The 57671-nt window shown below is 43.0% G+C and carries 52 protein-coding genes and 2 pseudogenes (1 of these 54 running past the window's edge); 34 read left to right on the top strand and 20 right to left on the bottom strand.

Translation table 11 applies throughout. From position 1 onward, the window contains the following. A protein-coding gene (locus GQS54_RS15040; RefSeq protein ID WP_240919965.1) for a hypothetical protein crosses the window boundary here: on the top strand, nt 1–367 show its 3' portion. It extends 836 nt beyond the left edge of the window; 367 of the gene's 1203 nt are visible here — the last part of the coding sequence; the start codon falls outside the window, past its left edge; the stop codon is at nt 365–367. A gap of 60 nt (nt 368–427) precedes the next feature. On the opposite strand, the gene GQS54_RS15035 is transcribed toward GQS54_RS15040, so the two are convergent. The 3 genes from GQS54_RS15035 to GQS54_RS15025 form a co-directional block, all read right to left on the bottom strand. Then, nucleotides 428–1165 (bottom strand): DUF481 domain-containing protein, encoded by a 738-nt coding sequence (locus GQS54_RS15035; RefSeq protein WP_166424795.1) that lies wholly within the window; start codon nt 1163–1165, stop codon nt 428–430. A 48-nt stretch (nt 1166–1213) separates the two neighbouring features. Next, complete coding sequence (locus GQS54_RS15030; RefSeq protein ID WP_166424826.1) at nt 1214–1927, bottom strand: DUF481 domain-containing protein; 714 nt, start codon at nt 1925–1927, stop codon at nt 1214–1216. A gap of 194 nt (nt 1928–2121) precedes the next feature. Beyond that, entirely contained in the window at nt 2122–2949 is an 828-nt protein-coding gene (locus GQS54_RS15025) for an HDOD domain-containing protein (RefSeq protein WP_166424794.1), read from the bottom strand. A 171-nt stretch (nt 2950–3120) separates the two neighbouring features. Here GQS54_RS15025 and GQS54_RS15020 point away from each other — a divergent pair, with 171 nt between their 5' ends. Then, the gene (locus tag GQS54_RS15020; protein ID WP_166424793.1) at nt 3121–4062 is read left to right on the top strand and encodes an alpha/beta hydrolase; all 942 of its coding nucleotides are present in this window, start codon (nt 3121–3123) and stop codon (nt 4060–4062) included. Here the strand turns inward: GQS54_RS15020 and GQS54_RS15015 are convergent. The 8 genes from GQS54_RS15015 to ampD all read right to left on the bottom strand — a co-directional run bounded on the left by GQS54_RS15015 (nt 4059) and on the right by ampD (nt 15607). Then, nucleotides 4059–4307: a DUF1289 domain-containing protein gene (locus tag GQS54_RS15015; protein WP_166424792.1), complete on the bottom strand. Its 249-nt coding sequence runs from the start codon at nt 4305–4307 to the stop codon at nt 4059–4061. The two genes, GQS54_RS15020 and GQS54_RS15015, sit on opposite strands and share 4 nt — an antisense overlap. A 184-nt stretch (nt 4308–4491) precedes the next feature. After that, nucleotides 4492–6573 (bottom strand): M13-type metalloendopeptidase, encoded by a 2082-nt coding sequence (locus tag GQS54_RS15010; protein WP_166424791.1) that lies wholly within the window; start codon nt 6571–6573, stop codon nt 4492–4494. Nucleotides 6574–6867: 294 nt separating this feature from the next. Continuing rightward, complete coding sequence (gene lpdA / locus GQS54_RS15005) at nt 6868–8292, bottom strand: dihydrolipoyl dehydrogenase (RefSeq protein ID WP_166424790.1); 1425 nt, start codon at nt 8290–8292, stop codon at nt 6868–6870. Nucleotides 8293–8404: 112 nt separating this feature from the next. Next, nucleotides 8405–10423 (bottom strand): dihydrolipoyllysine-residue acetyltransferase, encoded by a 2019-nt coding sequence (gene aceF / locus GQS54_RS15000; RefSeq protein WP_166424789.1) that lies wholly within the window; start codon nt 10421–10423, stop codon nt 8405–8407. Between the two features lie 21 nt (nt 10424–10444). Beyond that, nucleotides 10445–13117 carry a pyruvate dehydrogenase (acetyl-transferring), homodimeric type gene (gene aceE, locus GQS54_RS14995; protein WP_166424788.1) on the bottom strand — a complete coding sequence of 891 codons (2673 nt, stop codon included), beginning with the start codon at nt 13115–13117 and terminating at the stop codon, nt 10445–10447. A 107-nt stretch (nt 13118–13224) separates the two neighbouring features. Continuing rightward, nucleotides 13225–13980: a GntR family transcriptional regulator gene (locus tag GQS54_RS14990; RefSeq protein ID WP_166424787.1), complete on the bottom strand. Its 756-nt coding sequence runs from the start codon at nt 13978–13980 to the stop codon at nt 13225–13227. Nucleotides 13981–14196: 216 nt separating this feature from the next. After that, on the bottom strand, nt 14197–15009 hold the full coding sequence (ampE, locus tag GQS54_RS14985; RefSeq protein ID WP_166424786.1) for a beta-lactamase regulator AmpE: 813 nt from the start codon (nt 15007–15009) through the stop codon (nt 14197–14199). 28 nt (nt 15010–15037) lie between these two features. Next, complete coding sequence (gene ampD / locus GQS54_RS14980) at nt 15038–15607, bottom strand: 1,6-anhydro-N-acetylmuramyl-L-alanine amidase AmpD (protein WP_166424825.1); 570 nt, start codon at nt 15605–15607, stop codon at nt 15038–15040. A gap of 94 nt (nt 15608–15701) precedes the next feature. On the opposite strand from ampD, the gene GQS54_RS14975 reads away from it, so the two are divergent. From GQS54_RS14975 to GQS54_RS14925, 11 genes are all read left to right on the top strand, one after another. Then, nucleotides 15702–16238 (top strand): TIGR02281 family clan AA aspartic protease, encoded by a 537-nt coding sequence (locus GQS54_RS14975; RefSeq protein ID WP_240919960.1) that lies wholly within the window; start codon nt 15702–15704, stop codon nt 16236–16238. A 48-nt stretch (nt 16239–16286) separates the two neighbouring features. Then, nucleotides 16287–17129: a carboxylating nicotinate-nucleotide diphosphorylase gene (gene nadC, locus GQS54_RS14970; RefSeq protein ID WP_166424785.1), complete on the top strand. Its 843-nt coding sequence runs from the start codon at nt 16287–16289 to the stop codon at nt 17127–17129. A 208-nt stretch (nt 17130–17337) separates the two neighbouring features. After that, complete coding sequence (locus GQS54_RS14965; protein WP_166424784.1) at nt 17338–17784, top strand: prepilin-type N-terminal cleavage/methylation domain-containing protein; 447 nt, start codon at nt 17338–17340, stop codon at nt 17782–17784. 68 nt (nt 17785–17852) lie between these two features. Next, nucleotides 17853–19058 carry a type II secretion system F family protein gene (locus tag GQS54_RS14960; RefSeq protein WP_166424783.1) on the top strand — a complete coding sequence of 402 codons (1206 nt, stop codon included), beginning with the start codon at nt 17853–17855 and terminating at the stop codon, nt 19056–19058. A gap of 105 nt (nt 19059–19163) precedes the next feature. Beyond that, a complete protein-coding gene (locus GQS54_RS14955; protein ID WP_166424782.1) occupies nt 19164–20036 on the top strand; it encodes an A24 family peptidase in 873 nt (290 codons plus the stop codon). Between the two features lie 12 nt (nt 20037–20048). After that, nucleotides 20049–20657, top strand: a complete 609-nt coding sequence (coaE, locus tag GQS54_RS14950; RefSeq protein ID WP_166424781.1) for a dephospho-CoA kinase — start codon at nt 20049–20051, stop codon at nt 20655–20657. A gap of 142 nt (nt 20658–20799) precedes the next feature. Continuing rightward, a complete protein-coding gene (gene zapD / locus GQS54_RS14945) occupies nt 20800–21552 on the top strand; it encodes a cell division protein ZapD (protein WP_166424780.1) in 753 nt (250 codons plus the stop codon). 28 nt (nt 21553–21580) lie between these two features. Further along, nucleotides 21581–21811, top strand: a complete 231-nt coding sequence (gene yacG / locus GQS54_RS14940; protein ID WP_166424779.1) for a DNA gyrase inhibitor YacG — start codon at nt 21581–21583, stop codon at nt 21809–21811. Nucleotides 21812–21968: 157 nt separating this feature from the next. Next, entirely contained in the window at nt 21969–22712 is a 744-nt protein-coding gene (locus GQS54_RS14935; protein ID WP_166424778.1) for a glutathione peroxidase, read from the top strand. A 153-nt stretch (nt 22713–22865) separates the two neighbouring features. Further along, nucleotides 22866–23888 (top strand): alpha/beta fold hydrolase, encoded by a 1023-nt coding sequence (locus GQS54_RS14930; RefSeq protein WP_166424777.1) that lies wholly within the window; start codon nt 22866–22868, stop codon nt 23886–23888. Between the two features lie 137 nt (nt 23889–24025). Beyond that, the gene (locus GQS54_RS14925; RefSeq protein ID WP_166424776.1) at nt 24026–25114 is read left to right on the top strand and encodes a glutathione S-transferase; all 1089 of its coding nucleotides are present in this window, start codon (nt 24026–24028) and stop codon (nt 25112–25114) included. 128 nt (nt 25115–25242) lie between these two features. Here the strand turns inward: GQS54_RS14925 and GQS54_RS14920 are convergent, their stop codons facing one another. Together GQS54_RS14920 and GQS54_RS14915 are read right to left on the bottom strand one after the other, a co-directional pair. Further along, nucleotides 25243–25971: a 16S rRNA (uracil(1498)-N(3))-methyltransferase gene (locus tag GQS54_RS14920; RefSeq protein WP_166424775.1), complete on the bottom strand. Its 729-nt coding sequence runs from the start codon at nt 25969–25971 to the stop codon at nt 25243–25245. 134 nt (nt 25972–26105) lie between these two features. Next, nucleotides 26106–26264: a hypothetical protein gene (locus GQS54_RS14915; RefSeq protein ID WP_166424774.1), complete on the bottom strand. Its 159-nt coding sequence runs from the start codon at nt 26262–26264 to the stop codon at nt 26106–26108. Nucleotides 26265–26583: 319 nt separating this feature from the next. On the opposite strand from GQS54_RS14915, the gene GQS54_RS14910 reads away from it, so the two are divergent. Beyond that, entirely contained in the window at nt 26584–27411 is an 828-nt protein-coding gene (locus GQS54_RS14910) for a mechanosensitive ion channel domain-containing protein (protein ID WP_166424773.1), read from the top strand. A 66-nt stretch (nt 27412–27477) separates the two neighbouring features. Here GQS54_RS14910 and GQS54_RS14905 read toward each other — a convergent pair whose 3' ends face one another. Both GQS54_RS14905 and metK read right to left on the bottom strand, forming a co-directional pair. Beyond that, complete coding sequence (locus GQS54_RS14905) at nt 27478–28284, bottom strand: M48 family metallopeptidase (RefSeq protein ID WP_166424772.1); 807 nt, start codon at nt 28282–28284, stop codon at nt 27478–27480. A 168-nt stretch (nt 28285–28452) separates the two neighbouring features. After that, the gene (gene metK, locus GQS54_RS14900; RefSeq protein ID WP_166424771.1) at nt 28453–29601 is read right to left on the bottom strand and encodes a methionine adenosyltransferase; all 1149 of its coding nucleotides are present in this window, start codon (nt 29599–29601) and stop codon (nt 28453–28455) included. 280 nt (nt 29602–29881) lie between these two features. On the opposite strand from metK, the gene tkt reads away from it, so the two are divergent. From tkt to GQS54_RS14875, 5 genes are all read left to right on the top strand, one after another. Then, nucleotides 29882–31882: a transketolase gene (gene tkt, locus GQS54_RS14895; RefSeq protein ID WP_166424770.1), complete on the top strand. Its 2001-nt coding sequence runs from the start codon at nt 29882–29884 to the stop codon at nt 31880–31882. 109 nt (nt 31883–31991) lie between these two features. Next, the gene (epd, locus tag GQS54_RS14890) at nt 31992–33020 is read left to right on the top strand and encodes an erythrose-4-phosphate dehydrogenase (RefSeq protein WP_166424769.1); all 1029 of its coding nucleotides are present in this window, start codon (nt 31992–31994) and stop codon (nt 33018–33020) included. 93 nt (nt 33021–33113) lie between these two features. Next, the gene (locus tag GQS54_RS14885) at nt 33114–34289 is read left to right on the top strand and encodes a phosphoglycerate kinase (RefSeq protein ID WP_166424768.1); all 1176 of its coding nucleotides are present in this window, start codon (nt 33114–33116) and stop codon (nt 34287–34289) included. Nucleotides 34290–34395: 106 nt separating this feature from the next. Beyond that, nucleotides 34396–35295: a fructose bisphosphate aldolase gene (locus GQS54_RS14880; protein WP_166424767.1), complete on the top strand. Its 900-nt coding sequence runs from the start codon at nt 34396–34398 to the stop codon at nt 35293–35295. A gap of 208 nt (nt 35296–35503) precedes the next feature. Continuing rightward, nucleotides 35504–35842 carry a hypothetical protein gene (locus GQS54_RS14875; protein WP_166424823.1) on the top strand — a complete coding sequence of 113 codons (339 nt, stop codon included), beginning with the start codon at nt 35504–35506 and terminating at the stop codon, nt 35840–35842. A 23-nt stretch (nt 35843–35865) separates the two neighbouring features. On the opposite strand, the gene GQS54_RS14870 is transcribed toward GQS54_RS14875, so the two are convergent. The 5 genes from GQS54_RS14870 to GQS54_RS14850 all read right to left on the bottom strand — a co-directional run bounded on the left by GQS54_RS14870 (nt 35866) and on the right by GQS54_RS14850 (nt 41181). Continuing rightward, nucleotides 35866–36459, bottom strand: a complete 594-nt coding sequence (locus GQS54_RS14870; protein WP_166424766.1) for an HD domain-containing protein — start codon at nt 36457–36459, stop codon at nt 35866–35868. Nucleotides 36460–36532: 73 nt separating this feature from the next. After that, on the bottom strand, nt 36533–36796 hold the full coding sequence (locus GQS54_RS14865; protein WP_166424765.1) for a DUF4282 domain-containing protein: 264 nt from the start codon (nt 36794–36796) through the stop codon (nt 36533–36535). A gap of 182 nt (nt 36797–36978) precedes the next feature. After that, entirely contained in the window at nt 36979–38508 is a 1530-nt protein-coding gene (ppx, locus tag GQS54_RS14860; RefSeq protein ID WP_166424764.1) for an exopolyphosphatase, read from the bottom strand. After that, nucleotides 38498–40582: a polyphosphate kinase 1 gene (gene ppk1 / locus GQS54_RS14855; protein ID WP_166424763.1), complete on the bottom strand. Its 2085-nt coding sequence runs from the start codon at nt 40580–40582 to the stop codon at nt 38498–38500. The genes ppx and ppk1 overlap by 11 nt, the downstream gene beginning before the upstream one ends. A 92-nt stretch (nt 40583–40674) precedes the next feature. Then, the gene (locus GQS54_RS14850; RefSeq protein WP_166424762.1) at nt 40675–41181 is read right to left on the bottom strand and encodes an ACT domain-containing protein; all 507 of its coding nucleotides are present in this window, start codon (nt 41179–41181) and stop codon (nt 40675–40677) included. A 309-nt stretch (nt 41182–41490) separates the two neighbouring features. Between GQS54_RS14850 and GQS54_RS14845 the strand changes: the two genes are divergently transcribed. From GQS54_RS14845 to GQS54_RS14775, 15 genes and pseudogenes are all read left to right on the top strand, one after another. Then, a complete protein-coding gene (locus GQS54_RS14845; RefSeq protein ID WP_166424761.1) occupies nt 41491–42168 on the top strand; it encodes a TIGR00153 family protein in 678 nt (225 codons plus the stop codon). Nucleotides 42169–42180: 12 nt separating this feature from the next. Continuing rightward, complete coding sequence (locus GQS54_RS14840) at nt 42181–43449, top strand: inorganic phosphate transporter (RefSeq protein ID WP_166424760.1); 1269 nt, start codon at nt 42181–42183, stop codon at nt 43447–43449. 197 nt (nt 43450–43646) lie between these two features. Beyond that, nucleotides 43647–44738: a substrate-binding domain-containing protein gene (locus GQS54_RS14835; protein WP_166424759.1), complete on the top strand. Its 1092-nt coding sequence runs from the start codon at nt 43647–43649 to the stop codon at nt 44736–44738. Nucleotides 44739–44829: 91 nt separating this feature from the next. After that, nucleotides 44830–46224 carry a phosphate ABC transporter permease subunit PstC gene (gene pstC / locus GQS54_RS14830; RefSeq protein WP_166424758.1) on the top strand — a complete coding sequence of 465 codons (1395 nt, stop codon included), beginning with the start codon at nt 44830–44832 and terminating at the stop codon, nt 46222–46224. Between the two features lie 4 nt (nt 46225–46228). Then, the gene (gene pstA / locus GQS54_RS14825; RefSeq protein WP_166424757.1) at nt 46229–47581 is read left to right on the top strand and encodes a phosphate ABC transporter permease PstA; all 1353 of its coding nucleotides are present in this window, start codon (nt 46229–46231) and stop codon (nt 47579–47581) included. A 12-nt stretch (nt 47582–47593) separates the two neighbouring features. After that, on the top strand, nt 47594–48466 hold the full coding sequence (pstB, locus tag GQS54_RS14820; RefSeq protein ID WP_166424756.1) for a phosphate ABC transporter ATP-binding protein PstB: 873 nt from the start codon (nt 47594–47596) through the stop codon (nt 48464–48466). Nucleotides 48467–48481: 15 nt separating this feature from the next. Beyond that, a complete protein-coding gene (phoU, locus tag GQS54_RS14815; protein WP_166424755.1) occupies nt 48482–49183 on the top strand; it encodes a phosphate signaling complex protein PhoU in 702 nt (233 codons plus the stop codon). A 367-nt stretch (nt 49184–49550) separates the two neighbouring features. Further along, nucleotides 49551–50909 carry a porin gene (locus tag GQS54_RS14810; RefSeq protein ID WP_205967776.1) on the top strand — a complete coding sequence of 453 codons (1359 nt, stop codon included), beginning with the start codon at nt 49551–49553 and terminating at the stop codon, nt 50907–50909. A gap of 192 nt (nt 50910–51101) precedes the next feature. Next, complete coding sequence (locus tag GQS54_RS14805; protein ID WP_166424754.1) at nt 51102–52013, top strand: hydrogen peroxide-inducible genes activator; 912 nt, start codon at nt 51102–51104, stop codon at nt 52011–52013. A 74-nt stretch (nt 52014–52087) separates the two neighbouring features. Then, nucleotides 52088–52635, top strand: a pseudogene (locus tag GQS54_RS14800) (sigma-70 family RNA polymerase sigma factor). After that, nucleotides 52622–53272, top strand: a complete 651-nt coding sequence (locus GQS54_RS14795; RefSeq protein ID WP_166424753.1) for a hypothetical protein — start codon at nt 52622–52624, stop codon at nt 53270–53272. The pseudogene GQS54_RS14800 and the gene GQS54_RS14795 overlap by 14 nt, the downstream one beginning before the upstream one ends. Before the next feature lie 10 nt (nt 53273–53282). Then, a complete protein-coding gene (locus GQS54_RS14790) occupies nt 53283–54203 on the top strand; it encodes a hypothetical protein (RefSeq protein WP_166424752.1) in 921 nt (306 codons plus the stop codon). 476 nt (nt 54204–54679) lie between these two features. Beyond that, nucleotides 54680–55104, top strand: a pseudogene (locus GQS54_RS14785) (PaaI family thioesterase). Nucleotides 55105–55219: 115 nt separating this feature from the next. Continuing rightward, a complete protein-coding gene (locus tag GQS54_RS14780) occupies nt 55220–56569 on the top strand; it encodes a dienelactone hydrolase (protein WP_166424751.1) in 1350 nt (449 codons plus the stop codon). Nucleotides 56570–56845: 276 nt separating this feature from the next. Next, nucleotides 56846–57319 carry an MgtC/SapB family protein gene (locus GQS54_RS14775; protein WP_166424821.1) on the top strand — a complete coding sequence of 158 codons (474 nt, stop codon included), beginning with the start codon at nt 56846–56848 and terminating at the stop codon, nt 57317–57319. Nucleotides 57320–57671: the final 352 nt, after the last annotated feature.

Here is a 57671-nt window from a genome sequence, read left to right as displayed (position 1 = left end):
TTTTACTTCAAACGCTAGGCTTATTGCTCAGTGGTTAACGGGCAGTAGTGTTATGGGTCAGCGCTTTGTTTACATCAACTTTGATGCATGGTACTTGATGTATAGCCATAAGCTTGGAGCACATCGTGTCAGTGCCCGCATTGATAATTTTAGGGTATCCGAAAACGATATTTTCCCCAATGATATTAATGAAAGTGACGGCCGTGGTTTGACCATCGCTTGGCGTTACAATATTAATAAAAGTTGGCAATTAGGGTTAGAACAACACGTTAACTACAATCGCGCCTACAATCGTATAACATTGGCTGAGCAGCCAAAGCGAGATCAACGACAGACATTAGGTGTGCTTCAATTTAAATGGCGTTAAATAAATAGTACCCACAAAAAAAGGCAACATAAGTGCCTTTTTTGTGGGTACGATGCTCGTTTAGAAGAAAGTGTAAACGATCGTTGCAGCTGTTTGTGTATCTAGCTTCTCTGTATCACTGGACACGTTGGAGTTGTGATCCAAGGTAAACGTCAATTTCATCGACAAGGAGCTGTTTATCTTGGCTGATAGCGAAGTGATTGATTTTGACTTGGTGTTATCTTCACCGACTTCAGTACTCATTGTTTGTTTAAATGTGGCCGTATCAGAAACTTTCCAATTGAAGCCTAAAGCACCACGAACAATGAAACTGTCTGCGTCTTCACCTTCAGAGGTTTCAGCAAATGAGTAACCAGGACCCACACTGTATTCAAACTTTGTGGTTTCGTTGTCCCACAACTTTTGGCTCCAACCCGCTGCAACCGTTGATTGATAGTTAAAGCTACTGAAACGATCATCTTCGTACGAACCGAATGCGAATAAACGGTGATCAGGATTAGCTAACTTGTAGTTACCTTGACCCGATACAAAGAATTTTTGGGCGGTGGTTTGTGTTTCGCTGGTATCGTCGTCAAGGGCGACATCGTCATTTTTATATAACCCTTCAAACAAGAAATCATTACTCCATTGTTCTAGCTCTTGGTGAGCAGACAATTTTGCATTTAAAGAGGTCGTTTCAGTATTACCCGATGTAGCGATAAAGCCTAGCTCGCCATCCATAGTAAATGGTTTGACTTCTTCTTGGGCGAAGGCATTTCCGGTGAGTAGTAGTCCGGTAGCGATAAGCGTTTTGTTCATAAAAAATATCCTTAAGGTGAAAATTAAATTTGTTAGGGCAATAACGAGTTAAAAAAAATGGTAAACGAGCGTCACAGCGGTTTCCGTGTCTAAGCTCTCTTGGGACACTTCTGCATTACTATTGTGTTCCATAATAAACGATAACTTCATGGCTAATGAGCCAAAAATTTTAGTGGAAAGTGACGTCTCAGATTTGGTTCTGGTGTATTCGGGGTCGGTTTCAGTGCTGATAAACTGACGAAACTGCGCTGACTTTGAAATTTCTAATGTGTATTCCAAAGCGGTCCGCAGGATGAGACCTTGCAAGTCATCATTCTCTTCATCATTTTTTGCCTCACCGATGGCGTATCCGGGCCCTACGCTATACTTAAATTCACTGAATTCGTCACGCCAAAGACGTTCACTCCAGCCACTAGCGACTAACGTTTGGTAATCATAAATATCGAAACGATCATTTTCGTATTCAGCATAGATGAATATACGTTCATCAGGGGAAGCAAGTTTGAAATCAATTTGAGTTGAGATAAAATTCTTCTGTGCAGTTGTCTCATCATACTCTTGCCCGTCTTCGCCCTCTTTAGAGGTTGTATAACGGGTACTAGCGATAGCTTGATAGCTCCACTTTTCTAGTTCGTGACTAATGTTAAATTTGGCGTTTAAACTCGAGGAGTTGGTGTTGCCTTTGTTGGCCAGTATACCTAATTCACCGGTAGCTGAAATACGGCTACCAGATTCTGGAAGCGAGCCAACGCTGTCCGACATATAGAGAGAACGCATAATGTTAATCTGAGCATGACAGGGGAAACACAGAGCCAGCAAAAGTAGGTATCTGAACATTATTCTTCGAAATAAGATTAGTAAACACAGGACGATGCGCGGCATTATAGCTAACTGGTGTTTAAAATGCATCCCTATACACGAGCAAAGCCTAGAACTTTAGACTAAGCTTTAATCAATTAAGACCGCAGTACACTTATCAGCGTCGCAGCTTCTATTTGAGCAAATTTCATGCTGTCGACAACATCTTGTTCCGTTAACCTCATCTTTTGCAATAACGAATGGGAAATTAAATTTGAGAGATTAAACTTTTCCGGTTCAACCAACGTTAATGCCGCTCGGTATACTATGAACATCAATCCATCAGCTTGGGTGCCGTTAATCGTTTCGCTGTGGGCATTGGGCAATGATTGATATAAATTGGATGGCAAGTTCCATTGCTTGAGTAACGCATAAGTACAATCGGTATAACAGAAGCCGAGTATATTTTCTTGGCTCTTCCATGGTGGTACGTCGGTACTATATTCAGCACATTGTGTCGCAAAATTTGGCGTATCGGCTGCTACAAGCAATTCACCAATATTATGCATTAAACCGATGACAAAATAACGTCCACTGGTGCGAATACGAGCCATTTTTGCCAGATTTTTCGCCACTAAGGCTGCGTAAACACTTTGTAGCCAAAAACGATTTAAATCGATCGCATCATTGCTGAAGTGCTCAAATGCGGAACTGGCAGTTTCTGCCATCATTAAATTGTAAAGGGCTTCTCCTCCTATAACGGTTATCGCTTTGTCGATATCGTCTATTTGGTACTCGAAGCGAAATAGAGCGCTGTTGGCTAATTTAAGGAGCTTAGCGCTAAGAGCTGGATCGTTCGATATTATCTTTGCTATGTCAGTTGAGTCGGATTTATTATTATCAAGTAGACGTCGTATCTGAACACATGTTTGCGGTAGGGTGAAAGATTGCGTAGCGCGCAGAGCATATTCTTCGGCAGATAACATATAACATTCCCTTTACTGTTGTTGGTTCAGTATAAGCATTGAACGAGGTATGCGGAACTAAAGTCACTTTGCATAGCCAAAAGGGTAACAGTGCTAAACGTTATTCTATCTTGGTATGGCCATATTTTTGCGCATACTGTGGGCTAAAAACTATTTTAGGTTACAATTTTTATGGCTAAGAACCAGTTAATCGAACTAAATTGCAAAAATAATGCAGCACCACTTCAGATTGCATTCGATACCTTCGGTAACCAACAGAATATACCTTTGATGCTAATTATGGGACTTGGTGCTCAGCGCATTTTCTGGGAAGATGAGTTTTGTCAATTGCTTGCAGAACAGGGCTTTTGGGTCATTCGTTTCGATAATCGAGATGTGGGGGAAAGCACATACATCGACGATAAGTTTACGCCAAATTTATTGCAACTTATTGCAAGTGGTTTACTCGGTGCGCAGGTTCCTATCCCTTACACATTAGTTGATATGGCAAAAGACGTTATTGGCTTAATGGAACATTTAAATGTGCCCAAAGCGCATATTGTTGGTGCGTCTATGGGAGGCATGATTGCGCAAATTCTAGCGATTGAATATCCGCAAAAGGTACTGAGTCTAACGTCAATTATGTCCAGTACAGGCAATAAGAATTTGCATAGGCCTAATAGGGACGTCGTCTATAAATTGCTTAAACCAATGCCTAAAAAACGGGATAAAGGAATTGCTAGTGGCATTGAATTTTGGCGAACGCTTCACGGAGATTATTATACCTTTGATTTTTTGCGTACCTCAAAATTGATTAACAAAGCATACGACCGGGGGCTTAATCCAGAAGGTGTATTGCGACAATTTTCTGCAATATTAGCTGCCAAAGATAGAACGTCCGCATTAAATTCATTATCCCTGCCTACTTTGGTTATTCACGGTGATGCAGATCCTATGTTGCCAGTCAGTAATGGGCATGCAACAGCGAGTGCAATTGCAGGTGCGAAACTCCGAATATATGCTGGCATGGGACACACCTTGCCGACTGAACTATGGCAACAGATAGTGGATGATATTGCTCTCGTTGCATCCTCGGCAAACAATAATCGTGAGGCTCTGCAAGAAGTCTGCTAATCAAGCAGATCGCCTTGTACTGGGTCCTCAGATATAACGGGTTCTGTGCTGTGCTTGCGGGCAAACGCGCGCTTTTTGCGTAATACACACGCTTTAACAATTTTACTCTTAACGTGATCGTCTAAGTTAATCCAGTGCAAACGTTCCTCTCTAGAACGGTAACATCCTAGACAATATCCACGAGGACCCGACTGGCATATACCAATACATGGGCTGTCTATGTGGAATATTTCGAGTTGTTGCAATGCAGGGTTCTCAATCACTTGATTGATTAAAGTTTACGATGAGCTGACGTAAAATGGTACTGCTAACAATGATGGAGTTTTAAAATTAACTTACCAGCACAAACGCCTAGCACAAAACCATGCATAAAAAAGCCAACTCAGATGTGATATCCGAGTTGGCTGTGATATTGCTGTTTAATTTATATTACCAAATTTTAACGCGGTCTTCTGGCGCCAGATACATCTTATCGCCTTCTTTAACATCAAAGGCTTTATAAAAGGCGTCTACGTTACCTACGATACCATTTACACGGTACTCGCCAGGTGAATGGGGGTCGCTCAGCAAACGAGCACGTAATGCATCTTCACGCATTTTGCTACGCCATACTTGGGCATAACCCATAAAGAAGCGTTGGTCGCCCGTTAAGCCGTCAATGACTTTACCTTCGTCATTTCCAAGAGACATGTGATAAGCCTTATACCCAATGGTTACACCTGCTAAATCGCCGATATTCTCGCCAAGGGTAAGTTCACCATTCACATGTTGGTCAGGGATGGGCTCAAAGGCATTAAATTGCGCAACGAGTTTTTTGCCCAAAACATCAAATGCACTGCGATCCGCATCACTCCACCAACTGCGTAAATTGCCATCGCCATCATATTTAGAACCTTGGTCGTCAAATCCGTGACCAATTTCATGCCCTATAACAGCACCTATCGCACCGTAGTTAACGGCGTCGTCAGCAGTCATGTCAAAGAAAGGTGATTGTAGGATCCCTGCTGGGAAGACGATTTCATTGCGCACTGGGCTGTAATAGGCGTTGATAGTTTGCGGCGTCATGCCCCAATCTGCTTTATCAACAGGTTTGCCGATTTTAGCTACGTCAACTGCATGATCAAATTCAAAATAACGAATGTAATTACCAACCAAATCATCAGCATCAATTGTCAAATCATCGTAGCTGCGCCATTTATCAGGGTAACCAATTTTAGGTGTAAACTTAGCGAGCTTTTCACGAGCGGCTTTTTTGGTTTCAGGCGACATCCAATCTAATGTATCAATGCTTTCACCGTAAGCTTTGGTTAGATTTTTAACTAACTCATCCATTTTCGCTTTAGCTTCAGGCGTAAAATGACGTTCGACATATTGTTGGCCTAGGACTTCACCTAAGACACTACTGGTAGCGGCAACGGCGCGTTTCCAGCGAGGTTGTTGTTCTGGAATACCATTTAATGTTTTTGAATGAAAATCAAAATGCAGGTTTACCAGCTCTTCGTTTAATTGCGATGCATACGCGTCAACAAGATTGTAAGTAAGATAGTTTTTCCACACTTGCACGTCATGATTCGCGTAAATTTCACCAACGGCTTCAAAATACGGCATATTGCGAACGATGATTTCCTCAACACTACCAATGCCACTCGCATCTGCATACGCCTGCCAATCAAAGCTACTACCCATTAGGCTTTTGACTTCTTCGGTACTGCGCTTGTTATAGTTCTTTTCTGCATCGCGACTTTCAACACGCGAAATATGTTTAGAGGCAATGTCTTTTTCTAAATCCATTAAGTCACTAGCCGCGACTTCAGGGTTTTCAACACCAGCAGTAGCAAGCACGTCGGCCATATACTTTTGTGTAGCTTGGCGAAATTTCACAAATTTATCATCGTCTTTGCTGTAATAATCCCGATCAGGTAATGTTAAACCACCTTGGATTAAATACATGCCCACCACTTCAGGATTTTTCGCGTCCGGAGAGACATAAAAATTAAATATACCACCAATACCTTTTGTATAGAGTTCACCAAACTTAGCTGATACTTGTTTCATATCACTGATATTATTGATGCTATCAAGCTCGGCTTGCAAAGGAGAAAGGCCTAATTTGTTTGCGAGATCAACATCCATATAGCTGTTGTACATGTCGCCTAATTTTTGCGTGTTAGAGCCTTTTTGGGCATCCGTGTCCGCAGCTTCTTGGATAAGCGCTTTCAGATTATCTTGCGTGTTATCGTATAATACATTGAATACACCGTAGGTCGACTTATCGCCGGGGATCTCTGTATTTTCTAACCAAGTACCGTTTACATGACGAAATAAATCGTCTTGTGGGCGGACACTTTCATCGATCGCGGTTAAATCAATACCAGATAATACAGGGGCTTTTTTCTCAACAACTTTCATTGCCTCTTGCTTATTTTCTGATTTTTGTTCTGGCGCAGGACTGCATGCGCTAAGACCCAAAGCAATGCACACGCTCATTGCTACTAAAGATAGCTTTTTCATATTTTTCCTTGTGATGTGATGATACCCCTTTGTGCCTAAAGTACCTTTAGGGCGCGGTATACTCACTTTTTTTCTGTCGTTTTTAGCAGTCAGCAGTCTAATGACAACTTGAGGTGAGTGCAAAAACCTTGGATGAATAAGTGTGAAAATTTGTAACATAAGTCGTTTAGCTGAATAACTCGTTATTTCGACGCAGCTTACGATAAAAGAGATGTTTCTTCAGGTTCAAAGGCAATAAAAAAGGGCCTTCGAAGGCCCTTTTGACGACGGAACTTGGCAGTTCCTCGGCTGTATTTATTTCTTCTTCTTCGCTTTTGGATTAGGTAAATCTGTAATGCTACCTTCATACATTTCAGCGGCTAAACCAATAGACTCATTCAATGTAGGATGTGCATGGATGGTTAATGCGATGTCTTCTGCATCAGCACCCATTTCGATCGCAAGACCGATTTCACCCAACATTTCACCCGCATTCGTTCCAACAATGGCACCACCGATAATGCGATGTGTGTCTTTATCGAAAATAAGCTTAGTCATACCGTTAGTGGCAGCAGAGGCAATTGCACGACCAGAAGCCGCCCAAGGGAAACTAGCTGTTTCATAGCTAACACCTTGTTCTTTTGCTTCTTTTTCAGTTAATCCAACCCATGCCATTTCTGGTTCGGTATAAGCAACTGACGGTATACATTTAGGGTCGAAGTAATGCTTCATACCAGAGATAACTTCGGCAGCTACATGGCCTTCATGAACAGCTTTATGGGCTAGCATAGGCTGGCCTACTAAATCACCGATCGCAAAAATACTGCTAACGTTGGTACGCATTTGCTTATCAACATTGATAAAGCCGCGCTCATCTACCGTTACGCCTGCTTTGTCAGCGTCAACTAACTTACCGTTAGGGCGACGACCAACAGCGACTAATACTTTGTCGTATTTAACGGGTTCTGCTGGCGCTTGTTTGCCTTCAAACGTTACGTATAAACCGTCTTCTTTTGCTTCAACCGCGGTTACCTTGGTTTCAAGCATGATATTGAATTTATCTTTAACGGTTTTTTGATAAATTTTGACGATGTCTTTATCAGCAGCTGGAACCAATTGGTCCAAGAACTCTACCACATCGATTTTTGACCCTAGCGCGCTGTATACCGTGCCCATTTCAAGACCGATGATACCGCCACCCAATACGAGCATTTTTCCAGGGATGTCAGCCATCTCCAGTGCGCCAGTTGAGTCAATTACACGAGGATCATCTTGTGGGATAAAAGGCAAACTAACAGGCTCAGAGCCGGCCGCGATAATTGCATTATCAAAAGAAATGGTTGTTTTGCCATCGTCGCCAACAACTTCAAGCGTATTGGCACCAGTGAATTTTCCGTAGCCTTGAACATGCTTTACTTTACGCATTTTAGACATACCAGCAAGACCGCCGGTTAGTTTGTCAACGACACTGTCTTTCCAACCACGAATTTTGTCTAGATCAAATTTTGGTTCACCAAAATCTACGCCATGAGCAGATAATGCTTTGGCTTCTTCTATGACTTTCGCGACGTGAAGCAATGCTTTAGAGGGGATACAACCTACGTTCAAGCATACACCACCCAGTTTGCTGTTTACGTCAACAATTACAGTTTCGATACCTAAGTCGGCTGCACGGAAAGCTGCGGAATAACCACCGGGGCCCGCACCAAGCACTACCAACTGAGTTTTTATTTCGCTCATTTTGACCTCAATCTATTGATTTTCTTCCAGACTCGACGAAATTCTACCTAGCCGACGACTGGTTAGCAAAGAAAAGGCGATAACTTTTTGCACATTATCGCCTCGCTATTCGTTACAGTAACATTTCGCGTAAATCACCCAAGACTTTACTTAAGTGCACAGCAAAGCGTGCGGCAACTGCACCATCAATGACTCGGTGATCGTAAGACAGCGATAAAGGCAACATTAGCCTTGGCTCAAAGTCTTTACCGTTCCATTTCGGCTTCATTTCACTCTTAGACACACCTAATATGGCGACATCCGGAGCATTTACAATAGGTGTAAACGCAGTTCCACCAATTCCGCCTAAGCTAGATATGGTAAAACAGCTGCCTTGCATGTCAGTGGATTTCAGTTTGCCGTCTCGGGCTTTAATGCTTATTTCCATTAACTCTTTTGATAACGCGTATATGCCTTTTTTATCGACATCACGGACTACCGGTACTACAAGACCATTTGGCGTTTCAACGGCAATACCCACGTGGAAATACTTCTTCTGGATCAAGCTTTCGCCAGAGGCAGATAATGAAGAATTAAATACAGGGTAAGCTTGAAGCGCATCGGCAACGGCTTTCATCATGAACACCAATGGTGTTATTTTAAAGCCAAGCTTTTTCTTTTCAGCGACAACATTTTGTTGCTTACGGAAGGCTTCTAAATCTGTGATATCAGCTTCTTCAAACTGTGTAACGTGCGGGATAGTTACCCAGTTACGATGCAAGTTTGGACCAGAAATTTTCTGGATACGGGTTAATGGAATTTCTTCTATTTCGCCGAATTTACTGAAATCAACCTTAGGCGGCGCAAGTACTTGTAAGCCACCGCCGCCAGTACTGACAGAAGAGCCTGCGGTCATTTTAGGACGAGACAACTCGTACTTAACGTATGATTGTATGTCTTCTTTCAATACGCGATTTTTTGGACCTGTCCCCTTAACCTGAGATAAGTCTACGCCAAATTCCCGCGCCACACGGCGCACTGAAGGTGATGCATGTACTTTACCTGCTTTACTGCGCTCACCCGCCGAAGGATGATGGGGAACGGGAGCAGATCTAGGAGTGTTTTTTGCCGGAGCAGCGGTTTGAGCAGCTTGGGGTTCAGGAGCCTTTGGTGCTGCTTTAGGGGCTGCCTTTGGTGCACTACCTGCTACTTCCAACAATAATACAACTGAACCTTCCGATACCTTGTCACCGACATTGATTTTCAGCTCTTTTACCACACCCGCTTTAGGCGCAGGTACGTCCATGGTCGCTTTATCAGTTTCTAGGGTAATTAAACCAGTTTCTTCGTCGATTTTATCGCCAACGGCAACTAAAACCTCGATGACGTCAACATCAGTGTCTCCACCAATATCAGGAACCTTTACTTCAATTATTTCAGGCTCACTAGAGGCTTGCTCTTCTTCCACAGCAGGAGCACTTTCAGGCTGACTTTGTTGAGTTGGAGCCGATTGTGCTTGAGGTGCAGCGTCAGCTTTCGCCGGGGCACTTCCTGCTACTTCTAACAACAATACCAAAGAGCCTTCAGATACTTTATCCCCTGTTTTGACTTTAATTTCTTTAACGATACCCGCTTTAGGAGCGGGCACGTCCATGGTCGCTTTATCAGTTTCCAGGGTAATTAAGCCAGTTTCTTCATCAATGCTGTCACCTACTGCAACCAGTATTTCAATGATTTCAACATCAGTGTCTCCACCGATATCAGGTACCGTTACCTCAATGACTTGAGCCTCAGCTGCCTCTTGAGTCTCCGCTGCCCCTTGAGGCGCTTCTTGCTCAGCCTTTGACGCCGCGGGTGCTTGCTCTTCCTGAGCTGGCGCAGGTGCTGGTGTTTTGTCTTCTTGCGGCGCACTGGCACCACTGGACAACTTCATAATGAGCTGGTCTTGGCTGATTTTATCGCCTACGTTGACAGAAATTTCACTGATTTTTCCAGCGAAAGGAGCAGGAATATCCATGCTCGCTTTGTCGCTTTCTACTGTAATCAGTGATGTTTCAGCCTCTACGTCGTCGCCAACGGCGACAAGTACTTCAATGACTTCTACTTCATCGCCACCAACATCGGGTACCAATACATCTTTTATATCTGACATTTTGATTAAATCCTCTAATGGTTACGCGTAAAGCGGGTTAATTTTGTTTTGGTCAATGCCAAACTCTGCAATGGCGTCTAGCAACACTTTTTTGTCGATATCGCCAGCGGTCACCAACTCACGAAGCGCTGCAATAACGACAAATTTCGCATCTACTTCGAAATGGTGACGCAAATTATCGCGGCTATCAGAGCGGCCAAAACCATCAGTGCCTAACACTTTATATTGACCAGGAACAAAAGCACGAACTTGATCTACATAGCTCTTGATGTAATCCGTAGCGGCAATTGTTGGGCCGTCAAAACCGTTATTCAATACGGTTGTGATGTAAGGAACGCGTTGGTCTTTTTCAGGGTTGAGTAAGTTAAAATGCTCACAATCAACACCGTCACGGGCCAGTTCATTAAACGAGGTGACGCTATACACTTCTGAAGCGACAGAATATTTATCATGCAAAATTTTTGCTGCTTTGCGCACTTGCTCAAGTATGGTGCCAGAACCAAGAAGCTTAACTTTCTTCTTGTTGTTTGCATTACCTTGATGTTCAAGCTTGTAAATACCTTTTACGATACCTTCAGTAACGTTCTCTGGCATGGCAGGTTGAACGTAGTTTTCGTTCATAACGGTCAGGTAATAGAAGACATTTTCTTGCTCTTCGAACATACGACGCATGCCGTCTTGTACGATAACTGCAATTTCATAACCATACGTAGGGTCGTAAGACACACAGTTCGGGATTAAAGCCGCTTGGATGTGACTGTGCCCATCTTGATGTTGCAAACCTTCGCCATTAAGCGTTGTTCGACCGGCGGTGCCGCCTACTAAGAATCCGCGGGTTTGGCTATCGCCTGCAGCCCAAGCCATGTCGCCAACGCGTTGGAAACCAAACATTGAGTAGTAAATGTAAACCGGGATCATCGGTAAATCGTTCGTTGAGTAAGACGTACCAGCAGCAACAAAAGATGCCATTGCACCTAACTCGTTGATACCTTCTTGCAGTACTTGGCCTTTTTCATCTTCACGATAGTAAGCCACTTGGTCTTTATCTTGTGGAACGTACTTTTGACCGCCATTAGAGTAAATACCTACTTGACGGAACAAACCTTCCATACCGAAGGTACGCGCTTCATCAGGAATGATTGGCACCACGCGTGAGCCAACTTTTTTGTCCTTTAACATTACGGTTAATACCCGTACAAATGCCATAGTGGTCGATATTTCACGATCACCAGAACCTTTTGTAATCGCTTCAAAAGCTTTAAGCGGCGGTGCCGGTAGATCTTCTGTGCTTTTCGCTAAACGAACAGGCATATAACCATGTAATGATTCACGACGAGAGCGTAAGTATTTCATTTCATCGCTGTCTTCAGCGAACTTGAAGTAAGGCAGGCTAGCAATATCTTCGTCAGCAACAGGGATATTGAAACGGTCGCGATAGTGACGTACTGATTCGATATCCATTTTCTTAACGTTATGCGCGATGTTTTTACCTTCGCCTGCAGCACCCATACCGTAACCTTTAACGGTTTTAGCTAGGATAACCTGAGGACGACCTTTCGTTTCAGTTGCGCGTTTATACGCAGCATAAACTTTAACGGGATCATGTCCGCCACGGTTCAAGCGCCAAATATCATCATCAGACATATTCGACACCATTTCTTTTAGTTCAGGGTACTTACCAAAGAAGTTCTCACGGGTGTAAGCGCCACCTTTAGCTTTGTAATTCTGATACTCGCCATCAACGGTTTCGTTCATAACGTCAAGTAACTTACCTGATGAATCGCGGGCCAATAATGGATCCCAATAGCGACCCCAAATAACTTTCAACACTTCCCAACCAGCGCCGCGGAACGTGCCTTCAAGCTCTTGAATAATTTTGCCGTTACCACGTACCGGTCCATCTAAACGTTGTAGGTTACAGTTAATAACAAACGTTAAGTTATCGAGTCCTTCACGTGAAGCAAGGCCAATAGCACCTAAGCTTTCTGGCTCATCTACTTCGCCGTCACCCATAAAGCACCACACGCGCTGATCTGAACAGTCTTTCAAACCACGGCTTGTGAGATACTTAAGGAATCGAGCAAGGTAAATAGCCTGCATCGGACCAAGACCCATTGATACCGTAGGGAACTGCCAAAAATCAGGCATAAGTTTAGGGTGCGGGTAAGACGAAATACCTTTGCCGTTCACTTCTTGACGGAAACCATCAAGCTGCTCTTCGCTCAAACGACCTTCAATGAAGGCGCGTGAGTAAATACCCGGTGATACGTGGCCTTGAACGAACAAAAAGTCGCCGCCGTCTTTATCATTGGGTGCACGGAAAAAGTGGTTAAAGCCCACATCGTAAAGCATGGCTGATGAGGCAAAACTTGAAATATGGCCACCTAGCTCTAAATCTTTCTTAGAGCCACGAAGCACCATCATCATCGCGTTCCAGCGGATGGCTCTGCGGATATTAGCTTCGAGGGTTTGATCACCAGGCATAGTTGGCTCTTGGCCAGCTGGGATCGTATTGATATATGCTGTGGTCGCATCATAGGGCAGGTAGGCACCATTGCGACGGGCTTTGTCTATTAAGCTTTCTAGCAAATAGTGCGCACGGTCAATGCCTTCCTCTTCTAATACTGCGTCAAGGGCATCTAACCATTCTTGCGTTTCTTGTGGATCCACATCCGGATGCATCATATCAGCCATGGTGCTCTCCTATATTTAAAGTTGTTTATTAAATTTACTCTTAACTTCAGTCGTACAATCATTAGGTTAACTGAAATAAAAAGCGATTCATTGTTTACTTAAAACGATTACTCTTTTACTTCTATTCTGCGTAACGCTCTTTGCATACGCATGTCTTGACGATTTATGTCTAATAAAGTCTTCTCTATGTATGCAAGGTGTTCGTTACTCGCATCACGAGCCAATTTAGGATCGCGTTTGATAATTGCTTGTACAATATTTTTACGCTGCGAATTAATCATATGCTGTGCATCTGGGTAAGCAGCTAGAAAAACTAAGTTTCGGTGAATATTATCTTTCAGTAGCGCTTGAAAGCTGCGCATAACATGTAGTAAAACCACGTTATGTGCTGCGACAGCCATCGTTAGATAAAATTCAACCAGCGCCTCAGCTTCTCGATTGTGATCACTTTTCTGCGTAGCACTGGGTAAATTTGACAGTGCGTCTTGCAGAGCGTCGTAATCACTCTGCTGTCCTCTTAGCGCAGCGTAATAAGCTGCCATTCCCTCGAGTGCATGACGAAATTCCAGTAAATCAAATTGGGTTTCAGGCCGAGTGGTTAATAAGGCCATCAACGGGTCAGTGACCAAGGTATTCATCCGGCGTTTTACAAATGTTCCGCCGCCTTGCTTGCGCTCAACTAATCCTTTGGCTTCCAGTTTTTGAATGGCTTCTCTGACGGAAGGGCGAGACACGGCAAATTTGAGCGCTAATTCACGCTCTGACGGCATTTTTTGTCCAGAAAGAAAAGTGCCGTCTATCAACATGGATTCAATACGCTCCATTATTTCATCGGACAATTTTTTTGTACGAACATGCTGCATGTCGTGTAACCACTCCTGTCTTCTAAAACCGTATGTTTGAAAGCAAAACACACAAATTGGACAATTGGTAAGACCAATTAGCCCAATAGCTTAGAGCAGTATTGCAATTGGGTAAATGTCTATTTGTATAAAGCGTGTTAAATATAGTAATAAAAAGCGAGTAGACAACCCAAATCGCGGGAGATTTAGCGGATTTGGGTCGACTGGTCTGAGGTGTTAGTTAAGCCAACCCACTAAGGTTAATCCTGAAATAACAGCCATTAGAAAAAGAATATTGCGCTTAGCTAAGCGAACCAACGTGCATGGCTCTTCAGTACAATTGTGTTCATCTGGCTCGACATCTTCAGCCGCTCTTGAAACATCTATGAGTAGTTTTTTCGCCGGAATTTTGGGCGTCAAAAAGTGGCCTAGCCAAATAGGCAGTGCATGTGAAAAGTGACCAACCAACAAGAAGCCTAATGCTGTGATACGTACTGGTAGCCAATCTAAGAAATACATAATCTTGTTTACTGTATTATTTTCATGGCCTATACGTGATTCGGCAGCTCGCGCTAATACGTATAAAACAGCCCCCGGAGCCCCCAAAATTACAAAAAATAGTGCAACGGCGGCATAATGGCGATAATTCTGCCAGACTAAGTTTTGCCCAAAAGTCCCAGGATTTTGATTATTTTCAATGATTTGGTCGGCGTAAAGGTTACAGGCCTCCATGTCACCACGGTTTGCGGCTTGTAAATAACATTTATAGGTAGCTCGAACGCTGGGGCAACCAACACAGACCATAAGTATGGCGGTACTGATTATAAAAGCGATAATTTGTCCGACCGCGAATGTGAGTGCGCAAAAGATAAGTAAAGAAGGCAACGCAATAATAATGACTAACAACAGGAGCGATGTTTCGCCTGACAACCAATCGCGGTTCTGCCATCTGTCTAGGTATTTAGCGCTGTAAAAGTCAGCTTGCCAGTAACGAGACTTAGTTGTGACACGCTCCACGAACAGCACCAGTAATAAACTGATTAATGTCATGCTTTATTCCTCATTGTTATCGTTATTATTATAGGTTTTTCTTAGGCTGTATGCCTTGCCTAAGGCGCGGCCAATCAAAAGCAAGACCCGGATCGGTTTTACGCCCTGGAGCAATGTCATTATGCCCTACGACCCTGCCAAGACTAATCTTAGGATAAGCATACATAATGGCATTACTTAGTTCAGTTAGCACGCGGTACTGAGCCGGTGTGTAAGGAATATGGTCTGCCCCTTCTAACTCAATGCCAATAGAGTAATTATTGCAGATAGCTCGGCCTTGAAAACACGATTTACCAGCATGCCAAGCGCGTTGGTCAAAGGGAACAAATTGAACTATTTCGCCATCACGTTTGATCACGCAATGGGCCGATACGCGTATTTTATGTATCTCTTTAAAGTAAGGATGCGCTTCAGCATTTAGTTTGCCGACAAAAAAATCTTCTATATAACGGTTATCAAATTGATTCGGAGGTAACGAAATATTGTGTATAACCAACAATGAAATATCACTGGGGTCGGGACGTTCATCTTTATGGGTCGTGAGTATTTGACGAGCACCGTTAACTAGATGCTGATCAATTAGTGCATCAACGGTCATATTGTTTAGTAATGATGAAGGCAACACAGCAACCCTGTTAAATCTCAGTGAGATTGGTATTATTTAACGTCACACAGTAAAAGTCGAATCGAATATGTCAAAAGATGAAACACCAGCGGCCACTGAATCGAATCAAAGCGCCATGGGAAAGTGGATGTTGATACTTGCTTGGGGGGTGGGATTGGGTCTGCTAACCTTGTTATTTCACAAGCAGTTGGCCGAACAACTCAACCCTAATACTGAACCCTACAGTCAAACCACCGGTGAAAGGATTGAGGTGCAATTGCAACAAAATCGTTACGGGCATTATGTTACCAGTGGCTTAATCAATGCTCAACCTGTGGTGTTTATGCTTGATACTGGCGCAACCGACGTGTCGATTCCCAGTGCGTTGGGGCCTAGTTTAGGTCTAAAGCCTGGAATAAGAGCCTGGGTACAAACGGCCAACGGTCGGCTGCAGGTTGCTCGTACCGTTATTGCTGAACTGCAAATTGGCGGCATCGTTTTACGAAATGTTACCGCTCACTTGAACCCGGGCATGATGGGAAATGAGATATTGCTTGGGATGAGTGCATTGAAACAAGTAGAATTCGCCCAACGAGGGGATAGGCTGATCCTACGTAGCGAATAAATATTTCTTAATTTCCTAAAATCTAATTTATAAAGATAAAGAGTGAACATGTTACAACAAGCAATTCAAGAAGCGGTTAAAACTGCATTACTGGAAGATTTAGGCGGTCCAGACTGCTCAATGGGCGATATTACGGCTAATCTTATTCCTGAATCTCAACATATAACCGTGAATATAATCACCCGCGAAGATTGTGTTATCGCCGGTAAAGAATGGGTGAATGCAACTTTTTTGTATCTTGATGAAACGACCGATATTAAGTGGTACGTCGAAGATGCCCAGCACGTTAAAGCAGATACCGTTTTATGCCAGATATCTGGTAACGCTAGAGTAATTTTAACCGCTGAACGAACCGCGTTAAACTTTTTGCAAACCTTATCGGGCACTGCCACCGTCGTGGCTGATTATGTGCAAGCCTTAGGCACCAGTAAAACTAAGTTGCTAGATACGCGCAAAACCTTACCTGGATTACGACTAGCGCAAAAATATGCAGTGACGTGTGGTGGCGGCAAAAATCATCGTATCGGCCTGTTTGATGCCTATCTTATCAAAGAAAACCATATCTTAGCGTGTGGCTCTATCGCCAATGCCATCAATAAAGCGCGTGAGATGCATCCTGATATTCCAGTTGAAGTGGAAGTAGAAAACCTGGATGAGCTTCAACAAGCTCTAGACGCACAAGCAGATATTATAATGTTAGATAACTTCTCCTTAGAAGATACTCGTAACGCCGTAACGTTAACAAACGGCGCCAGCAAATTAGAAGTGTCAGGCAATATTACCAAAGAACGTATCGCCGAGTTGGCGCAAGTTGGGGTTGATTATATCTCCAGTGGAGCCCTCACAAAACATGTGCAAGCTATTGATTTATCGCTAAGAGTCGTTAGCTAGCTATTCTTCTTTTCGTCGTTATCTCAATGCGCTCTTCTGGCTTAAAATGTTAAGTTGGTAGTTCCATACACCTAGGTATAGCCCCGCATACTTGTCAGTTGGTCGGGACGTTCTATACTGAATTGGAATTAGCAACACGCCTTGTTACATATTCGTAACAGGGCGTCACTTAACAAAACATGCACCGCACAAGTGCAGGAGAGACTTCATGAACACAACTGATACGAATACAGCAACGACAGCAAAACAAAGTGGATTTACTCTAATAGAATTAATGATTGTGGTTGCCATTATCGGTATTTTGGCCATGATTGCCTTGCCTGCATATCAAACTTACACCGCAAAAGCGGGTTTTAGTGAAGTCGTCTCGGCTGCGGGTCCTGCGAAAACCGCGGTTGAGATATGCGTACAAACGGGTATCCCCGCTAACTGTGATGATATTGCCGATCAGGCTGGTTGGGCAGCAGGTGCGTTAGTCAATACGGTTGTTATTTCTGGTACTGAAGCTGCAGGTTATGTTGTTACGGTCACGCCAAATGCAGATGTGCAATCTGGTGTGACAGCGGACGAAACCTATGTATTAACCGGCACGGTAGCTAATGGCTCTGTGAATTGGGCCACATCAGGCGGTTGTACCGCAGCTAACTTGTGTTAATAGGCTAGCTAAGCCAAATATTGCCCAGCTGTTCACGTTGGGCTTTTTTATTTAAGAGACAACCACTTATGCCTAAAGCCACCACTACATTTGTATGGAGCGGAGCAAATCGTAAAGGTCAAACCGTTAAAGGGGAGATCAGTGCGGTATCGGTATTAGAGGCCAAAAACCTGTTACGTCGCCAGGGCGTATCGGCTAAAAAAGTTAAAAAACTGCCTAAACCGTTATTCGGTGGACAAAAAATAAAAGCGGTTGATATCAGTATTATCTCCCGGCAAATCGCCACTATGCTAAGTGCTGGCGTCACGCTAATCCAAACCATAGACATGATCGCCGGCGGCCATAACAATCCTAATATTCGTAAAATGTTGGGTGAAATTGGCAATGAAGTCAAAGCGGGTAATCCGCTGTCGGTGGCGCTGCGCAAGCATCCTGCTCAATTTGATGACCTGTATTGTGATTTGGTGGCGACCGGAGAGCAATCCGGTGCACTTGAAACCATTTACGAGCGCATTGCTACTTACAAAGAAAAAGCGGAAGCCCTGAAATCGAAAATTAAAAAAGCCATGTTTTATCCCGTGGCGGTCATCGTGGTCGCTTTTATTGTGACGACAATATTGTTAATTTTTGTGGTCCCCCAGTTTGAAGAAATTTTTAGTAGTTTTGGCGCTGAATTACCGGCCTTTACTCAGTTTGTGCTGGGTATATCACGTTTTTTACAAGATTACGGTTTGTTTCTTGCTGTTGGTTTGGTGGTTGCTAGTATCGTCTTTAGCAAGTGCTATAAAAAATCGAAACGCTTAAGAGATAGCCTAGATGCTAAGTTACTTAAAATTCCTGTAATCGGTTTGATCTTAAAAAAAGCCGCGGTGGCCAGATTTAGTCGTACCCTTGCTACGACCTTTGCAGCCGGGGTGCCGCTAATTGGGGCATTAGATTCTGCTGCGGGCGCCTCGGGTAATGCAGTCTTTCGCGACGCGATTTTATTCGTTAAGAAAGAGGTTGCCGGTGGTACGCAAATGAATACGGCGATGCGGGCAACGGCGGTGTTTCCCGATATGGTGACGCAAATGGTGGCCATTGGGGAAGAAGCGGGTGCGGTTGATGATATGCTCAGTAAGATCGCCACTATTTACGAGGCAGAGGTGGATGATATGGTTGATGGGCTGACCAGCTTACTGGAGCCCATGATCATGGCTGTACTCGGCGTGGTTATTGGTGGCTTAATCGTGGCGATGTATTTGCCTATCTTTGAAATGGGCAATGTAGTATAAATTCAATGCTAAAATTGTGTGCCGCGAATGCTCTTCAAGGCCTAGTTTCGGTTGGATTTTTCTGGCAAGCTAGCGACCTTTAATCGCCGATAAAAGCTTTTTGTAATGGACGCAACTCTTCAGCTAATGGCTGACTCCCCAGCATTTTTTCTCAGTTTCGTTTTTATCGTCAGCTTAATGATTGGTAGTTTTCTTAACGTGGTTATTTACCGCTTACCCGTCATGATGGAACGCAGTTGGAAGGCTGATTTTCAAGCCCATTTCAATACTGATGAACAAAATACCCAAACTGACCCGTTCAATTTAGTGAAACCGGATTCAACTTGTCCTAAATGTCAGCATAAAATTCGTGCGTGGGAAAATATCCCTGTTATAAGCTGGCTGATACTGCGCGGGAAATGCAGCCATTGTCATAATCGTATTTCTATTCGTTACCCTTTCGTCGAGCTATTTACTGCGTTGTGTTCAGTTTGGATTGCTTGGCATTTCGGTTATTCGATATCAGCATTAGCTGGGGTATTACTAACATGGTTGTTGATAGCGCTGATTTTTATCGACATTGATAGCATGTTATTGCCGGACCAGTTAACGCTGCCTCTACTGTGGATGGGGTTATTATTTAGTATTGTTAATCCATCCGTTACCAGTATCGACTCAATTATAGGGGCATCGGCAGGATACTTAAGTCTATGGTCGGTCTATTGGGTCTTTAAACTATTAACCGGTAAAGAAGGAATGGGTTATGGCGATTTTAAATTACTGGCGGCGCTCGGCGCGTGGATAGGTTGGCAATATCTACCTATAGTAATCCTGTTGTCCTCATTAGTAGGCGCGATAATCGGCATCAGTATTTTAACCCTGCAAGGTAAAGATAAGGGACAGGCGATACCGTTTGGTCCTTATTTAGCCATCGCAGGCTGGTTGACGTTGTTATACGGGGATTGGATTGCGGCACAATATTGGCAGTGGGTGAGATGATGAGTAACTATTATGAGTAAGTACGTTGTAGGTGTAAGTGGCGGGATTGGCAGCGGAAAAACGACCGTAACTAACGCGTTTGCCAAGTTAAATGTTGATATTATTGATGCTGACGTGGTTGCCAGAGATGTGGTTACACCAAGGAGCGGCGGCTTGGGCGCGATCGTAGAAAAGTTCGGGCCTGATATATTAGATAAAGATGCCTGCCTTAATAGACGCGCTTTAAGACAGATTATCTTTAGTGACGAACAGGCTAAAGAATGGTTAAACAATTTATTGCATCCGCTTATACGACAAGAAACGCTGCGCCAAACTATCGCTGCTACATCAGAGTATTGCATACTCAGTGTGCCGTTACTTATTGAGAACGGCAGTTACAAAAACGTTGATCGTGTTCTGATTGTAGATGTACCAGAAGAGACGCAATTAGCTCGCAGTATGGCGCGGGATAATGCCGATGAAACATTAATTCGATCTATTATGGCGGCCCAAGCGAGTCGAGAACAACGACTTGAGGTTGCTGATGACGTGATAGATAATAGTGGCAACGAAAGTGCACTGATGGAGCAAGTTACTCACCTACATCATTGTTATCTTGGGTATGCGGCCGCTCTCGGCTAATCTTGATTTAACGTTATTAATGACGTTTTTTAGCTGTCTCGATGTAATAAATCTAATCTAATGGTAAACAATTTGTGTTTTTTGCTGTCTAATTGTTTGTGCTTTTTTTCTTACCAACTTTTCACACAACTTTGAGAGAGTAATGCCCCAAGCAATTTATGAATTTCCGCTCAACGAAAAAGTCAGAACTTATCTGCGTCTTGAGCAACTTTTTCAACAATTAAACCAAGTGAAGCATGCAACTGAGAGTTGGCAATACATTCATTTTCTATCGTCTTTATTCACTCTGTTAGATTTACTTGAGCGTCTGGATCTACGAACTGATGTATTAAAAGACTTAGAGGCCCATGAGAAAAACTTGGTTTTGTGGTCACAACATCCCAATATAGATAATGACGCATTACAATCCGCATTGCAGCAGATTTTACGTTTGCGGGAAGAGTTTAAAGGTGCCAAAAAATTTGGTTCTGATCTAAAAGATGACCGTTTTTTGGCGGCGATCCGTCAGCGATTTTCTATTCCAGGTGGGACTTGTAGCTTTGATTTACCCAGCTTACATTATTGGTTGCAACAACCCCATGAGCGACGTCAAAGCGATATTAAAGGCTGGATGTCAGAAATCGATTTGATTGACCGTGGTTTGCAAATTATTTTGGCGTTTTTGCGGGAACGAGGCAGATTTAGCACAATGGAAGCAGCTAAAGGATTTTATCAAGGCATTGCAGACGATAAAAATGAGTTAATTCGGGTTATAAGCGCGACAGACCAAGGGTATTATCCAATGTTAAGCGGTAATAAATACCGTTATGCAATACGTTTTATGTTGTTCACTCCCAATGTAAATGGTGGTACCGCTGTAGATGAACATGTCGTGTGTAAACTGGCACGTTGTTAGTAATAGAAATTTAAAAGAGGAGCACGTGGTGGAAGTAGATTGTCCTTCATGTAAGAAGCGTGTTGAATGGGCTGAAAGTAGTCCGTATCGGCCATTTTGCAGCAAAAATTGTCAACTTATCGATCTAGGTGAGTGGGCTGATGAACAAAAAGCGATACCAAGCGGATCGTCAAAAGATGCTGAAACGTCACAATTACCTGATATAGAAGATATTGAGGCTATGTTGAGCCAACAAGGTGATGACTTTTTTAAAAGCTGATCAGGTTTTTGATTCAAATAGTAAAGTCACAATGTAAATATTATTAATCGCTTTTATAGATTTAGCTGATAGATTTTAATTGCTTATTATATTTAAGAACGTGCGCTATATTAGCGTCATCGAAAAATGATTAACCCAATAAACAACTGGAGATATTATGTCTAATCCAAATTTTGCAGATAAAACTGGCCAAAAAGTGCCTAATGTTACTTTTCCTGTACGTGTAAATGATGAATGGGAAACACGCACTACTGACGAGATATTCGGTGGTAAAACCGTTGTTGTTTTCTCATTGCCGGGCGCTTTCACACCGACTTGTTCTTCAACTCACCTGCCGCGTTATAACGAATTAGCCAAAGTTTTTAAAGCTAACGGTGTTGATGAGATCGTGTGTATTTCAGTCAATGATACGTTCGTAATGAATGCTTGGGCAGCTGATCAAGAAGCACAGAACATTAGCTTGTTGCCAGACGGTAACTGCGAATTTACCGATGGTATGGGTTTACTTGTTGATAAAGCAGACTTAGGTTTTGGCAAACGCAGCTGGCGCTATTCTATGTTGGTAAAAGATGGTGTGGTAGACAAAATGTTTATCGAACCAGATTTACCAGGTGACCCCTTTGAAGTTTCTGACGCTGACACGATGCTTGCGTACGTTGCCCCAGACGCACGTAAACCTGCACCTGCGGCTATTTTCACTAAGCCTGGTTGCCCATTCTGTACTAAAGCAAAAGCATTGCTTACAGAAAAAGGTTACGAGTTTGAAGAGCTAGTGATGGGTAAAGAAATTACGTTTACGGGAATGAAAGCAATTTCTGGTCGTGATTCATGGCCTCAAGTTTTCATCAACGGCCAACATATCGGTGGCAGCGATGATTTGGCAGAATTTCTTAATAAGTAATTTTACCGTTCGTTAAAATACCAAAAGGGCTAACAGTGTTAGCCCTTTTTTATGGATGATAGTTAACTAATCTATAACGGTCATATGCCCATAGCAATCGGTTGTCTTGACAGATATTATGGCTGCAATAAAAACCATGCAGATGCTTACCCTATGATACTTAAACAATTACTGACAGCTTTTTCTCTTTTATGCTTATCGTTTGCGGTCAATGCTTCAATTGATGAGGGCTTAACAAATTTTGATGCTCTTTATCAAAGTGAGTTGGGAGATATTGTAGATTGTGAAGCGCAATTTGAACATCGATATAGCGTATGTTCAAACCTATTAAAAAATGATGGTAATGCGCCATTCATACTACACCACGGTTATAAAACTCGAAAAGTGTTTGTATTATTTCATGGCTTAAGTGATTCACCTTTCTTTTTAACGTCTATCGCGCAAGCGTTATATGATGAAGGTTATAACGTTATGGTGGCACTTCTGCCAGGTCACGGCAGAAAAGATGCCGACCAAGATATGCAAGACCCAAAGCTAGCGGCGAGGTGGCACAGCAATATACAGAAAATGGTTGCTATAGCTCCTTCATTTGGTGACGCACTTTATATTGGAGGATTTTCTACGGGCGGCACATTAGCTGTGCAGTATGTGCTTGAAAACCCAGGAAAAGCTAAAGGGTTACTGTTATTTTCTGGCGCGTTGGCATTGGATTCAAGCGTCGAAACAATGGCTAACATTTGGGGAATTAAATGGTTAGCCAAAACCTTGGATGGCGATTATCAATCGATCGGCCCCAATCCATATAAATATCCTAGTGTGGCGCGCTATTCGGCATTTCAGCTCACGGATGTGATTTTTTCTATACGTGAAATGATGGCACAAAATCAACCGTTAGATCTTACCATTTTTGCCGCACATTCAGAGGCTGATGTGACTACTCCCATCGTTGGCGTGAATGATCTATTAGCGTATAACAAGGGCGAAAACACCTTGTTTTCGATCCCTAAATACTTAGATGTATGTCATGCAGATTTAGTCGTTAATAAGACGCAAGTTGAGCAGATCAATTTTGATGAAACCCAGGTGATAGAAATTTTGCCCTGCAGCATACCGAAGGCTAATCCACAACATCAAGAAATGCTTCAAGCACTGAAAACATTTGTGAGTAAGCATTAACGTTAATTGTTATTGGTGGTATTCCGTATAGGGTCTGCTGGCGTGCGCTTATATTTGTGTATCATTGAACAAAATGATCGATTACCCACTGGAGTATTAGTCTAGACCTAATGTTTCAATTGGGGATCGTTCCTTTTATGTATACCTTATATGGCTCTGAAGTGTCTTTGTACACGGGGAAGTTACGCGCTTATTTACGCTACAAGCAACTGCCTTTTAACGAAGTGTTATCCACAGTGGGAGTATACAAAAAGACGATCCTTCCCAAAACGGGTGTGGCATTTATTCCTGTTGTAAAAACCCCCGATGGGGAATATCTGCAAGACACTGCGCGTATCATTGACCATTTAGAAATGCTGCACAGTGAACGTTCAGTGGTGCCAATTGGAGCAAAACAACGTTTAGTAAGTGAACTATTTGCCCTGTGGGGAGATGAATGGTTGGTGATCCCCGCTATGCATTATCGCTGGAATAAAGATAATTTTCCTTTCATCTATCAAGAATTTGGTCGAGTGGTATCGCCAAACTCACCGGCTTTTATACGGGCTTATTTTGGAAAGAAATTAGCCAAAAAATTTAGTGGTTTTGTGCCAGTATTGGGTATAACCGAACATTCAATTCCAACCATAGAAAATTGGTATGAGAATACGGTATTGCATCATCTGAATAAACATTTTGCAGATCATGATTACCTATTGGGGGGACGTCCATGCGTAGGCGATTTTGGATTAATGGGCCCCTTATATGCACATCTATATCGAGATCCGGCGCCAGGAAACTTGATGAAACGCATTGCCCCTAATGTCGCAGCGTGGGTAGAACGCATGAATCAGGCTTGTGTAACTTCTGCAGATTACGTTGAGCACGATGAGATCCCTGATACCCTGTTACCCTTGCTCAAAGATATGTTTAAACAACAGTGGCCAGTACTTAATAGCACGGTGGAAGCCTTGAGTGCGTGGAGACAGTCAAATCCTGCACAGCGATTTATTCCACGTAGTTTAGGTGAGCATAGTTTTTCAATAGGGGATATCAGCGAGAAGCGTTTTATTTCAAGTTTTCATCAATATAAGCAACAAAGAGTACTTGATACTTATCAAAAAATAAACGCTGAAAAAAATTCGCAACTTAATGAATTCCTTTCTGAAATAGGTGGGCTCGAGCATATGCAGATAACGATAGAGAACCCCGTCAAAGTTGAAAATAATAAGTTAGTCTTTGCCTAGTAATGATTAGGTCTCAGTGGGCAGATTTAATGGATATTAAACCTGCGAAATTAGCGAGTCACCTAAAAATGGCGGCTCGCTAATTTAACGCCAGCTAGGCATTATTTTTTGGAAATGCTGGTTGGCTTTTATAAATCTCCGTAAATGGCTTGTAGGGCACTGATCGCGGTTATTGCGGCGGTCTCGGTGCGCAGTACTCTTGGGCCAAGTTGCACGGTTTGAAAGCCGCCTTGTTCTGTTTGATAAATCTCTTGATCTGAAAAACCGCCTTCAGGACCAATCAATAGTCTCACCCCGTCTTTTCCCACATTGATATGACGGAAACTTTTGTCGGCTCGGGGATGCAGTGTTAAGCGCAGAGCTTGTGTCGATTGATTAATCCAACTTTGAAATTCTATCGGCATATGTAATTTAGGTAGCACATTACGACCACATTGTTCGCAGGCTGCAATGATGATCTTTTGCCATTGAGCGTGCTTTTTTTGCCAGCGCTGCTCATCCAGTTTTACTCCACAACGCTCAGTGAGCAGAGGTGTTATTTCGCTGACGCCTAATTCGACCGACTTTTGTAAAACTAAATCCATTCTGTCGCCTCTAGACACTGATTGTCCAAGGTGAATAGGTAGTGGTGATTCAACACTTATACTAATTTTAGTGTCGATTTGCACCCGAACTTTTCGTTTTGAAACATCGACAAATTCACCACTGTATTCATTGCCATCACCGTTAAATAATACAACCGGTTGACCTATTTTTGAGCGCAATACATTTGCCACGTGATTGCTTGCTTCAGGTGTTAATTCAAGCTCTTGATCAGAGTGAAGGGTATCAGGATGGTAAATTCTGGAAATTCGCATAGCTCAAATAATTGGAAAATTTGCACTATGTTAACAAGGTATCTCTATATGAGGGAAGTGCTAGCATGACAAAGAACAGGCAAACAAACGATAACAATACTCGATAGGGGGTTCAGGCCTATCGAGTATTTGATTTAGTTTATTTGTGCTACGTTACCAGTATCTATTGTAGGCGCCTGAGCTATAGCGTTAGCTCCCTTGCGTGCATACTTAGTGTTCTTACCTGTATCTCTAAAAAGAGAGTAGGTAAATAGAACGGCAACGATCATCGCGAGTACTACGAGTAGCAACATTTTCAATTCCTTTAAAAATATTATGCCAAGTCGAATAATTCGACAGAGCAAGTATATCACCAACATTACTGCATGTTCAAAAAAACAACAGGTTTTTGCGTAGCGCTTACAACTAAAGGGTAGTAGCCAAAAGTTGTACGCAAAAACATTATATTTTTTTAAAATTACAGGTATATTAACCCGGCGTTGAAAAGAGCTAAATTCGTATTATTTAATAAATTTGTAATGTTAAATAATCCCTACATAGCCATGCTAGGCGTGATGGTTAGAGGAATCGGAGTAGCCATCGAAAAATATAATGAAATAAATGGAGAAATACATGTTTGAATTTGACTCAGAACAAATGTCGCAAATGATCGACACTTACGTCATCCCTTGGGGTATCAATATCGTAATGGCGATTTTGATTTACATCATCGGTAAAATTGTTGTTGGTATTATCATTAACTTGCTAGGCAAGGTAATGAAGCGTTCTAAATACGACGACATGCTAGTGGACTTTATTAAAGCAATAGCGAATGCAATATTAATGCTGTTCGTTATCATCGCATCGCTAAATGAATTAGGTGTCAATACAACCTCACTTGTGGCCATTTTAGGTGCAGCTGGTTTGGCTATCGGTTTGTCTTTGCAAGGTTCTTTACAGAACTTCGCAGCTGGCGTTATGTTATTGGTATTTCGTCCGTTTAAATCGGGTGATTTTATCGAAGCTGGCGGTGCAACGGGTGTAGTAAAAAGCATCAGTATCTTTACAACAGTAATGACCAGTGGTGACAATAAAGAAATCATTGTACCTAATGGCCAAATATACAGTGGCACAATCACTAACTACTCTGCGAAAGAAACGCGTCGTGTAGACATGATAGTCGGTATTGGTTACGACGCAGATCTTAAACGCGCTAAAGAAGTGCTTAAAGAGATGGTTGCTGCAGACTCACGAATTTTACAAGACCCAGCACCAACGGTAGCCGTTGCTGAACTTGCCGATAGCAGTGTGAACTTTGTTGTTCGCCCTTGGGTAAAAGCTGCAGATTATTGGGGTGTTAAATTCGACTTTACCGAAGCGGTTAAACTACGTTTCGATCAAGAAGGCATTTCAATTCCATTTCCGCAAATGGATGTGCACCTTCACAAAGATCCAGAGTAACGCTCTTTGGATTAAAAAAATGCCGCTTTAAGCGGCATTTTTTATGTCTATGGTTTAACAAAAATATTATTTTCTACACTGAGGGCGGTCTTTAGCCTGACGATACAAGGCCAGTGCTGGCGTCATATTTTCACTGAGTTTTTCAATACGACTTTGTGGGGCAGGGTGAGTTGATAGCAACTCAGGCTGACGATTATCACCGCTAGCTTTGGCCATATTTTCCCACAGATTTACTGACTGCTGAGGGTTAAAGCCAGACTTAGCCATTAATTGTAAGCCTATTAAATCCGCTTCGGTTTCGTGTGTACGGCTAAAGGGTAATTGTACACCGACCTGAACGCCCATGCCGATGGCGGCCATTATCATACTGTTGTTGGCAATTTGGTTCGCTTGTAATAACTGATTGGTTGCTTCCATCCCAATGCCAATAAGTGTACTACTAGACATTCGTTCGTTGCCGTGTTCAGCAATGACGTGCCCTATCTCATGGCCTATTACAGCCGCTAGTTGATCCTGATTTTCCGCTACTTCTAGCAGGCCGGTGTATACCCCAATTTTGCCACCAGGAAGGGCGAAGGCATTGACCTGTGGATCATCGAAAACAACGAGTTCCCATTCCCCAGCGAATACAGATTTAGGTACATGTTTAGTAATCGCATCAGCCACACAAGAAACAAACTGATTAGTAACGGGGGTTTTAGACACTTTTTGCTCTGTCTTCATGCCATCAAAGGTTTGTTGTCCCATATTGGCCAACTGATTTGAAGAATATAGCTTAAGTTGATTTCGCCCCAATGGCGATTTTGCGCAGCTAGTCAGCAGCAAAGTAGAGACACAGACGGCGGTGAACACTTTACTCAAAGAAAATGGCATGGCGTACTTCCTGTGAATTTATTTATGATGTTAAAGATATTACCCTGTTATGGTTGTTCAGTTAATAAATAACTTAAGGTATAAAAAAACGCATTGGGCTATCGCACAATGCGTTTTATGGATAATGCTCGTGCGATATTTCACCTATCGCAGTGCAATAAATAGTGGTTATTTAGCGCCTGCACGCAAGGCTTCGGCTTTATCGGTTTTTTCCCATGGAAATTCTTCGCGGCCAAAGTGACCATAAGCGGCCGTCGCTTTATAAATTGGACGCTCTAAATCAAGCATTTTAAGTAAGCCATAGGGGCGTAGTTCAAAATGCTCGCGCACCAATGCCGTTAATGCTTCATCTGATATTTGACCTGTGCCAAAGGTATCGATATTTATCGAGGTCGGTTCAGCGACACCAATAGCATAAGAAATCTGAATCTCACAGCGTTTAGCGAGACCTGCTGCGACGATATTCTTGGCCACATAGCGCCCGGCATAGGCTGCACTGCGATCAACTTTTGAAGGATCTTTGCCCGAAAATGCTCCGCCACCATGACGTGCCATTCCACCGTAGGTATCTACAATGATTTTACGTCCAGTTAAACCACAATCACCCATTGGACCGCCAATAACAAAACGGCCTGTTGGATTGATAAAATATTTAGTTTGCGCCGTTAACCATTTAGCCGGCAATACCGGTTTAATGATTTCTTCCATCACCGCTTCACGTAATTGTTCAGTGGTAATTGAATCACAGTGTTGGGTTGATAAAACAACTGCATCAATACCAACCGGTACATTGTCTTCATAAATAAACGTTACTTGGCTTTTTGCATCAGGGCGTAGCCAATCTAGTTGACCACTTTTACGCACTTCGGCTTGACGCTTCATCAATCGGTGAGCATAAGTTACTGGGGCTGGCATAAGTACGTCAGTTTCATCACTGGCGTAACCAAACATTAAGCCTTGGTCGCCAGCTCCTTGGTCTTCAGGACGAGAGCGGTCTACCCCTTGGTTAATATCAGGTGATTGTTTACCGATAGCATTGAGAACGGCACATGAATCGGCATCAAAGCCCATATCTGAATGAGTGTATCCAATTTCACGAACGGTATTACGTGTTAGCTCTTCAATATCCACCCATGCATTGGTAGTGACTTCGCCGCCTACCATTACCATGCCGGTTTTTACGTATGTTTCGCAGGCCACGCGGGCCTTGGGATCTTGCGCGAGAATGGCATCAAGTACCGCATCAGAAATCTGATCTGCGATTTTGTCTGGGTGCCCTTCGGATACCGACTCAGAGGTAAAAAGATGCTTAGCCATGTAGGATCCTTATTAAATAAAAAATATAACAATCAATATAGTGACATTTTACTGATTAAGATCAAAAATACCAGTCTTTACTTCTAGACGTCCAAACGGCTGGGCGTAAACGAAGCGTTCCAGTAAAAAAAAGTCAATGACAAATGGAGTTTCGTTATGTTTTGTCGTTGCAGTTAGGCGAGGCCTAAGCCAGAATGTAGCGCTAAATAGATCGCTATCTTACTATTCTGAGCAATATTAACCGCGACCGTAAACCAGTCACTAATAATCAGGAGACCACATGCCTTCACGTCAACAACTCGCTAACGCAATTCGTGCGCTTAGTATGGATGCAGTACAACAGGCTAATTCAGGACACCCAGGCGCCCCTATGGGCATGGCCGATATTGCCGAAGTATTGTGGAATGATTTTTTAAAGCACAATCCTGCGAACCCTAAATGGGCAAACCGTGATCGGTTTATTATGTCCAACGGCCATGGATCGATGCTAGTTTACTCGTTATTGCATTTAACGGGTTATGCGTTGCCAATTGAAGAACTGAAAAATTTCCGTCAATTACACTCAAAGACCCCAGGTCATCCAGAGTACGGTTATGCACCGGGCGTTGAAACAACCACTGGCCCACTAGGTCAGGGGATTAGTAATGCGGTTGGCATGGCGATAGCGGAGAAAGTACTCGCGGCACAATTTAACCAAGAAAAGTTTGATATCGTAGACCATTTTACCTACTGCTTTCTGGGCGACGGCTGCTTAATGGAAGGTATTTCACATGAAGCTTGTTCTCTAGCAGGTACGTTAGGACTCGGCAAACTTGTGATGTTTTGGGATGACAATGGTATCTCTATCGATGGTAACGTTAAAGGTTGGTTCACTGATAACACGCCTGCACGTTTTGAAGCCTATGGATGGCAAGTTATCGCAGATGTGGATGGTCATGATCCAGAAGCAATCAAAGCAGCTGTTGAAAAGGGCAAAGCCAATACTACCCAACCTACATTAATCTGTTGTAAAACTGTGATCGGTTTTGGGTCACCGAATAAATCAGGTAGCCATGACTCACACGGCTCACCTTTGGGCGTAGATGAGATTGCTGCAACCCGTGAATTTTTAAAATGGCCATATGCTGCTTTTGAAATTCCAGATGATATTTATGCAGGGTGGGACGCTAAATCAGCTGGTTCTGAACGTGAACAAGCGTGGAATGCGCAATTTTCAGCATACGAGACAGCACATCCTGAATTAGCCGCAGAATTAACACGTCGTTTAAATGGCGATTTGCCGGCTGATTTTGCAGAAAAAGCCCAAGCTTTTATTGAGCAGTCTCAAGAAAAAGCAGAAAATATTGCCAGCCGTAAAGCATCCCAGAACTCTATCGAAGCATTTGCTTCTATCATGCCCGAAATTCTAGGTGGTTCCGCGGATTTAGCCGGTTCAAATTTGACTTTGTGGTCGGCTTCTAAAGGTGTAACCGCGGATGATGCCAGTGGTAATTACTTGTATTACGGTGTACGTGAGTTTGGTATGAGCGGTATCATGAATGGACTTGGTTTGCATGGCGGCTTCCGTCCTTTCGGCGCGACCTTTTTGATGTTTATGGAATATGCACGAAATGCCGTGCGTATGGCCTCATTGATGGGCGTTCCTAATATCTTCGTTTACACCCACGACTCTATTGGTCAAGGTGAAGATGGTCCAACGCACCAACCGATTGAACAAATTGCTAACTTGCGCTTAACGCCAAATCTAGACACCTGGCGTCCTTGTGACGGTGCAGAAACTGCTGTTGCATGGAAATCAGCCTTAGAACGTAAAGACGGTCCAAGTGCATTAGTATTTAGTCGCCAAGGTCTGCCTGCACAAGCGCGTAATGCACAGCAATTAGCTAATGTGGCTAAAGGCGGTTACGTTCTTAAGGATTGCGACAATACGCCGCAGGTTATTTTAATTGGTACCGGTTCTGAAGTGGGCGTCGCTATGGATGCAGCTGAGCAACTTAGTGCTAAAGGGGTTGCTGTTCGCGTTGTATCTATGCCCAGTACCTCTGTGTTTGACCAGCAAGACGCTGCGTATCGGGAAACGGTTTTACCGCGAGCCGTTACTGCTCGGGTTGCCGTTGAAGCTGCTCATGTGGATTTCTGGAGTAAATACGTCGGGCTTGACGGCGCAGTGGTCGGAATGACGACTTTTGGTGAGTCAGCGCCTGGTGGTGTATTGCTGAAACACTTTGGTATCACTGCTGATGCAGTTGTTGAGAAGGCACAAGGTTTATTGAATTCTTAGGAAATGCCTTCCAGTTGAAACAATAAAACTATAATCTAAGGCGCTTTCAAGCGCCTTAGTTGTTTTAGCGAATTAATAATAGCGAATATACTTTTTCAATAAGAACCGAATGATACGAGTAGCAATAAATGGGTTTGGTCGTGTTGGACGCAACGTATTACGTGCGTTATACGAAACTGGCCAGAACAAACAAATTCAAATTGTGGCGATCAATGAACTCGCTGAGCCTGAAGGTGTGGCACATCTTTTAAAGTATGATACTGCCCATGGGCGCTTTCGTTTTCCAGTGGTGCTGGACAATCAGCAGCTTGTTGTTGCCGGTGACCGTATCACGCTTTTACAACAGGGAAATATAAATAAGTTGCCTTGGTCTGAACTGGATATCGACGTGGTATTAGAGTGCACAGGCGCAAATAACGCGCGCAGTCATGGTGAACAACATATAGCTCAAGGTGCTAAAAAAGTACTGTTTTCTCAGCCATGTGGTTCAGATATGGACGCCACTATCATTGTTGGTATTAATGACGATACGTTAAAAGCGAGTGATACTATTGTGTCTGCTGGTTCTTGTACCACTAATTGTATCATTCCGGTTATTCAAGTACTTGATGAGGCTTTCTCGGTTTCAAGTGGCACGATTACCACTATCCATTCTTCTATGCATGACCAACAAGTGATTGATGCTTACCACCCAGATTTGCGCCGAACCAGAGCCGCTAGTCAATCCATTATTCCGGTCGATACCAAGCTTGCACGGGGTATAGAGCGGGTTTTACCTAAATTTGCTGGTAAATTTGAAGCGATAGCAGTACGCGTGCCAACCATCAATGTGTCTGCTATGGACTTAAGTGTCACGCTTGAATCTAAGGTCACTATTGATGAAGTTAATCAAGCCCTAAAAGCCGCCAAAAATGGTCGCCTAAACGGGATATTAGATTTTACCGAAGAGCCATTAGTCTCAGTGGATTTTAATCATGATGCACATTCTTGTATTGTAGATGGTACGCAAACTCGTGTTAGCCATAAACAACTCGTTAAATTGCTCGTCTGGTGTGACAACGAGTGGGGATTTTCTAATCGCATGATAGATATTGTGCAAACCATGAATCGACTGACATTGGGTAGCGCGAATCATTAACTAACAGTGCGTGCTAAAGCGCGAAGAACAGATATCAAACGAAAACAATTTTTTATTAGTAACACACGTTTTTACACGTCAATTGGGGGAAATATGTCAATAGTCAACATGACTGATTTAGAGTTAGCAGGAAAACGAGTTCTTATTCGTCAGGACCTTAATGTACCGATTAAAGACGGTAAAGTGACCTCAGATGCGCGTATTAAGGCGTCATTAGGTACTTTGAAACTTGCTATTGAAGCCGGTGCTAAAGTGATGGTTATGTCTCACCTAGGTCGCCCTACGGAAGGGCAGTTTGCGCAGGAATTTTCATTGCAACCAGTAGTTGATTATTTGAACAACGTATTAGATTGCCCAGTGCGACTTGCAAGCGATTATTTGACCGGTCTAGAGGTTGAAGAGGGTGAATTAGTGGTACTTGAAAACGTCCGCTTTAATCTCGGCGAGAAAAAAGACGACGAAGCTTTAGCAAAACAATATGCTGCATTATGCGATGTATATGTAATGGATGCATTTGGTACCGCTCACCGTGCTCAAGCATCAACCCATGGCGCAGGTAAATTTGCTCCTGTAGCGTGTGCTGGTCCTTTGCTTGCTGGCGAGTTAGAAGCGTTAGGTAAAGCGTTGCATAATCCTGCTCGTCCGCTGTTAGCGATTGTTGGTGGCTCTAAAGTATCCACTAAATTGACCGTACTTGAAGCATTGTCTAGTAAAGTCGATCAGCTAATAGTTGGCGGGGGTATTGCGAATACCTTCATTGCCGCAACAGGTAATAATGTGGGCAAATCCCTTTACGAAGCGGACTTAATTCCTGAAGCAAATCGTTTACTAGCGGCAGCTAAAGCTGCAGGTGGGAATATTCCAGTACCAGTAGACGTAGTCACAGGTATCGAGTTTTCAGAAAAAGCTGTAGCAACACTTAAAGCGGTGGGTGATGTGACTGATGAAGATATGATTTTTGATATTGGCCCGCAAACGTCAGCTGAATTAGCCACGCTTATTAAACAAGCTGGTACCATTGTCTGGAATGGCCCCGTTGGCGTGTTTGAATTTGACCAATTTGGTGAAGGCACAAAAGCCATCGCGATGGCTATCGCTCAAAGTAATGCATTTTCTATTGCCGGTGGGGGTGATACGTTAGCGGCAGTAGACAAATACGGTATCGAAGATAAGATATCTTATATATCCACCGGTGGTGGCGCATTTTTAGAATTTCTGGAAGGTAAAGAGCTCCCCGCTGTCACTATGTTAGAGGCGCGGGGCGCATAATAGCCTTGCATAATGAATAATAAGAAAAGCTAAAGCTTTCAATAACCTTTGTAACCTACAAGCCGTTATGCCCATCGGCTTACAACACAATTAAGGAGTGTTGCTCATGGCATCACAAGCACAATTAGATATGCTAACAAAAATAAAAAGTGATAATGGATTTATTGCAGCGCTTGATCAAAGCGGAGGCAGCACACCTAAAGCGTTACTTTTATATGGTGTTGAAGAATCGCAGTACACAAATGATGAAGAGATGTTTACTCAGGTTCATTTAATGCGTACGCGAATTGTAACTAGCCCTGCTTTTAACGGCAAACGTGTGCTAGGCGCGATATTGTTTGAAAATACACTTGACCGTCAGATCGGTGGAAAATCATCAGCGCACTTTCTATGGCAAGAAAAGAATGTGGTACCGTTCTTGAAAGTAGATAAGGGCCTGCTTGATGAAACTGATGGCGTTCAACTCATGAAGCCTATTGGTGATTTAGACAGCTTACTTGCCAAAGCGAATGCCCAAGATGTTTTTGGCACCAAAATGCGCTCAGTGGTTAAGTTAGCCAATAAAAAAGGTATAGACGCTATTGTTGCTCAGCAGTTTGAAGTGGGCAAGCAAATTTTGGCCGCTGGTTTGATGCCCATCATCGAACCTGAAGTTGATATTAATAGCCCTGAAAAAGCCGCTGCAGAAGCACTGCTAAAATCAGCTATTTTAGTAGAACTTGATAAATTAGACGCTGATCTAAAGGTGATGTTGAAACTTACTTTACCGGTTGAACCGAATTTCTATCAAGAGCTTGTCAAGCATCCGAAAGTCCTTAAAGTGGTTGCTTTATCCGGTGGGTATAATCGTGAAGAAGCAAACCGTCGCTTGTCTGAAAATAATGGCATTATTGCGAGTTTTTCTCGCGCATTAACGGAAGGTGTTAGTGCTCAGCAATCTGATGATGAATTTAATGCTATTTTGGACAAAGCAATAGAGTCTATCTATCAGGCTTCTATTAAATAATTGCCCGTTAGTTTTTGTGTTTCAAAACCAAGCCAAGTGCTTGGTTTTTTGTTTTAGGGAATAATATGTATACTTTTGCCTAGTATAGTTTTCGCATAAGGACTTGGTATTATCATTTCTTGCTAAAATAAATACCCAATATGGCATGTGCTCTTTCCATCAAGGGATGAGCTTAATACGAGATTTAGAAGGAAGTGGTGACATTGGTATGCATGTATCTTTACCTCTACCATTATACAAAAAATTGACCGTGACCTTTAGAGTCGAACCAGGTTGCTTAGGACCTGATGGTTTGGTTCATATAGAGGGCTTTTGTCAATACGCAAAACTACGCGTTGCTGCTTTGCACAATGACTTTGTGCGCTGGAGAATTGTCCCGCGTTACGATAAGAACCTACCTGAGACCGAATACAAAACGAATAATAAACGCCTGGATCATATAAAAGCTAGGCAATACTTGAGCGTATTTGAGCAAGAGCTAGACGCCTTTGAAACACATTTTCAAGATGAGCTAGCGAGATTAATTGATTTGTACTTAGGGCGTTAATTGGCTGATTGAAAATGCTCGAGTTAACCGTCTAGTAGCCAACCCTTCTTAACCGCTACATCCACTTGCTGCTTCACATATTCCCAAAGTTTAGGGGCACTGCTTCTCAGATAGCCATTACGCTTTAATACCTGTGCTTTGCACACATTGTGGACTTTCCAACTTCCGCCGTTATTACTCATATTTTGAAAAATGGGTAATATGCGATCCATACCTTTAGCAAATTGAGCATCAACACTGTCCGCTTTTTCAAACTCTAACCATAAGTTAAGCATTTCTTTCTCTAACGCTTTTGGTAATAATCCAAATATACGCTGAGCGGCCTCTAACTCTTTCTTTTCTTGGGCTTGATGCGCTTCTTCATCGGCGAAAGCAAATAGATCGCCCGCATCAATCTCAACAATATCGTGTATAAGTAACATTTTTGTGACGCGCAAAATATTAATAGGATGCTCTGCATACGTGGCCATCGTTTGCGCTAACAACGCAATATGCCAGCTGTGTTCAGCACTATTTTCATTGCGGTTATCATCGGCCTTTACCATTGTTTTACGATATACCGCTTTAAGTTTATCAATTTCGAGAATAAAGGCGATTTGAGCCGCTAGGTCTTGCATGGGGTAATGATCCTGAAAGTGGAACGGGGGGATTTAGCGAAACAACTGCCCATGGGCAGTTGTCACTTACTACTTATAACTCGCTAGTAACGTCTTGCTTATCAGCTATTTTCTTCAAATTCTCATGGATCTTAAATAAGACTATAAGCAATTCACACCAAATACGCGCCCCGATAACACCCGCGATCAAAATACCGGCACCAGCGAAAAAACCGCCACCGTAGGAGTTAAACATCGTTCCTACGCCTGAAATTACCGCCGCGATAAGCATCAACCAATATACAAAGGTGATGATTTTTGGTGTTAGCATTGAGTCGAAAAAGAATAGATCTTTCATTATAGCTTCCTTGTTATTACGTTATGTAAGTATACAGATGAACCTTCTCGCCATAAAAAAGATAGCGGAAGGCTGAAAACTATAAGGTTTTTTCACTAATTAATACAGCAACTTATCAGTCTTTTAATGAATTGAGTTAGTAAACTGACGTTACCATCTTCTTCCGCCCATAAGCCCATACATCACTCAAAACGCAGTTGAAGATCTAGCGCTAGAAGATATTGCGCTTCATTGGTTAAATCTGCACTAAATATAGGTTTGTTCTCAAGCCAGCCATCAGGAAAGGTTAAACGAATGCTATTGTTTTTTACCTTGATTTCAATATTCGGCAGAATATCGTCTTGGCGCTTAATATTCAACAATACACCCAAGCGTAAAATAGCAATCAATTTATATATTTGCTCTGATGGGAGCAGGGTAAAATCAGGGATATCTGCTGGACGAATTTTTTTGCGATAAAAACGCACAAGTGTCGCGATCAAGGTTTGTTGTTCTTGGTTAAAACCTGGCAAGTCGATATTGTGTAAAATATAGGCTGAATGACGTTGTGTGCCGTGAGTATTGATCTGTAAACCTACTTCATGAAGCAAAGCAGACCAACCGAGTAGACCCTTGAGTTCCTTATTGGTGATATTCCAGTCATCTTTGCAGCTCTGGTAAATGGCCATTGTCACGCTGTGTACTCGTTGCGCTTGCTCAACATCAACATCATAGCGAGTCGCAACGCTTTCAGCTGAGCGCTGACGCACATCTGGGCGCGTAAGTTGCGCTTCCATCTCGTATAGCACGCCCTCGCGTAGGGCAGCAGGGGAGAACAGCATACTGTCGATATTTAAACTCTTAAATATAGCAATAAGAATAGCTAACCCGGCAGCAAATACGGGCTTTCGATCTTCGCTCATTTGACTAATTTGGAGTTTATCGACTGAGCCCGCATCACAACAAACTTTCATCAAGCGCGTCAGTTGAGCCAAGGTGACTTTACCTTCTGAGTCCTTAACACTTTCATTCTGCGCAATTTGAATGATATTGCGTATTGTGCCTGAGGTGCCTATGCAGGTTTTCCAGCCCGCACGTAAATAGCCCTTATCGATCATTTCTAGCTCTTGCTGGGCTGCTGTGATTGCTCGTTCAAACGACTTGCTCTTTAGCTCATTATTTTTAAAAAATATTTGGGTATAGCTGACGCAACCCATTTGAAGACTGCGGAGCATTTTGGGCTCAAATCCTTGACCAATAATAAATTCGGTAGAGCCACCACCAATATCGACTACGAGGCGTTGACCATCATCATGATTGGTATGTGCTACGCCTAAGTATATCAAGCGAGCCTCTTCAGCCCCACCTATGACTTCTATCGGGTAGGGGAGGATGTCGCGCGCGGCCCGAATAAAAGCTTTTGCATTGTGGGCTTTGCGCAATGTGTAGGTGGCAACAATACGCACATTTTCAGCAGGAAAATCTTGCAAGCTTTCAGCGACGACGTTTAAGGCATCAAGGCCTCTTTTTTGCGCTTCATCGTCTAGGTAATAATCGCTGCTTAAGCCTTGGGCTAAGCGAACCTTTTGTTTTACTCTGTGTAGAATTTGAACCGAGCCAGCGACAACGCGGGCAACGACTAAATGAAAACTATTAGAGCCAATATCTAATGCGGCAATTTTGCTGGTGTCTCTTACTTCCACACCATCAAATGGCGCATTATCATTGGGCATCTTTTTGCTTTTCCTGATTTTTTATATATTCGTATGTTTCGATTTGTGACCGCAGCTTTTTGCGGTTCCCTCGGCGTACGTATTTATTGGATTGCGTTTGATCTATGATACGAGCTTTAACGGTATCTTGAAATTGAATTTCGAGTATATCTAAAATCTGTTTGATCAGGGATGGTTCATAAATTGGACACCCCACCTCTATTCGAAAGTCCATATTTCGAGTCATCCAGTCAGCAGAGGAAATAAAAACTCGCTTATCCCCAGCGTTTTCAAACACCATGACCCTTGGGTGCTCTAAAAAACGATCAACAATACTGATGACCGAGATATTTTCGCTTAAGCCTTTAACGCCAGGTATCAGTGAGCACATGCCGCGCACGATTAGGCGTACCTTTACACCAGCCTGGCTGGCCTTGTACAAATCGTCAATCAACAAGTGATCATCTAGGTTATTTAACTTCAATGTAATTCCAGCGCTCAAGCCTTCCTTCACATTTTGAATTTCCTGACGGATCAATAATTGAATTTTCGTTCGCGCATTAATGGGGGAAATTTGTAAGTGCTGAAATTTATGGCGACGATAAGGCTGCTGAATAAAATTAAAAACATATTCAGCTTCAAGGGCAAGTTCTTGATTACGAGTAAATAAACTGAAATCGGTATAAATTTTTGCGGTTTTTTCGTTGAAGTTACCGGTACCAAAATGAGCGTAGTTTACCAATTCACCTTTTTCTTCACGGCTAACTAGGCACAATTTACTGTGAATTTTTAACGCATGCATACCAAAAACAACTTTAATGCCTGCATCGGTCATCGTTTTCGACCAACTGATATTAGCTTCTTCGTCAAATCTCGCTCTTAGTTCGACGACAACGGTCACTTTTTTACCGTTGTCGACTGCATCGATAAGCGAATCGATAATCCGCGAGTTTTTGGCGACTCGGTAGATATTGAGCTTAATTTGCTTCACTTTCGGATCGAACGCCGCTTGGCGAATAAATTCAGTTACATGTAAGAAACGGTGGTATGGGTAATAAAGAAGAATGTCTTTTTCGGTAATGGCATCAAAAACAGTATTGTGCGCGGCAAAGTCGCTAGAGGTAACTGGTGGCAATTTGGGATTTTCAAGATAATCTCGGCCTACGTTAGGGAAGCCTATAAAGTCTTTAAAGTTACGATAGGTTCCACCTGCGATAAGGCTGTCGTAAGACGATATCTTTAGGCGTTTTTTTAAATTGCGTACCATGTCATTAGGCATTTGTTCGTCATAAACTACGCGAACTGGTTCAGCTATTAGGCGCTGCTTCATACTTTCAGACATTTTCTCAACGTAGCTCTCTTCAATCTCGTCGTTGATCGAATACTCAGAATCTCGGGTCATTTTAAAGGAGTAGGCTTCACCAGACTCAAAGTCGACGAACCCTTTAAAGATACTTTCGAGGTTCAAGCGAATAATGTCGTCTAACAGAATAATATACTTCTTCTTACGGCTATTTTCAGGGGGAATAACCACAAAACGAGTCAACGCTTTAGTAGGCACTTCAATTGTGGCGTATTGGGTATGTTTTCCACTGTTGTTAATCGCAACATATAAATAAGTGGCGGAATCATTTAGACGAGAAACCAGATTCACTTTACTGTGTAATAATATCGGTGCGATGTGACGTAGCACCTTATTCTTAAAATAATTTTTGAGCCAAGTGGTTTGATAATCCGAGAGCTTGTTGCCTTCAATTAAAAATATATTGTAGCGGGCTAAGCGGGCAACGACATCTTCACGAACCTTCTCAAAGTCCTCCGTCATGCCTAATACTTTTTCTTGGATCTGCTCCATAAGAAGTTTAGTTTGCTCCGCTTTCTCTTCGTCACCTTCATCTAGTTGAATATAAATTTTACGTTTTACATCGGCTACCCGCACTCGATAGAACTCATCCATATTACTTGAATAAATGCCTAAAAATCGAATCCTCTCTACGATGGGGTTTTTGCGATCAGCTGCTTCTTGCAGTACCCGTTGGTTAAACGCCAGCCAGCTGATTTCGCGAGAAAAGTAAATATTAGGTTGGGAAGTCATTGTGTCTTAACATCAAAATAAGCAAAATTTGAGCGGTATAGTGTCAATTCTGTATGACGAATTTATGACAAAATGCCGCAAGATAAGTCATATCAAGCCGTCGTAGAGATATCGACCATTAAATCGTTAGCAATCGATTCAAGTGCTCGGCGAAGCTCGTCTAAATCGAAGCCGTCTTCTATGGCTACGATGGCTTTAGCTTTAAATAACATGCCACCCCAATTCGGAGCACTGCCGCAAGTAGAATCAAATTTAACAATATTTAAGCTGAAGCGACTTAATATGCTGGTTAATTCTTGTACGATTCCAGGCTTGTCATTACCCATGATTTCGATCTGTACTGTATGCGTTTGAACAGGATTTTCATGTGCACCTTCGACTAAATTTATAGATAGGTCTGGATGCGAAGAAAATTGCTCTATTAAAGCGTCCTGTTTATCTGCAGGTAATTGAATCTCGACAAAACCAGCAAAGTGACCTGCCATATATGACAAGTTACTGCCAAGCCAATTACCGCCCAATTTGAACACAGATTGAGCGAGCGAGTCGACCAGTCCTGTTTTATCTTTGCCAACTAAGGTAAAAATCATTGGTTTCATATTCGTGAACCTCGCGTTAAAGTTAAGGACTAAGATATGACATTGAGCATAGCTTAGAATGGCACTATTTGTTTGCAATTTTTCCTTAATAATCAATTGATAATATTAAGTGATGATTTAATTTGCAATGTATTTAGAGATCGAATTATGACAGTTTAGCGTGTCATCAAATATGCTCTATTATTACTGTGTGTTGTAAAACTGAGACGAAAAGCACGTCACTGTCATGTTACTGTCATTTTTCTTGATGTATCATGCGCGACGATTAAATTCGAACTGTTGTATTCAAACCATAGAGATACCTAACGTATGCCAACAAACACATTTCTTGGGGTTTTTGCCAAATCACCTCTGAAACCACTCGAAAATCATATCAAAGTGGTGAATAAATGTAGCCTAGGTTTGCTACCTTTTTTTAATACTGTTTTTACAGGGGATTGGGAAAAAGCAGCCCTATTTCAAAGAGAGATCTCTAATTTAGAAAAGCAAGCAGATACTCTTAAACGAGAGCTTAGAATCAGCTTGCCTCGCGGCATTTTTATGCCTATACAGCGTCAAGACGTGCTTGATCTTTTAACCCAACAAGACAAAATTGCCAATAAAGCCAAAGATATCTCTGGCCGTGTATTGGGTCGCAAGTTGAACATTCCAGTAGAAATTCGCGATAGCTTTATGGTTTATCTAGAACGTTGTTTAGATGCAACCAAACAGGCCACGCGTGTTATCAATGAATTAGACGATTTGTTGGAAACAGGCTTTCGCGGTCGTGAAGTTCGTTTAGTTGAAGATATGATCGTAGATTTGGACAAAATCGAAGATGACACTGACGTAATGCAAGTTTCATTGCGTCGAGAATTACTACAGTTAGAGTCACAGCTTAATCCTGTGGACGTGATGTTTTTATACAGCATCATCGAATGGGTTGGGGAGTTGGCCGATATTTCAGAACGCGTCGGTTCGCGACTCGAACTTATGTTAGCCAATTAAGAGACTGCATTAATGGATATTTTACAAACATACGGCTTCGCGCTTATCGTGGTAGCCGCTTCTGTTGGTTTCCTCATGGCATGGGGTATCGGCGCAAATGATGTTGCCAACGCAATGGGCACATCAGTTGGGTCAAAGGCCCTAACAATTAAGCAAGCTATTTTGATTGCTATGGTGTTTGAATTTGCCGGCGCATATTTAGCCGGTGGTGAAGTAACATCAACTATTCGCAAAGGGATATTGGACTCATCTTACTTTGTGGACAGCCCTGAACTATTGGTTTACGGGATGATTTCTGCACTTCTGGCTGCCGGTATATGGTTGGCGTTCGCTTCATATCTCGGTTGGCCTGTGTCTACTACGCATTCAATTGTTGGTGCATTAGTTGGGTTTGCTGCAGTTGGCGTTAGCGCTGATGCTGTTGCTTGGAGTAAGGTAGGCGGTATCGTTGGTAGCTGGGTTATTACGCCGGCTATATCCGGTTTTATTGCTTATTTGATTTTTCAAAGTGCTCAAAAACTCATCTTTGATACCGAAAAGCCGTTTAAAAAAGCCCAACGCTATGTGCCTTTCTATATGGCCGCTGCGGGTTTTGTGATGGCTCTGGTGACCATTAAGAAAGGCCTTAAGCATGTTGGTTTTGAAGTGGGTACGGCAAATGGCTTTTATATCGCTATTGCTATCGCTATTTTGGTCGGGGTGGTCGGTAAATATGCGATTAACCGCATTAAATATGATGAAAAGGCGGACAAAAGCACCCATTTTGCAAGCGTAGAAAAAATATTCGCTATTCTGATGATCGTCACCGCCTGTTGTATGGCTTTTGCTCATGGCTCGAATGATGTGGCGAATGCTATTGGGCCTTTGGCTGCTGTGGTAAGTATTATTCACAGTAACGGCGAGATAACCAAACAAGCGGGTTTAGTTTGGTGGATATTGCCTCTTGGTGGTTTGGGTATTGTTGCTGGTTTAGCCTTGTTCGGTCATCGTGTTATAAAAACGATAGGTAATGGTATTACCCACCTTACTCCTAGCCGTGGCTTTGCTGCTGAGTTGGCTGCTGCATGTACGGTAGTTATTGCTTCTGGTACTGGTTTACCCATCTCTACTACGCAAACATTAGTTGGCGCGGTCTTAGGTGTGGGCATGGCCAGAGGCATAGCGGCAATCAATTTAGGTGTAGTACGTAATATCGTTGTTTCTTGGGTTGTAACCCTACCTGCCGGTGCTGGTTTGTCGATACTCTTCTTCTTCGTGTTGAAAGGTATTTTTGCTCCTTAGGCTAAAACGAAGGTGATATATCACCCGAAAGCAGAGCTTTCATACTTAGATTTTTTTGCTAAGTACGGGCTCTGCTTTTTTATGTCTGAAACGTGCCACAAAAACAAAATTTATTGAATATCAGCGACTGTCATATAACCGTTATAAAACTGTCATATTATGTGCGTCTGATGTCAGTAGATTAATGAAGTAGTTGAATGAGAACGAGCGTAATTCCGTTAATTTCCTTTTGTTTGTGGGCAGCACTTAGTGCCCCAGCGGTGGCGATGCGCGATTATATTGATGTTGTGGGCTCGTCCACCGTCTACGCGTTTTCGACTGTTGTTGCAGAGCGTTTTGGCAAAACATCTGGGTTTAGGACGCCTAAAATTGAATCAACTGGGTCTGGCGGCGGATTAAAGCTTTTTTGTCAGGGCGTAGGTATGAAGTTTCCTGACGTAGCTAACTCTTCTCGTCGAATAAAGTCCTCTGAAGTCGAGCTGTGCCGAAGCAATGGTGTGCAAGACATCATGGAAATTCTGATTGGTTTTGACGGCATTGTATTAGCCCAGAGTAAATCAGGAGCAGAAATTCGTTTAACTCGTCGGGAGTTATTTTTGGCCTTAGCTAAGGAAGTCCCTAATCCTGATGGTAGCGAAAATACAATCGATAATCCCTATCAAACATGGCGAGATATTAACTCGAATTTGCCAAACATAAAGATTGAAGTGCTTGGGCCGCCCCCTACATCAGGCACTCGGGACGCTTTCTCCGATCTAGTCCTCGATTATGGTTGTCATACATTTGCGTGGTTGGCGGAGATAACAGAACAAGCACGAGAAGCGCGGGTAAAACAAAATTTCCAACTTGCTGGAGACTTGAGACGTAAGCAGCGCCGTTTATGTAGGATGTTGCGCGAAGATGGCGCGTACATTGATGCTGGTGAAAACGATAATCTGGTGGTGCAAAAGTTAAATGCAAACCCTGATGTGCTTGGCTTACTCGGCTTTAGTTTTCTTGACCAAAACAGCGATCGCATAAGAGGCACAAAAATTGATGGGTTTGAACCCACATTTAGCTCCATTGCTAGTGGTAAATATCCTATTTCCAGACCCTTGTATATTTATATTAAAAAAGCTCATATCGGTATGATCCCTGGAATTGAAGCCTTTATAAGTGAGTTTATTAGTGAACGAGCCGCTGGCGAAAACGGCTATTTATCACGTAAAGGTATGATACCTCTATCAAGAGCAGAGCGAGAAGACATTGCTCAGCGTGTTCAAACGCTACGTGGAAAAGTGCATCAATGAGCACTCTTTATAGACAAAAATCCAGACATACAAAAAGTGGCTTGCTCAGCGTGTGCAGTATATCGGCTACAAAGGCAATGAATTGACGTATATGGAAACTCCAACGCTCATTATTATCACGCTGTTGTGTGCAACTGGTGCGTATATTCTCGGGCGTAATCGCGCCTCAAATATTGCGTACCGAGCGGGTAAAAAGAACGTCTTACATTCATTGCCCTATTATTATGGTGTATTAAGTGCCTTGTGGTGCGTACTGCCTTGTTTGTTTATCGTGCTTGCCTGGAATTTACTTGATGACTACGTGGTGCATACGGCCATTGTGAAATTATTGCCTGGGTCCGTTCAGGCATTACCAGACAGTGAGATTGAGTTGATGGTTAATACCGTTATCAATAACGCCCTGTACCCGAATGCATTAATTGGCAGTAATCCCCCAGATTATATATTACAAGCGGGTCAAGATTATCTGCGTTGGCAACAATTGAGTCAGTTGAGTTTAACCGTCGTGGTGCTAATCAGTTTAGGGCTGGCATTCTCACTAGGGTGGCTATGGATTAAGCCAAAAGTACATGCACGACAGCAAGTAGAACGGGTGTTTCAGTGGTTCTTGTTGTTTTGTGCAAGTATCGCCGTTGTAACGACTATTGGCATTGTATTGTCGGTGTTGTTTGAATCGCTGCGTTTCTTTCAATCGGTGAATCTTTTTGATTTTATTTTTGGTACTCATTGGAGTCCGCAAACTGCATTGAGAATTGATCAAGTCGGGGCATCTGGGGCGTTTGGTGCGGTTCCCTTATTTTTGGGTACCTTACTTATTTCTTTTATCGCCATGTTGGTGGCGGTACCTGCCGGATTAATGTCAGCAATTTATTTGTCTGAATATGCGTCGCCTAGATTTCGCGCGACAGTTAAGCCTATATTAGAAATTTTAGCGGGTATCCCTTCCGTGGTTTATGGGTTCTTTGCTGCCTTAACGGTAGCACCATTTATTCGTGATGTAGGCGATTTACTGGGTTTGGATGTATCTTCTGAAAGTGCACTAGCAGCAGGCTTGGTGATGGGGGTGATGATTATTCCGTATGTTTCTTCCCTATCTGATGATGTGATAAAAGCGGTACCTCAGTCATTGCGAGATGGCTCGTTGGGGTTAGGTGCAACGCAGTCAGAAACGATTAAGTTGGTGGTTATCCCTGCTGCACTGCCGGGGATTGTCAGCGGAATATTATTGGCTGCATCACGGGCGATAGGGGAAACAATGATAGTTGTTATGGCTGCTGGATTAGCGGCACATTTAACCGTAAATCCGCTTGAATCTGTGACCACCATTACCGTGCAGATAGTCACTTTGTTAGTGGGAGATCAAGAATTCGACAGTCCTAAAACCTTATCGGCATTTGCATTGGGTTTAATGCTATTTATTGTCACCCTCATTCTTAACTACGTAGCCTTATATGTGGTGCGCCATTATCGCGAAGAGTATGAGTAAGCGAATGAGTAAAGCGAAGTCTAAGGTATCAATAGCTAATAACCTAAACACCATTGATTTGGTGCAACGTAATTTAGCCAAACGCAAGCGTGCAGAGTGGCGCTTTCGAGCTTATGGTGTGGGCGCTATATTGTTTGGCCTTGCCTGTTTGCTTATTTTATTTAGCGATATTATTAGCAAAGGGCATGGTGCTTTTATGCAAACGCAGATTTACATGGAAGTAACTCTCGACAGTCAACGATTAAATATCGATGATCCCACTTCTGACCAACAAATTAGACAAGCGAATTACGATAGTGTGCTAGCGCAAGCTTTGATTGCACAATATGAAACGGGTAGCACACTGTCAGAGAACACCGCTGATTCGTTCAAACCACTATCAGCATTAGACAAGCGGCAGCTATTAAATCTTATTAGCACTGGCGCGGTATACACCATTGGGCAAAGGTTGAGTGATAATCCTCAGTTACTTAATCAGACTGTCGGTTTTTGGTTAATAGCTGATGATGACGTAGACAACTATGTGAAGAATATTGAGCATGGTGGTAAAGGGTTTAGCAGTCGTCTAAACAAGCAGCAGCAAGAGTGGGTGAATAATTGGATGGCTAACGAGCAAGTGCGTCAAGTATTCAACAGCACTTTTTTCACATCCGGTGATTCACGGGAGCCGGAACAAGCGGGGATCCACAGTGCCCTGGTCGGATCCTTGTATATGTTACTGGTCACCATTGGGTTAACGTTTCCTATTGGTATTGCCGCCGCGGTGTACTTAGAAGAATATGCAGCTAAAAACCGCGTGACAGATTTTATAGAAGTGAATATTAATAACCTTGCCGCTGTCCCGTCGATAATTTTCGGTTTACTGGGCTTGGCCATTTTTATCGGCTTTTTTGATATGCCTCGTTCAGTGCCTTTAATGGGGGGGCTGGTATTGACCTTAATGACCCTGCCGACCATTATTATTTCCAGTCGTGCTGCCATTAAAGCAGTACCACCGTCTATACGCGACGCTGCCTACGGATTAGGTGCTTCGAAGATGCAGGTCGTGTTACATCATGTCGTACCACTAGCGATGCCGGGCATGTTGACGGGGGCTATTATTGGCTTTGCATTGGCGCTTGGTGAGACGGCACCATTGTTAATGATTGGAATGGTGGCGTTTATCGTTGATGTGCCAAATGGTTTGATGGACCCTTCAAGCGCATTACCGGTGCAAATATTTCTTTGGGCTGATAGTCCGGAACGTGCATTCGTGGAGCGCTCATCAGCTGCAATTATGGTCTTATTAGCTTTTTTAATCACAATGAATGGACTCGCGGTGTGGTTGCGTCATCGTCTTGGCCGCAGCTATCAATAATAGGAACAGGCAGTGAATTCAAATTCAGGATACAACGGTTTATTCGATCCTATGCTAGCACCAGGACGAACACTTGATTTTGCTCAACAAGGCTTGAGTAACAAGACTGTCGGCAATCCGTTTTCAGAAAAAGCTAAAATGTCGGTGCGTAATTTAAATGTGTATTACGACAATAAGCAGGCAATTCACGACGTTAGTTTAGATATTAAGCGTAATGAAGTGATGGCCATGATCGGTCCGTCTGGTTGCGGTAAATCGACCTTTTTACGTTGCTTAAATCGAATGAACGATACGCTAGATAACTGTAGGGTTGAAGGCGAGGTGACGCTTGACGAGCACAATATTTATGATCGTAAACAAGACGTCGTCCCCCTTCGCGCCCGAGTAGGTATCGTTTTCCAAAAACCGAATCCTTTTCCTAAGTCGATATACGAAAATGTAGCCTACGGGCCCAAAGTACATGGCTTGGTATCGCGCCGAGCTCAATTGGATGAAATTGTTGAAGACAGTTTACGCAAAGCGAGTTTATGGGATGAAGTAAAAGACCGTTTGTTTTCTCCCGGCACAGGATTATCAGGTGGTCAGCAACAACGACTGTGTATCGCTCGTACTATTGCCGTTAGTCCAGAGGTAATCTTGATGGACGAACCCTGTTCGGCATTGGATCCGATTGCGACCGCGAGAATTGAAGAGCTAATGGCAGAACTAAGTCAAAACTTTACTATCGCAATTGTCACTCATTCGATGCAGCAGGCTGCTAGGGTGTCTAATCGCACGGCATATTTCCATATGGGGCGCTTAATAGAAGTGAACGATACGCGTCGTGTATTTACCAATCCAGAGCATGAGCTAACAGAAGCCTATATTACCGGACGATTTGGCTAAACAAAGGAGAAGAATATGGAACGACATATTTCTCAACGCTTCGACTCTGATTTAGAAGCGCTGAAAAGTCAGGTGCTAGAAATGGGCGGCGTGGTAGAGCAACAGATTATAGATTCGGTGAAAGCCATCGAATCGGTCAACCGCACGTTGGCCGAACATGTATTGAGTGTTGAAGATGACGTAGACCGGCGAGAGGTCTTGCTTGACGAAAACTGCACCATGATCTTAGCGTGCCGTCAGCCAGCAGCATCTGATTTACGTATGGTATTGTCGGTTACTAAGATGACGCGTGACCTTGAAAGAATGGGGGATGAAGCGCAAAAAATTGCACAAATGGCCATTGCATTAAGTGACGACGGTGCAGCGCCCGGCGGATACGAATCGATTCGTCATATGGGGGCTTTGGTACAAAAAATGGTCAATTCAGTACTCGACGCGTTTGCCAGATTCGATGCTGATAAAGCGTTAGACGTAGCACGTGCCGATACCCAAGTCGATAGAGAATACCAAACCGCGATGCGTGAAATTGTGACCTACATGATGGAAGACCCACGCTCCATTGGTCGAGAGATGAATATAATATGGGCATTACGTTCAATAGAGCGCATTGGTGATCATGCACGAAATATTGCCGAGCATATAATTTATTTGGTCAAAGGCTATGATGTTCGCCACACAAGTGTTCATGAGATTGAAAAGAGGTTAAACAAGTCTTAAACCGCATATTTTCAGCTGGATCGTTCATTCAGAACGGACGATCCAGTTGTTCAAAGCCATTTCCTTAATTAATTTGGTGAAATAGTCTTCAGTACTTAGCATATCTCTTCATAAATTCTTCATGAAACTGTCATCTTGTCATGCATTTGTAATAAATGTGTCATACATTGCGCGCAATTAATTTGAATGCTTCATATAATATTACTGCGATTAGTCAACGCAGGTTATTGAGTATTGATAAAACTAAATACGCCGCAACGCCCCTGCAGATCATTTCCGTTAAGGACATGTCGCAATAGAGGTAAAATGAGATGCTCTTTTACTTACAGCTGAATTTTGCGGTCGTACAATAGGAATTCGTTTTCGTATGAATATCAAAAACCACCTAATTGCCTATAGCGCACTGGTTGCAATGTTGCCCGTCAACGCCATCGCTGCGACAAACTCTAACGAAGAGTTAGCCATACTTATCGAGCGGATTAATAAACTCGAACAAGAAGTGATCTCGTTGCGCAGTGAACTAAATTCAGTTGATCTTGAGCAGAAAAATCAGACTAAGCGAGTTGTCATCATTGAAGATGCGGCAGAAGCAGACAGTCCCATTGCGATAAAATGGAAAGGTGCACCTGAAATTAAAGGCGACGGCGGGTGGAGTGTTAAGCCTAAAGGTCGAGTACTTTATGATTTCAATAATCTTTCCTCGGTTCCTTCAAGCATCGACATACCGGGTGAAGGGTTTTCCAGTGAGGCTAGGCGTCTTCGTTTTGGTATTCAAGGTACTGTACCGGGTGGCTTTGGCTACAAGCTTATCGCTGATTATCTTGATGGCGTAAAGCTAACAGATGCGTACCTTACCTATAAAGATGGTCCGTTAAAAATCACGCTTGGCCAGCACAATACGTTTCAAGGGCTTGAAGAACTGTCGAGCAGTAACGATACCAGCTTTGTTGAGCGTGCAGCCTATACCGACGCCTTTGGTTTCGAGCGTCGCGTGGGTCTTTCTGCTACCTATAAAATCGATAATTTCTTACTTGAAGGCGGTGTATTCACTGATAACATTGATGATTTAGACGATGGCAACAACTCGTTCAGTGTCGACGGCCGAGTGAGTTACGCCGCCGTTGTTGACGATACTTTATTTCACCTAGGTAGCTCATTGCATGTGCGTGACTTAGGTAACGAAATTGACAGCATTCGATATCGCCAGCGTCCTCTTATCCATAGTGTTGATACGCGGTTTATCAATACCGATGATATCTTAGGGGCGACTGATGAGTTGAGCTACGGCCTTGAAGCGGCGGCCATCGCTGGGCGGTTTCATATCGTCGCTGAAACCCATTGGGCTAAAGTGACTCGCTCAGAATTTGCCGACCCGACCTTTTTCGGCGGCTCTATTGAAGCCGGCTACTTTTTAACCCAAGACACACGTGAATACAAAGGCGGCGTGTTTAAAGGCGTAAAAGTAAACGACCCTATCAGCAATGGCGGAACAGGAGCGTGGCAGATTAACATCCGCTTTGACCGCTTAGATCTGGTCGATGCAGGCATAGTCGGCGGGGCGCAAGACGCCTACATGGCCTCGCTGATTTGGACGCCTGTGAATGAAGTACGTTTCTTACTTAATTACAGCCACCTTTCTTATACCGATGCCCTGGATATTGTAGAAGGTGCGCCAAGTGACTTTTCTGTAAACGTGCTTGCTGCGCGAGCGCAAATCGGTTTCTAACGAAGGCTTTGCCTACTGCTATCGATTATGTTGCATCAAGTCTGCTCTGGGTGTGCTAGCACCAGAGCAGACTAAACACGTTAAATGTTGTACTTAGTTGGCTTTGTGTACGAGGAATGTAAAATCTGCGGGAAACATCTGCAAATTTGATTTAAACTCGGTTTATCAATCGTTTTTATTAATGAGTTTTACATGAAATGGCCGAACCTCAAGCATCTGCATTATCTTGTTACACTGCACCAAGAGCAGCATTTTCATCGCGCTGCCACCCATTGCCACGTAAGTCAATCAACCCTTAGCACTGCGATTCAAAATCTAGAAGAACAGTTTGGTTGTCAGTTGCTTGAACGGGAGCATAAAACGTTTGTTTTTACCCCGTTTGGCTTAGAGCTAGTAGAGCGCAGTCGGCGTTTGTTAAATGAAGCGAATGAATTGGTCGATTTCGCCCAGACTGCTGGCGATTGGCAAGCGGGAAATTTAAAAATTGGTGTCATCCCCACTATTGCGCCATTCTTTTTTGAAGGCTTGATTGGCGTCGTTAAAGAAAACCTGCCTGATATTACCCTGCAGCTACAAGAAGACACCACGACCAATCTACTGAGCCAATTAAATGAAGGGATTTTGGACTTGTTAGTATTGGCATTGCCGATGGAAACCCCAGGTTGTAAACAGTTGGTGTTAGGTCATGACCCATTTCACCTAATTGCGCACTCTGATTTAGTCGAGACATTACCCATGCCCATGGATGTGTCAGGGTTACCGGCGAAAAGTGTGTTCTTACTACAGCAAGAACACTGCATGACTGGCCACGCTGTGAGCGCTTGCAACTTACGCCACAAAGAGCAAGTTAATTCGCTGGCTGCTAGCAGTTTGTATACCTTGGTGCAGTTGGCCAACAGTAAACTTGGTTTTACCTTTATGCCTGAACTGGCGATTAAAAATCATATTTTGACTACCACCAAACTCGTTTCTATGCCTGCTGAAGACGGTGCTTATCGCGAAATTGGCTTAGTATGGCGTAACGCTACCACGCGAGTCCGTTTATTCAGATATCTTGCAGAATTACTCGCTCCGTTAACACCTGTTCCTACCTTGAAAAAATAAAAGTCAGCTATTTCAAACTTTTTTAACCCAGTCTGCGACTTTACTTATGGTCAACACAAAAGGGAATCAAATGGGTGTTTGAGAAAAGCGACGAACAGCTAATAGAAAAAGCACAAAAAGGCCATAAAAAAGCCTGGTTGAGCTTGCTCAAACGCTATGAAAAGCCGGTTTATCATTATGGACTGCGAATGACAGGCAATAACGCGGATGCGCTGGATTTAATGCAGAAGTGTTTATCTCGGTATTTCGAAATCTATCCTCATACCGAGGTGAAGGCAGTTTCAAAGGATGGCTTTTTCGCATCGCCCATTATCGCTGTATAGAATTTTATCGACGTAAGCGGCCTACACAAGGGCTAGACGATGCGCCTGAAATTCCATGTGATGCTTCGCCCGCTGAGCAGCTTATTGAGTGCTCCCAGCGCAATACCCTGTTGATCAAAGCGATGCAGCAACTACCATTGGCTCAAAAATCCGTGGTTGAGCTTAAATTTTTTGGTCACTTTACCTTCGACGAAATCGCCCAACAAACCGGTATGTCAGTCAATACCGCGAAGTCGAGATTGTATGGTGCGTTAACCAAATTGAAAACCCTAATGGAGGTGGATTATGTCGAGCTCTGACAACGCCGAACTACTGGCTTTATGGCTAGAAGATAAACTCACACCTGACTTACGAGAGCGTTTTGAGAAGCGCTGCGCTGAAGACAATGAATTTGCTCAGCAAGTTGAAACAGCTGGCATGTTTAAAGTGATGTCTCAGGAATATCAAACCTCTGACGTTCCGCGCTGGGACCAAGAAAAAACCTTTGAGGCAACAATAAATACGCCCTCGTGGTCTTGGCTACCCGGTGTGTCATTTGTGACATCTTTTTTAGCTATTGTGTTGGTGCTGACGGGGACTCAGGTCAATATGACAGACGGTGAATTGCGTATTCGTTTTGGCGCTCAACAATCAGAACAGGCTTTGGCAAAAATGCTCGACACGAAACTAGATGCCTTTAAGCAGACTCAACAAGCCGCGCTGAGTTTGTATGCCCAAACTTTGCAACAACAGCAACTGGATAGCGCTAGTCAGTTGACCAACTATTTGTTGACGTCAAGCCGCCAAGAACGCAGAGAAGATTTCGCTGAACTGATTAAATTTGTCAATCAACAGCGTAGTGATGACCAAGTTTTTTATGCCCGTCAGCTAAATCAATTACAACAAGATATTTACCACGATACCTCCGGTGTTGGGGTAGAAACTGTTCAACAGTAGAGGTGATTCTATGAAAATATCCAACCGTTTTTACGTTATCGGTTTGCTCGTCGCTGCTATGCAAGCTAGCCCTACTATGGCAAAAACCAATACCAGTGAATTGACTGGTGAATTAGACATTATGAGGAGCATTTTAAACACTGCCCTAAAACAAGGTACCCCTAAGGGCAGTATGCGCATAAACGAAATTGGGTACACCTACCTACAAGGTCAAGGGGTGTTATTTAATATCGATTTAAACCGCTATGGTAGTCGGCAGACCTTTAGCTATATTGACGGACATCCGTCAGTCCCTGTTGCTCCGTTGGCGCCAAATGTATTTGATCTGGGTACCATTGATATCGATATTCATATGGACGAAGAAGAAATTGAAAATGCTATGGAACAAGCTGAATATTTATCTCAAGAGTCGAACAGTAAATTGCGCGCGCTTAGCGAAAAATTGCGCGAGTTATCATGGCAGCAACGAGAGTATGAGCGTCGCCGCCGTGATATCGAGTTTGAAAAAAATACCAGCGATAAGCAACGTCGAGCAGAATTAGAGCAACAGTTAACAGAGTTAAACGCTGAACTGAAGGTGCTCGAAACGAAACGTACTGAGGTGCAGCGCTATAAATCGAAAACGGAAACAGAACGTCAAGAGCAAGTGCAACACCGCAAAACCGCAATGGAACAAGAGCATAAACGCTTTTTAGCTAACTTCGAAGAAAACTTAGGCCAAGTTTTATGTCGTTACGGCTCAGGATTAAGAGCGTTGGATAATAACGAATATGTCAATTTTGTATTAGCTGATTTTACTTCTTTTTTGCCTAATGAAAAAGGCAGTCAAGATAGGGTTTATGTCTTTAAACACAGTGATATTCAAGCGTGTGTTAAAGATAAAATAGACCAGAAGACCTTATTTTCTAATAGTCAGGTGTATGGGTTTTAATCTACTATTTTCTGGGTCATAAAACAGCCACGGTTAACCACCACTTCTGTTGTGAAACAACGGTTTTGATTGCACTATAAACCTGTTCTCAGAGTATACCCTTTCTCGCTCTAAAGCGCTGGAAAGGGTACCTGAATGTCCTTTGTATTCCCTTCACCTCATCCCCCATAATTGACCTTTGCAGGGGGACAAGTTTGGACGGCAACTTAATATAGTTCCGCGTTACTCAGTAAATATCCCAATCACCAAAAATTTGCTTTTGGTTGCGATGGCACGGTCCAATTATCTTTTCAAATTGGACATTGAACAGCATAAATTGTCTCTTCTGCTATTTCTTGAGGTTAGCTATTTGCCTATAAATGAGTATCTCAAGTCGTTTGTTTGAACGGTCGAAAATAATCTGCTATCACCCACATCTATTGGTGAAAAGGGCTTTCGTTTCATAGATTACCGGAGCTAATGTACAGGTTGAGAAGATGAGCGGCCTTGAATTGATGCGGGCAGTGGTGTGCGGTGAGCTGCCGCATCCGAATATGGCAGATACCAGTCCAATGAAATTCGTATCGGCGGATAAGGGTATTGCGGTGTTTAAAGCCATTGCGGATGACAGACATATTAATCCTCATGGAGGAGCAGGGCGGCTTTGCAGCGACGATTATGGACTCGGTCACAGGCTCTGCCTGCATACCATGCTTGAAGCAGGGCTTGGTTACGGTACCATTGATTAAAATGTCAAAATGCTTAAGGCAATACCTAAAAACACTACCTTGATCGCTGAAGGTAAGGTGGCCAGTATGTCGAAGTCATTCGGCGTGTCTGAGGTAAACTCGTTGATGAAAGTGGCAAAGTATATGCCTATTCTTCAGCCACTTGCATGATTTTGTTACCAAAAAAATCTTAATTTCAAAGATTATTTGAGGTTAAATCTTGGGTATCTTGTAGCGATAAGTTTTGATTGTCGGCAAAATGTCATATTTTCATGGGCATAATTCATTTTTAATTTTTTGGAGTACGTGATGGGGTTGGAGTTTTTACGGTGTAGTTTGACTAAAAGCATGGGGCTGAAAAGCGTTTTTGTGATGTTGTCGCTTGGATTCACAGCTGGGATTTTTGCTGAAAATAGAATCGATACTCAGCGACCCGATGCGCCGGAACTAGCAGCGTATGGTGAACACAGTATTGGCGTGCGCCAGCTTGAGGTGGTTAATGCGGATCAAATTGATATGCTTAAACTTGACCCAACGAAGGCTCAACCCACTGAGTTGCCGCATTATGATAGGCCCCTTACGCTTGAGGTTTGGTATCCTGCGGTAAAAGGTAGTCAAGGCAATACGACTTTAAAAGCGTATATGCGTGATGGCAAGACCGAGGTTGATTTGCACGGTAAAGCTGTGCGTGATGCTAAGCCTGAAACAGGTGAGAAGGCATTTCCTTTGGTACTTGTTTCACACGGTTATCCTGGAAACCGTTTTTTGTTGTCGCATTTAGCTGAGAATATCGCTTCAAAAGGCTATGTGGTGGTCTCTATCGATCATACTGATTCTACTTATCGTACTAAAGCGGCCTTTTCGTCAACGTTGGTTAATCGTCCTGTTGATCAGCTATTTGTTTTATCGCAAATTGAAGCAATGTCTCAAGACAAAAACTCCTTCTTGTATGGTTTGGTTGATGCGTCAAACGCCGGACTGATCGGTTATTCAATGGGTGGATACGGAGCGGTTATTAATGCGGGCGCAGGCGTTACTGAGCAAGTCGTCACGAGTAAGCAGAGCCCGCCATTTGGAACGCTTAAGCGTCATCAGTCAGGTATTAAGCCTAGTGCTGATAAACGTTTGAAGACCGTGATAGCGTTCGCACCTTGGGGTATGAATTACCATATGTTTAGTAATGACACCCTAAAAGAAATCAGCGTACCCATGCTGTTAATTGCGGGCTCGCAAGATGATGTGTCGGGATACGAGAATGGCGTTCGTGCCATCTGGCAGGGAGCAAGCAACGTGAATCGCTCACTTCTGACTTATGATAATGCCAATCATAATGCAGGGGCGGTGATGCCGGCTCCTGAAGAGTCCTATGTATTTGATAACGAGTTGGGTTTTAATATCAGCGAGCACTACATAGACGCGGCTTGGGATAACGCTCGGATGAATAATATTGCTCAGCATTTTGTTAGCGCTTGGTTAGACAAGTATTTAAAAAATAACAGTGCTATGAATGCGTATCTAGATTTGATACCAAATTCGAACGATGGGATTTATGCTGTCGATGACGGAGGTAACCCTAAGACTACCTATACTTATTGGAAAGGTTTTCCCAATCGCACAGCGAAAGGCCTGCATTTTGAAAGCTTGAGTCCATCAAAATAAGTTTTTTATCACCTTTAGTTGAGCTCCCTGCAGGGCTGGTTTAACTGAAGGTGAGCTTCTATTCACGTATTTTGTCTTCGCTTTACTTTACTTAAATTATTCCTCAGCAATAAGCATTTTTTACTGTAAAAATTACAGTGTGTGCTTTAAATAAAAGCTATATCACAAAATTTTTATCACTATCTATCTGATTCATATCTAATTTTATATTGGCGCTGGTTTTGCTTTATCGCTTTAGAAAGCCATTTAAAAGTCTTAAGTAAGGCGAAGCGCATGATTGATTTAATACCCGAGCATTTAATACGATTCGAAATAGATATTCAGATGGTGGTATACCATTTGTTTCAACTTGGCTTAGCTTTTTTATTTGCCTTGCCGATTGGATTAAATCGCGAGAGCCGTTCAAATGGGGCAGGACTTAGAACTTTCCCCTTGGTGGCGATGGCCTCTTGTGCGTTTATGTTAATTGCCATGAACGCTTATTCGCAGGGTGATGGCGAAGCTGAAGCAAGAGTGATGTACGGTATTATCACAGGTATTGGCTTTATTGGTGGCGGGGCTATCTTCAAACAGAGTGACGGGGCAAGTGGCACCGCGACAGCGGCAGGGATCTGGAATACAGGCGCAATTGGCATTGCTGTCGCCTATCAAAACTACGAAATCGCACTTATTCTATCGATCCTCAACTTCTGTATCTTTCAATTTGCTAAGCAAATTAAACCCAAGAAGAGCGAAGCGATAGATGATTAATAATAGAGCGATTTTGCCATTTGTATTGTTTTGCTGGGAAAGGTTATTTGATTAACCATTTTCCGATGACGTTGCGGGTGTTATTGGCCATGCACGGCGACTTAAAACCTGTCGGCTGCCGCGCCTTTAGATAGTTTTGCCCTGCTAAATGTGCCTTAAAGGCTTTGTATTAACGAATCAGCAACGGATCCCTCAGTAATCTTGTGCTCGATTGGGAGCAATATTTTTGTAAACACAAATAGCTCAACACATGAATATGTTGAGCTATGATTTGATCATACGTTGGACATTAAGAAATAATCGGTGTCAGGCCGGGCGCTAAACGCCCGCTCTCCCTATCTCGATCGGGATG

The organism is Paraglaciecola sp. 20A4, from assembly GCF_011378905.1.
Classification (GTDB): Bacteria; Pseudomonadota; Gammaproteobacteria; order Enterobacterales; family Alteromonadaceae; genus Paraglaciecola.
This window is presented reverse-complemented; position numbering and strand designations above follow the sequence as displayed.

What these genes read in the sequence shown, in the direction of transcription:
- GQS54_RS14885 (WP_166424768.1), top strand. Translation starts at nt 33,114, where the DNA reads ATGTCAATAGTCAACATGACTGATTTAGAGTTAGCAGGAAAACGAGTT.
- GQS54_RS14850 (WP_166424762.1), bottom strand. Translation starts at nt 41,181, where the DNA reads ATGAAACCAATGATTTTTACCTTAGTTGGCAAAGATAAAACAGGACTG.
- GQS54_RS14955 (WP_166424782.1), top strand. Translation starts at nt 19,164, where the DNA reads ATGGACGCAACTCTTCAGCTAATGGCTGACTCCCCAGCATTTTTTCTC.
- ampD (WP_166424825.1), bottom strand. Translation starts at nt 15,607, where the DNA reads ATGACCGTTGATGCACTAATTGATCAGCATCTAGTTAACGGTGCTCGT.
- aceE (WP_166424788.1), bottom strand. Translation starts at nt 13,117, where the DNA reads ATGGCTGATATGATGCATCCGGATGTGGATCCACAAGAAACGCAAGAA.
- GQS54_RS14925 (WP_166424776.1), top strand. Translation starts at nt 24,026, where the DNA reads ATGTATACCTTATATGGCTCTGAAGTGTCTTTGTACACGGGGAAGTTA.
- GQS54_RS14810 (WP_205967776.1), top strand. Translation starts at nt 49,551, where the DNA reads ATGAATATCAAAAACCACCTAATTGCCTATAGCGCACTGGTTGCAATG.
- GQS54_RS14965 (WP_166424784.1), top strand. Translation starts at nt 17,338, where the DNA reads ATGAACACAACTGATACGAATACAGCAACGACAGCAAAACAAAGTGGA.
- ampE (WP_166424786.1), bottom strand. Translation starts at nt 15,009, where the DNA reads ATGACATTAATCAGTTTATTACTGGTGCTGTTCGTGGAGCGTGTCACA.
- GQS54_RS14790 (WP_166424752.1), top strand. Translation starts at nt 53,283, where the DNA reads ATGAAAATATCCAACCGTTTTTACGTTATCGGTTTGCTCGTCGCTGCT.
- ppk1 (WP_166424763.1), bottom strand. Translation starts at nt 40,582, where the DNA reads ATGACTTCCCAACCTAATATTTACTTTTCTCGCGAAATCAGCTGGCTG.
- GQS54_RS14880 (WP_166424767.1), top strand. Translation starts at nt 34,396, where the DNA reads ATGGCATCACAAGCACAATTAGATATGCTAACAAAAATAAAAAGTGAT.
- GQS54_RS14915 (WP_166424774.1), bottom strand. Translation starts at nt 26,264, where the DNA reads ATGTTGCTACTCGTAGTACTCGCGATGATCGTTGCCGTTCTATTTACC.
- pstC (WP_166424758.1), top strand. Translation starts at nt 44,830, where the DNA reads ATGGAAACTCCAACGCTCATTATTATCACGCTGTTGTGTGCAACTGGT.
- zapD (WP_166424780.1), top strand. Translation starts at nt 20,800, where the DNA reads ATGCCCCAAGCAATTTATGAATTTCCGCTCAACGAAAAAGTCAGAACT.
- GQS54_RS15020 (WP_166424793.1), top strand. Translation starts at nt 3,121, where the DNA reads ATGGCTAAGAACCAGTTAATCGAACTAAATTGCAAAAATAATGCAGCA.
- epd (WP_166424769.1), top strand. Translation starts at nt 31,992, where the DNA reads ATGATACGAGTAGCAATAAATGGGTTTGGTCGTGTTGGACGCAACGTA.
- GQS54_RS14875 (WP_166424823.1), top strand. Translation starts at nt 35,504, where the DNA reads ATGCATGTATCTTTACCTCTACCATTATACAAAAAATTGACCGTGACC.
- lpdA (WP_166424790.1), bottom strand. Translation starts at nt 8,292, where the DNA reads ATGAGCGAAATAAAAACTCAGTTGGTAGTGCTTGGTGCGGGCCCCGGT.
- pstA (WP_166424757.1), top strand. Translation starts at nt 46,229, where the DNA reads ATGAGTAAAGCGAAGTCTAAGGTATCAATAGCTAATAACCTAAACACC.
- GQS54_RS14910 (WP_166424773.1), top strand. Translation starts at nt 26,584, where the DNA reads ATGTTTGAATTTGACTCAGAACAAATGTCGCAAATGATCGACACTTAC.
- aceF (WP_166424789.1), bottom strand. Translation starts at nt 10,423, where the DNA reads ATGTCAGATATAAAAGATGTATTGGTACCCGATGTTGGTGGCGATGAA.
- GQS54_RS14845 (WP_166424761.1), top strand. Translation starts at nt 41,491, where the DNA reads ATGCCAACAAACACATTTCTTGGGGTTTTTGCCAAATCACCTCTGAAA.
- GQS54_RS14840 (WP_166424760.1), top strand. Translation starts at nt 42,181, where the DNA reads ATGGATATTTTACAAACATACGGCTTCGCGCTTATCGTGGTAGCCGCT.
- GQS54_RS15010 (WP_166424791.1), bottom strand. Translation starts at nt 6,573, where the DNA reads ATGAAAAAGCTATCTTTAGTAGCAATGAGCGTGTGCATTGCTTTGGGT.
- GQS54_RS14960 (WP_166424783.1), top strand. Translation starts at nt 17,853, where the DNA reads ATGCCTAAAGCCACCACTACATTTGTATGGAGCGGAGCAAATCGTAAA.
- GQS54_RS14975 (WP_240919960.1), top strand. Translation starts at nt 15,702, where the DNA reads ATGTCAAAAGATGAAACACCAGCGGCCACTGAATCGAATCAAAGCGCC.
- GQS54_RS15030 (WP_166424826.1), bottom strand. Translation starts at nt 1,927, where the DNA reads ATGTCGGACAGCGTTGGCTCGCTTCCAGAATCTGGTAGCCGTATTTCA.
- GQS54_RS14990 (WP_166424787.1), bottom strand. Translation starts at nt 13,980, where the DNA reads ATGCAGCATGTTCGTACAAAAAAATTGTCCGATGAAATAATGGAGCGT.
- nadC (WP_166424785.1), top strand. Translation starts at nt 16,287, where the DNA reads ATGTTACAACAAGCAATTCAAGAAGCGGTTAAAACTGCATTACTGGAA.
- GQS54_RS14835 (WP_166424759.1), top strand. Translation starts at nt 43,647, where the DNA reads ATGAGAACGAGCGTAATTCCGTTAATTTCCTTTTGTTTGTGGGCAGCA.
- GQS54_RS14905 (WP_166424772.1), bottom strand. Translation starts at nt 28,284, where the DNA reads ATGCCATTTTCTTTGAGTAAAGTGTTCACCGCCGTCTGTGTCTCTACT.
- GQS54_RS14870 (WP_166424766.1), bottom strand. Translation starts at nt 36,459, where the DNA reads ATGCAAGACCTAGCGGCTCAAATCGCCTTTATTCTCGAAATTGATAAA.
- GQS54_RS14930 (WP_166424777.1), top strand. Translation starts at nt 22,866, where the DNA reads ATGATACTTAAACAATTACTGACAGCTTTTTCTCTTTTATGCTTATCG.
- GQS54_RS14865 (WP_166424765.1), bottom strand. Translation starts at nt 36,796, where the DNA reads ATGAAAGATCTATTCTTTTTCGACTCAATGCTAACACCAAAAATCATC.
- ppx (WP_166424764.1), bottom strand. Translation starts at nt 38,508, where the DNA reads ATGCCCAATGATAATGCGCCATTTGATGGTGTGGAAGTAAGAGACACC.
- tkt (WP_166424770.1), top strand. Translation starts at nt 29,882, where the DNA reads ATGCCTTCACGTCAACAACTCGCTAACGCAATTCGTGCGCTTAGTATG.
- metK (WP_166424771.1), bottom strand. Translation starts at nt 29,601, where the DNA reads ATGGCTAAGCATCTTTTTACCTCTGAGTCGGTATCCGAAGGGCACCCA.
- phoU (WP_166424755.1), top strand. Translation starts at nt 48,482, where the DNA reads ATGGAACGACATATTTCTCAACGCTTCGACTCTGATTTAGAAGCGCTG.
- GQS54_RS14805 (WP_166424754.1), top strand. Translation starts at nt 51,102, where the DNA reads ATGAAATGGCCGAACCTCAAGCATCTGCATTATCTTGTTACACTGCAC.
- coaE (WP_166424781.1), top strand. Translation starts at nt 20,049, where the DNA reads ATGAGTAAGTACGTTGTAGGTGTAAGTGGCGGGATTGGCAGCGGAAAA.
- GQS54_RS14795 (WP_166424753.1), top strand. Translation starts at nt 52,622, where the DNA reads ATGTCGAGCTCTGACAACGCCGAACTACTGGCTTTATGGCTAGAAGAT.
- GQS54_RS14935 (WP_166424778.1), top strand. Translation starts at nt 21,969, where the DNA reads ATGTCTAATCCAAATTTTGCAGATAAAACTGGCCAAAAAGTGCCTAAT.
- GQS54_RS14780 (WP_166424751.1), top strand. Translation starts at nt 55,220, where the DNA reads ATGGGGTTGGAGTTTTTACGGTGTAGTTTGACTAAAAGCATGGGGCTG.
- GQS54_RS15025 (WP_166424794.1), bottom strand. Translation starts at nt 2,949, where the DNA reads ATGTTATCTGCCGAAGAATATGCTCTGCGCGCTACGCAATCTTTCACC.
- GQS54_RS14920 (WP_166424775.1), bottom strand. Translation starts at nt 25,971, where the DNA reads ATGCGAATTTCCAGAATTTACCATCCTGATACCCTTCACTCTGATCAA.
- GQS54_RS15035 (WP_166424795.1), bottom strand. Translation starts at nt 1,165, where the DNA reads ATGAACAAAACGCTTATCGCTACCGGACTACTACTCACCGGAAATGCC.